This is a genomic window from Flavobacterium algoritolerans (genome assembly GCF_030010385.1).
GTDB classification, from domain to species: domain Bacteria; phylum Bacteroidota; class Bacteroidia; order Flavobacteriales; family Flavobacteriaceae; genus Flavobacterium; species Flavobacterium algoritolerans.
The window spans coordinates 173,015-230,685 of the sequence record NZ_JASCRZ010000004.1; the positions used below are offsets into that span (position 1 = coordinate 173,015).

General features: G+C 32.7%; 51 protein-coding genes and 1 tRNA gene (2 of these 52 running past the window's edge). 44 read left to right on the forward strand and 8 right to left on the reverse strand.

The features are described 5' to 3' along the window. From QLS65_RS10505 to QLS65_RS10540, 8 genes are all read left to right on the forward strand, one after another. A protein-coding gene (locus tag QLS65_RS10505; protein WP_282717464.1) for an MFS transporter crosses the window boundary here: on the forward strand, nucleotides 1-609 show its 3' portion. 912 nt of this gene lie to the left of the window's left edge; the window shows 609 of its 1,521 coding nt (coding positions 913-1,521); its start codon lies off the left edge, out of view; the stop codon is at nucleotides 607-609. After that, on the forward strand, nucleotides 602-1,261 hold the full coding sequence (gene pgmB, locus QLS65_RS10510) for a beta-phosphoglucomutase (protein ID WP_282717466.1): 660 nt from the start codon (nucleotides 602-604) through the stop codon (nucleotides 1,259-1,261). The genes QLS65_RS10505 and pgmB overlap by 8 nt, the downstream gene beginning before the upstream one ends. Nucleotides 1,262-1,354: 93 nt before the next feature. Continuing rightward, on the forward strand, nucleotides 1,355-3,658 hold the full coding sequence (locus QLS65_RS10515; protein ID WP_282717468.1) for a glycoside hydrolase family 65 protein: 2,304 nt from the start codon (nucleotides 1,355-1,357) through the stop codon (nucleotides 3,656-3,658). A gap of 270 nt (nucleotides 3,659-3,928) precedes the next feature. Beyond that, the gene (locus QLS65_RS10520; protein WP_282717470.1) at nucleotides 3,929-5,734 is read left to right on the forward strand and encodes a glycoside hydrolase family 13 protein; all 1,806 of its coding nucleotides are present in this window, start codon (nucleotides 3,929-3,931) and stop codon (nucleotides 5,732-5,734) included. Between the two features lie 49 nt (nucleotides 5,735-5,783). Further along, on the forward strand, nucleotides 5,784-7,442 hold the full coding sequence (locus QLS65_RS10525) for an alpha-amylase family glycosyl hydrolase (protein ID WP_282717472.1): 1,659 nt from the start codon (nucleotides 5,784-5,786) through the stop codon (nucleotides 7,440-7,442). A gap of 81 nt (nucleotides 7,443-7,523) precedes the next feature. Further along, nucleotides 7,524-8,201, forward strand: a complete 678-nt coding sequence (locus tag QLS65_RS10530) for a glycerophosphodiester phosphodiesterase (protein ID WP_282717479.1) — start codon at nucleotides 7,524-7,526, stop codon at nucleotides 8,199-8,201. After that, nucleotides 8,198-9,418 (forward strand): BaiN/RdsA family NAD(P)/FAD-dependent oxidoreductase, encoded by a 1,221-nt coding sequence (locus QLS65_RS10535; RefSeq protein ID WP_282717485.1) that lies wholly within the window; start codon nucleotides 8,198-8,200, stop codon nucleotides 9,416-9,418. The genes QLS65_RS10530 and QLS65_RS10535 overlap by 4 nt, the downstream gene beginning before the upstream one ends. 83 nt (nucleotides 9,419-9,501) lie before the next feature. Next, nucleotides 9,502-10,242: a hypothetical protein gene (locus QLS65_RS10540; protein WP_282717492.1), complete on the forward strand. Its 741-nt coding sequence runs from the start codon at nucleotides 9,502-9,504 to the stop codon at nucleotides 10,240-10,242. Nucleotides 10,243-10,297: 55 nt separating this feature from the next. On the opposite strand, the gene QLS65_RS10545 is transcribed toward QLS65_RS10540, so the two are convergent. Then, nucleotides 10,298-10,774, reverse strand: a complete 477-nt coding sequence (locus QLS65_RS10545) for a TspO/MBR family protein (protein ID WP_282713196.1) — start codon at nucleotides 10,772-10,774, stop codon at nucleotides 10,298-10,300. A gap of 287 nt (nucleotides 10,775-11,061) precedes the next feature. On the opposite strand from QLS65_RS10545, the gene QLS65_RS10550 reads away from it, so the two are divergent. The 27 genes from QLS65_RS10550 to QLS65_RS10680 all read left to right on the forward strand — a co-directional run bounded on the left by QLS65_RS10550 (nucleotide 11,062) and on the right by QLS65_RS10680 (nucleotide 44,083). After that, nucleotides 11,062-12,144: a diphosphomevalonate decarboxylase gene (locus QLS65_RS10550; RefSeq protein WP_282717494.1), complete on the forward strand. Its 1,083-nt coding sequence runs from the start codon at nucleotides 11,062-11,064 to the stop codon at nucleotides 12,142-12,144. A gap of 41 nt (nucleotides 12,145-12,185) precedes the next feature. Then, the gene (locus QLS65_RS10555) at nucleotides 12,186-12,380 is read left to right on the forward strand and encodes a hypothetical protein (RefSeq protein ID WP_282713198.1); all 195 of its coding nucleotides are present in this window, start codon (nucleotides 12,186-12,188) and stop codon (nucleotides 12,378-12,380) included. Between the two features lie 59 nt (nucleotides 12,381-12,439). Next, nucleotides 12,440-13,378: a mevalonate kinase family protein gene (locus QLS65_RS10560; RefSeq protein WP_282717496.1), complete on the forward strand. Its 939-nt coding sequence runs from the start codon at nucleotides 12,440-12,442 to the stop codon at nucleotides 13,376-13,378. 347 nt (nucleotides 13,379-13,725) lie between these two features. Then, entirely contained in the window at nucleotides 13,726-15,159 is a 1,434-nt protein-coding gene (locus QLS65_RS10565) for a sensor histidine kinase (RefSeq protein ID WP_282713200.1), read from the forward strand. Then, on the forward strand, nucleotides 15,143-15,547 hold the full coding sequence (locus QLS65_RS10570) for a response regulator (RefSeq protein ID WP_282717498.1): 405 nt from the start codon (nucleotides 15,143-15,145) through the stop codon (nucleotides 15,545-15,547). Before QLS65_RS10565 ends, QLS65_RS10570 begins: the two co-directional genes overlap by 17 nt. A gap of 217 nt (nucleotides 15,548-15,764) precedes the next feature. Beyond that, entirely contained in the window at nucleotides 15,765-16,721 is a 957-nt protein-coding gene (locus tag QLS65_RS10575; protein WP_282717500.1) for a geranylgeranylglycerol-phosphate geranylgeranyltransferase, read from the forward strand. A gap of 284 nt (nucleotides 16,722-17,005) precedes the next feature. Next, a complete protein-coding gene (locus tag QLS65_RS10580; protein WP_282713203.1) occupies nucleotides 17,006-17,914 on the forward strand; it encodes a pseudouridine synthase in 909 nt (302 codons plus the stop codon). Between the two features lie 85 nt (nucleotides 17,915-17,999). Beyond that, the gene (locus QLS65_RS10585) at nucleotides 18,000-18,362 is read left to right on the forward strand and encodes a nuclear transport factor 2 family protein (protein ID WP_099713694.1); all 363 of its coding nucleotides are present in this window, start codon (nucleotides 18,000-18,002) and stop codon (nucleotides 18,360-18,362) included. A gap of 208 nt (nucleotides 18,363-18,570) precedes the next feature. After that, a complete protein-coding gene (locus tag QLS65_RS10590; protein ID WP_282717504.1) occupies nucleotides 18,571-20,334 on the forward strand; it encodes a DUF885 domain-containing protein in 1,764 nt (587 codons plus the stop codon). Nucleotides 20,335-20,588: 254 nt separating this feature from the next. Further along, entirely contained in the window at nucleotides 20,589-21,908 is a 1,320-nt protein-coding gene (locus QLS65_RS10595) for a phage integrase SAM-like domain-containing protein (RefSeq protein ID WP_282717506.1), read from the forward strand. Further along, nucleotides 21,892-22,734, forward strand: a complete 843-nt coding sequence (locus QLS65_RS10600; protein WP_282717508.1) for a hypothetical protein — start codon at nucleotides 21,892-21,894, stop codon at nucleotides 22,732-22,734. The genes QLS65_RS10595 and QLS65_RS10600 overlap by 17 nt, the downstream gene beginning before the upstream one ends. A 101-nt stretch (nucleotides 22,735-22,835) precedes the next feature. Next, the gene (locus tag QLS65_RS10605) at nucleotides 22,836-23,120 is read left to right on the forward strand and encodes a helix-turn-helix domain-containing protein (RefSeq protein ID WP_282717509.1); all 285 of its coding nucleotides are present in this window, start codon (nucleotides 22,836-22,838) and stop codon (nucleotides 23,118-23,120) included. Nucleotides 23,121-23,456: 336 nt separating this feature from the next. After that, nucleotides 23,457-24,653, forward strand: coding sequence for a primase-helicase family protein (locus QLS65_RS10610; RefSeq protein ID WP_282717511.1), 1,197 nt, complete (start codon nucleotides 23,457-23,459; stop codon nucleotides 24,651-24,653). A 725-nt stretch (nucleotides 24,654-25,378) separates the two neighbouring features. After that, on the forward strand, nucleotides 25,379-28,453 hold the full coding sequence (locus QLS65_RS10615) for a type I restriction endonuclease subunit R (RefSeq protein WP_282717514.1): 3,075 nt from the start codon (nucleotides 25,379-25,381) through the stop codon (nucleotides 28,451-28,453). Continuing rightward, nucleotides 28,428-29,438, forward strand: a complete 1,011-nt coding sequence (gene rhuM / locus QLS65_RS10620; RefSeq protein ID WP_282717519.1) for a RhuM family protein — start codon at nucleotides 28,428-28,430, stop codon at nucleotides 29,436-29,438. The genes QLS65_RS10615 and rhuM overlap by 26 nt, the downstream gene beginning before the upstream one ends. 1 nt (nucleotide 29,439) lies before the next feature. Then, complete coding sequence (locus QLS65_RS10625) at nucleotides 29,440-31,068, forward strand: HsdM family class I SAM-dependent methyltransferase (RefSeq protein ID WP_282717525.1); 1,629 nt, start codon at nucleotides 29,440-29,442, stop codon at nucleotides 31,066-31,068. Continuing rightward, nucleotides 31,058-32,965: a restriction endonuclease subunit S gene (locus QLS65_RS10630; protein WP_282717527.1), complete on the forward strand. Its 1,908-nt coding sequence runs from the start codon at nucleotides 31,058-31,060 to the stop codon at nucleotides 32,963-32,965. The genes QLS65_RS10625 and QLS65_RS10630 overlap by 11 nt, the downstream gene beginning before the upstream one ends. 3 nt (nucleotides 32,966-32,968) lie before the next feature. Further along, nucleotides 32,969-33,685, forward strand: coding sequence for an AbiV family abortive infection protein (locus tag QLS65_RS10635; RefSeq protein WP_282717529.1), 717 nt, complete (start codon nucleotides 32,969-32,971; stop codon nucleotides 33,683-33,685). 57 nt (nucleotides 33,686-33,742) lie between these two features. After that, entirely contained in the window at nucleotides 33,743-34,684 is a 942-nt protein-coding gene (locus tag QLS65_RS10640) for a hypothetical protein (RefSeq protein WP_282717531.1), read from the forward strand. A 17-nt stretch (nucleotides 34,685-34,701) separates the two neighbouring features. Next, the gene (locus QLS65_RS10645; protein ID WP_282717533.1) at nucleotides 34,702-35,898 is read left to right on the forward strand and encodes a hypothetical protein; all 1,197 of its coding nucleotides are present in this window, start codon (nucleotides 34,702-34,704) and stop codon (nucleotides 35,896-35,898) included. Then, on the forward strand, nucleotides 35,891-38,206 hold the full coding sequence (locus QLS65_RS10650; protein WP_282717535.1) for a hypothetical protein: 2,316 nt from the start codon (nucleotides 35,891-35,893) through the stop codon (nucleotides 38,204-38,206). The genes QLS65_RS10645 and QLS65_RS10650 overlap by 8 nt, the downstream gene beginning before the upstream one ends. An 82-nt stretch (nucleotides 38,207-38,288) precedes the next feature. Further along, a complete protein-coding gene (locus QLS65_RS10655; RefSeq protein WP_282717537.1) occupies nucleotides 38,289-40,103 on the forward strand; it encodes an McrB family protein in 1,815 nt (604 codons plus the stop codon). After that, entirely contained in the window at nucleotides 40,104-41,465 is a 1,362-nt protein-coding gene (locus QLS65_RS10660) for an McrC family protein (RefSeq protein WP_282717539.1), read from the forward strand. It abuts the gene before it with no gap. 42 nt (nucleotides 41,466-41,507) lie between these two features. Further along, nucleotides 41,508-42,635: a hypothetical protein gene (locus tag QLS65_RS10665; protein WP_282717540.1), complete on the forward strand. Its 1,128-nt coding sequence runs from the start codon at nucleotides 41,508-41,510 to the stop codon at nucleotides 42,633-42,635. Between the two features lie 67 nt (nucleotides 42,636-42,702). Further along, nucleotides 42,703-43,461 carry a metallophosphoesterase gene (locus QLS65_RS10670; protein ID WP_282717541.1) on the forward strand — a complete coding sequence of 253 codons (759 nt, stop codon included), beginning with the start codon at nucleotides 42,703-42,705 and terminating at the stop codon, nucleotides 43,459-43,461. A gap of 45 nt (nucleotides 43,462-43,506) precedes the next feature. After that, nucleotides 43,507-43,758 carry a MerR family transcriptional regulator gene (locus QLS65_RS10675; RefSeq protein WP_282717542.1) on the forward strand — a complete coding sequence of 84 codons (252 nt, stop codon included), beginning with the start codon at nucleotides 43,507-43,509 and terminating at the stop codon, nucleotides 43,756-43,758. Nucleotides 43,759-43,834: 76 nt separating this feature from the next. Continuing rightward, entirely contained in the window at nucleotides 43,835-44,083 is a 249-nt protein-coding gene (locus QLS65_RS10680) for a helix-turn-helix domain-containing protein (protein WP_282717543.1), read from the forward strand. A gap of 180 nt (nucleotides 44,084-44,263) precedes the next feature. Here QLS65_RS10680 and QLS65_RS10685 read toward each other — a convergent pair whose 3' ends face one another. Continuing rightward, complete coding sequence (locus QLS65_RS10685; RefSeq protein WP_282717545.1) at nucleotides 44,264-44,413, reverse strand: hypothetical protein; 150 nt, start codon at nucleotides 44,411-44,413, stop codon at nucleotides 44,264-44,266. Nucleotides 44,414-44,592: 179 nt separating this feature from the next. Here QLS65_RS10685 and QLS65_RS10690 point away from each other — a divergent pair, with 179 nt between their 5' ends. Beyond that, complete coding sequence (locus tag QLS65_RS10690) at nucleotides 44,593-45,723, forward strand: ImmA/IrrE family metallo-endopeptidase (RefSeq protein ID WP_282717547.1); 1,131 nt, start codon at nucleotides 44,593-44,595, stop codon at nucleotides 45,721-45,723. 4 nt (nucleotides 45,724-45,727) lie between these two features. Further along, the gene (locus QLS65_RS10695) at nucleotides 45,728-46,225 is read left to right on the forward strand and encodes a DUF4411 family protein (RefSeq protein WP_282717548.1); all 498 of its coding nucleotides are present in this window, start codon (nucleotides 45,728-45,730) and stop codon (nucleotides 46,223-46,225) included. A 94-nt stretch (nucleotides 46,226-46,319) separates the two neighbouring features. Here the strand turns inward: QLS65_RS10695 and QLS65_RS10700 are convergent. Then, nucleotides 46,320-46,401, reverse strand: a tRNA-Leu gene (locus QLS65_RS10700). A gap of 108 nt (nucleotides 46,402-46,509) precedes the next feature. On the opposite strand from QLS65_RS10700, the gene QLS65_RS10705 reads away from it, so the two are divergent. The 4 genes from QLS65_RS10705 to QLS65_RS10720 all read left to right on the forward strand — a co-directional run bounded on the left by QLS65_RS10705 (nucleotide 46,510) and on the right by QLS65_RS10720 (nucleotide 50,415). Continuing rightward, nucleotides 46,510-47,898 carry a dipeptidase gene (locus tag QLS65_RS10705; RefSeq protein ID WP_282717550.1) on the forward strand — a complete coding sequence of 463 codons (1,389 nt, stop codon included), beginning with the start codon at nucleotides 46,510-46,512 and terminating at the stop codon, nucleotides 47,896-47,898. Between the two features lie 329 nt (nucleotides 47,899-48,227). After that, the gene (locus QLS65_RS10710; RefSeq protein WP_282717551.1) at nucleotides 48,228-48,578 is read left to right on the forward strand and encodes a hypothetical protein; all 351 of its coding nucleotides are present in this window, start codon (nucleotides 48,228-48,230) and stop codon (nucleotides 48,576-48,578) included. 2 nt (nucleotides 48,579-48,580) lie between these two features. Continuing rightward, nucleotides 48,581-48,955: a BlaI/MecI/CopY family transcriptional regulator gene (locus tag QLS65_RS10715; RefSeq protein WP_282717553.1), complete on the forward strand. Its 375-nt coding sequence runs from the start codon at nucleotides 48,581-48,583 to the stop codon at nucleotides 48,953-48,955. Then, nucleotides 48,952-50,415: a M56 family metallopeptidase gene (locus QLS65_RS10720; RefSeq protein ID WP_282717555.1), complete on the forward strand. Its 1,464-nt coding sequence runs from the start codon at nucleotides 48,952-48,954 to the stop codon at nucleotides 50,413-50,415. Before QLS65_RS10715 ends, QLS65_RS10720 begins: the two co-directional genes overlap by 4 nt. Nucleotides 50,416-50,479: 64 nt before the next feature. On the opposite strand, the gene QLS65_RS10725 is transcribed toward QLS65_RS10720, so the two are convergent. Continuing rightward, a complete protein-coding gene (locus tag QLS65_RS10725; protein ID WP_282717557.1) occupies nucleotides 50,480-51,850 on the reverse strand; it encodes a saccharopine dehydrogenase family protein in 1,371 nt (456 codons plus the stop codon). A gap of 181 nt (nucleotides 51,851-52,031) precedes the next feature. Here QLS65_RS10725 and QLS65_RS10730 point away from each other — a divergent pair, with 181 nt between their 5' ends. The 3 genes from QLS65_RS10730 (at nucleotide 52,032) to QLS65_RS10740 (ending at nucleotide 55,355) form a co-directional block, all read left to right on the forward strand. After that, the gene (locus QLS65_RS10730) at nucleotides 52,032-52,424 is read left to right on the forward strand and encodes a DUF423 domain-containing protein (protein ID WP_282717559.1); all 393 of its coding nucleotides are present in this window, start codon (nucleotides 52,032-52,034) and stop codon (nucleotides 52,422-52,424) included. Between the two features lie 75 nt (nucleotides 52,425-52,499). Further along, complete coding sequence (pckA, locus tag QLS65_RS10735; protein WP_282717561.1) at nucleotides 52,500-54,101, forward strand: phosphoenolpyruvate carboxykinase (ATP); 1,602 nt, start codon at nucleotides 52,500-52,502, stop codon at nucleotides 54,099-54,101. Between the two features lie 153 nt (nucleotides 54,102-54,254). Further along, nucleotides 54,255-55,355, forward strand: a complete 1,101-nt coding sequence (locus QLS65_RS10740) for a DUF4407 domain-containing protein (protein ID WP_282713214.1) — start codon at nucleotides 54,255-54,257, stop codon at nucleotides 55,353-55,355. 69 nt (nucleotides 55,356-55,424) lie between these two features. Here QLS65_RS10740 and QLS65_RS10745 read toward each other — a convergent pair whose 3' ends face one another. The 4 genes from QLS65_RS10745 to QLS65_RS10760 all read right to left on the reverse strand — a co-directional run. After that, complete coding sequence (locus QLS65_RS10745; protein WP_282717563.1) at nucleotides 55,425-56,126, reverse strand: PH domain-containing protein; 702 nt, start codon at nucleotides 56,124-56,126, stop codon at nucleotides 55,425-55,427. A gap of 69 nt (nucleotides 56,127-56,195) precedes the next feature. Further along, complete coding sequence (locus tag QLS65_RS10750) at nucleotides 56,196-56,567, reverse strand: MmcQ/YjbR family DNA-binding protein (protein ID WP_282717565.1); 372 nt, start codon at nucleotides 56,565-56,567, stop codon at nucleotides 56,196-56,198. Further along, nucleotides 56,568-57,344 carry a cyclase family protein gene (locus QLS65_RS10755; RefSeq protein ID WP_282717567.1) on the reverse strand — a complete coding sequence of 259 codons (777 nt, stop codon included), beginning with the start codon at nucleotides 57,342-57,344 and terminating at the stop codon, nucleotides 56,568-56,570. 171 nt (nucleotides 57,345-57,515) lie between these two features. Next, nucleotides 57,516-57,671 carry the final stretch of a GxxExxY protein gene (locus tag QLS65_RS10760; RefSeq protein ID WP_099713708.1) on the reverse strand. It continues 222 nt past the right edge of the window, so 156 of the gene's 378 nt are visible here — the last part of the coding sequence; its start codon lies off the right edge, out of view; it ends in the stop codon at nucleotides 57,516-57,518.

Consider the following 57,671-nt stretch of genomic DNA (forward strand, 5'->3'; position numbering starts at 1 on the left):
ATGCCCACCACAATGAAAAAACTGGCTTGGGTTCAATTCTTTTCTTGGTTTGCACTTTTTTCCATGTGGATTTACACTACTCAAGCCGTTACACAACATATTTTTGGAACAACGGATACAACTTCAAAAGTATATAATGATGCTGCTGACTGGGTATCAGTTCTTTTCACAGTTTACAATGGAGTAGCTGCTGCAGTTGCTTTTTTATTGCCTGTAATAGCAAAAAAAGTAGGGGTTCGATCCACACATTTACTGGCATTGTGTTCTGGTGGTGTAGGATTACTTTCTATTTATTTTATTGGAGACAAATATTTATTATTAATTCCAATGTTAGGCGTTGGTATTGCATGGGCCAGTATTTTATCAATGCCTTATGCGATGCTATCAGGTGCTTTACCAGCAGCAAAAATGGGGTATTATATGGGAGTTTTCAACTTTTTTGTAGTTATTCCACAAATTGTTGCCGCAACAATCTTAGGTTTTATTGTCAAACAATTTTTTCAAAACGAACCTATTTACGCATTATTAATTGGCGGAGTATCGATGATATTTGCCGGTTTACTTACCCTTAGAGTAAACAACAGAACAAAAATTGAAATTCATGAATAATAGAAAAGCATTCATATTTGACCTTGACGGAGTGATTGTTGACACAGCAAAATACCATTATTTAGCGTGGCAAAAAATCGCAAATGAATTAGATATTGAATTTACACTGGAACATAATGAATTATTAAAAGGAGTAAGCCGTGTGCGCTCTTTGGATATTATATTAGAATTAGGAAAAGTGGAAGCTTCGCAAGAAGATAAAGACCGATGGTTACTTCAAAAAAATGAAGAGTATTTATCCTATTTAGTTGATATGGACGAAAGCGAGATTCTTCCTGGAGTATATCCAATTTTAAAATTTCTAAAAGAAAAAAATCAACCGATAGCATTGGGTTCTGCGAGTAAAAATGCCAGACCCATTCTGGAGAAAACTGGAATACTATCTTATTTTGATGTTATTGTAGATGGAAATGATGTGACCAATGCAAAGCCTGATCCTGAAGTTTTCCTGATTGCTGCTAAATTATTAGAAACAAAACCGGAAGATGCTTTTGTTTTTGAAGATTCAGTGGCGGGAGTTCAAGCAGCCAATATTGGAAACATGACCAGTATAGGAATCGGTGAAGCTGGTATTTTGCATGAAGCAAAATACATCTTTAAAGATTTCACAGCAATTGATACTAACTTCATAGAAGACTTAATAAAAAGATAGAATAAAAAACAAGAGGTTCCATAAACTGTGGTAAAACCATAAAATCGAACCTTTAAACCATACATTTTTCAAACTTTAAACAACAAGGAAAGAATGAATCAAGATTATATAAAACCAGATAATTGGTCAATCATAGAAGAAGGATTTGATGTAGAGAGCGTAAAATCATCTGAAAGTTTGTTCAGCATTGGGAACGGTGCAATGGGACAACGTGCTAATTTTGAAGAAAATTATACTGGAGAAACATTCCAGGGAAGTTACATCGCAGGAATATATTACCCGGACAAAACTAAAGTGGGCTGGTGGAAAAACGGTTATCCGGAATATTTTGCAAAAGTTTTAAATGCTCCCAATTGGATTGGAATCGATATCGAAATCAACGGAGAAAAATTCGATTTGAATACCTGTACCGAAGTCAAAAATTTTCGTCGTGAGTTGAACATGAAAGAAGGTTGGTACAATCGCTCTTTTGAAGCCACATTGAAAAACGGAACTCAAATAGCAGTTACTATTCGTCGTTTTCTTTCTATCGTTCTGGATGAAGTTGGGGTTATTAATTACGAAATTACACCTTTGAACAAAGATTCAAAAATAGTGTACAAACCATATATTGATGCTGGCGTAACCAATGAAGATGCCAACTGGGAAGAAAAATTCTGGGAACCACTTGAGGTGAAAAAATCAGTAAATGAAGCTTTTGTAACGGCACAAACGTTCAAAACACATTTCAAAGTAACCACTTTCATGCAAAATAGCATTTTGTCTAATGGTGAAAAAACGGCTATTTCTCCTTCTAATATTGATGCGACTTCCGATAAAATTCAATTTAGTTATGATGTAATTGTGGCTCAAGGCCAAAAATCATCTATCCAAAAAATTGGTGGTTACACGGTTTCTTTAAACCACGAAAACACCGTTACTGCTGCGGAGAAAGTGATTCAATCCGCATTAGCGTTAGGATACGAGAAAATGTTGCAGGACCAGATTGATGCTTGGGCAAAAATTTGGGAGATGTCAGATATTACAATTGATGGCGATGTAAAAGCACAACAAGGAATTCGTTTCAATATTTTCCAGTTGAACCAAACCTATTTAGGAAAAGATTCCCGTTTGAACATTGGACCAAAAGGTTTCACGGGAGAAAAATACGGCGGATCGACTTATTGGGATACCGAGGCGTATTGCATTCCGTTTTACATGGCGACCAAAGATCAGGAAGTGGCTCGAAATTTATTGACCTACCGCTACAATCAATTGGATAAAGCCATTGAAAACGCTGCTAAATTAGGATTTACTAATGGTGCTGCTTTGTATCCGATGGTAACTATGAACGGTGAAGAATGCCATAACGAATGGGAAATTACTTTTGAAGAAATTCATAGAAACGGAGCCATTGCATTTGCCATTTATAACTTTTACAGATACACTGGCGACTACAGTTACATCCCTGAAAAAGGACTGGAAGTATTAATAGGGATTGCACGTTTTTGGCATCAAAGAGCCAACTTTTCGACTCATTTAAACCAATATGTAATTCTTGGAGTTACGGGTCCAAATGAATATGAGAACAACGTAAACAATAATTTCTACACCAATTATATTGCAAAATGGTGTCTGGAATATACCTACGAACAAATTCAAAAAGTGTCTCTGGAATACCCTTCAGATCACAAAAGAATTACGGAAAAAGTAAAAATATCGGATTCTGAATTACAATCTTGGAAAAAAGTTTCGGATAATATGTACTTCCCTTTTTCGGAAGAACATAACGTGTATTTGCAACAAGATGGTTTCTTGGACAAAGAATTAGTTCGCGTAGCTGATTTGGACAAAAACCAAAGACCAATCAATCAAAAATGGTCTTGGGACCGAATTTTACGTTCGCCGTACATCAAACAAGCCGATGTTTTACAGTGTTTCTATTTCTTTGAAGATCATTTTTCGAAAGAAGAACTGAAAAATAATTTTGAGTTTTACGAATCATTTACCGTTCATGAAAGTTCACTTTCGCCTTGCGTACATTCGATTCAAGCGGCTTTATTAGACAAAATGGATATGGCGTACACGTTCTATTTGAGAACTTCACGTCTGGATTTAGATGATTACAATAAAGAAGTGGAAGAAGGCTGTCATATTACATCGATGGCAGGAACTTGGATGAGTATCGTGGAAGGTTTTGGCGGAATGAGAATTAAAGAAGATACGCTTCATTTTTCTCCAAAAATTCCAAAAGAATGGGAAGGTTACTCGTTTAAAATTAATTTCAGAAATCAAATTTTGAAAGTAGCAATTAATCATAAGGAAACAACTTTTTCAATTGATGGCGACAAAGAATTGAAAATCATAGTAAATGGTCAGCCTACAGTTGTTAAGTCTGAAAATTTAGTTACGGTATAATAAACAATTGCTAGAACTTGTAGTTAATTCTATCACTTGATTCCAAGCCTCGCTAGGCTTACTAACAATCCCAATAACATTGGGATTGTTTAATTGATAACTGTTCTTAATTCAAATTTAAGGATTCCAATTTTTATAAAATCGGCTGACTATTTTAAGTTAGCGAAAAATCTAAATGTCAATAAAATATATTTCACAATGCATAAAACAGGTTCGTTTCCGTTCATAAATAGGAGCTTTCTAAAAAAAATAACCTTATTCCTTTTTTTTATGTCTTTAACTTTAAACGCTCAAATCGACAAAATGGAACCGCCTTTTTGGTACGCAGGAATGCAAAATCCAGAACTGCAAATTCTTTTTTATGGCAAAGACATTTCTCAATACCAAGTCACGGTTTCTAATGGTATAAAAATAACTAACGTTAAAAGAACGGAAAACTCCAACTACATTTTTGTTACCATTGACACCAAAAAAGTAGCTGCATCTGATTTTGTTTTTACTTTTAAAAACAACAACAAAGAAACATTTACACAAAAATACAGCTTGCGCCAAAGAAGAGAAAATTCAGCACAACGCAAAAGCTTTGATTCTTCGGATATGATGTATTTATTGATGCCGGATCGCTTTGCCAACGGAAACAGAAACAACGACAGTGAAAATGCTACCCAAGAAAAATACAATAGAGAATTACCTGGAGGAAGACACGGTGGCGATATTGAAGGAATCATAAAAAACTTGGATTACATAGCAGAACTGGGCGCAACGACCATTTGGAGTACGCCTCTTTGTGAGGATAACGACGCTAAGTTTTCGTATCACACGTATGGTCAATCCGATGTGTATAAAATAGACCCCCGTTACGGCAGCAATGCTGATTATGTTCGATTAGCAGCCGAAATGCACAAAAGAGACATGAAACTGGTAATGGATTATGTGACGAATCACTGGGGAATTGAACACTGGATGATGAAAGACTTACCTACAAAAGAATGGATCAATCAATTTGAAACCTACACGCAAACCAATCACAAAAGAACGGTTATCCACGACACTAATGCTTCAAAATTTGATAAAAAAATCGCGATAGACGGTTGGTTTGTTCCATCGATGCCCGATTTAAATTTGACAAATCCTTTGACTTTAAAATACCTGATTCAAAATGCGATTTGGTGGATTGAATATGCAGATTTGGATGGGTTTAGAGTAGATACTTATAATTATTCAGACCCAAAAGGAATTGCAAAATGGACAAAATCCATCACCGATGAATACCCAAATTTTAATATTGTAGGGGAAGTTTGGATGCAAAGTCAAGCGCAAATGGCGTATTGGCAAAAAGACAGTAAAATTGCTGAAATACAAAATTACAACTCGTATTTACCAAGTGTAATGGATTTTACATTATATGAGGCAACCAGTAAAGCGTTCAGTGAAGACGAAGGAACTTGGGACAAAGGAGTGGTGAAAATGTATGATAATTTTACAAATGATTTTCTGTATCCAAACATCAACAATATGTTAATTTTTGTCGAAAATCACGACACGAATCGTTTCAATCAAACCTACGGAAACGACATCAGAAAATACAAGATGGCAATGACTTTGATGGCTACCGTTCGTGGAATTCCTCAATTGTATTACGGAAGCGAAATAGGTATGGCCGGTGATAAAAACAAAGGCGATGCCGATATTCGTCAAGATTTCCCAGGCGGTTGGGAAGGCGATCAAAACAATGCTTTCATCAAAGAAGGAAGAACTCCGGGACAAAGCGATTATTTTAATTTTACTTCTAAATTATTCAATTGGAGAAAAACAAAAGCGGCGGTTCATTTTGGAAAAATGACACATTACATTCCGGAGAATAACATCTACGTTTATTTTAGATACAACAAAGATGAAACGGTGATGGTTCTAATGAACAATAGTAATGAGACCAAAACTGTCAATACACATCGTTTCAAAGAAAACATCAAAGACTTTAAAACCGGAAAAGATGTAATTTCTGAACTTACATTTGACGTTACAAACGAAATTATAATAGAACCTAAGTCCGTTTTGATTTTAGAATTGAAGTAACACATACCACATCAAACAGCTAAGTAACAAATCATTTAATGCTATAAAAATGAAAAAATATTCAATCCCACTTTTACTATTAACCATGACAATAATGAGTAGTTGCTCCAGTACACAAACAGTTGCTGAGAGTAACAAAACACCTTTCGTTTGGGAAGGAGCGAATGTTTATTTCTTAATGACAGACCGTTTTAATAATGGCGACACTTCAAATGATATAAACTTCAACAGAACCAAAACAACGGGAAAACTTCGTGGTTTTGAAGGTGGCGATATCAAAGGAATTTCTCAAAAAATTGACGAAGGTTATTTTGATAAATTAGGAATCAATGCCATTTGGTTTACACCAATAGTAGAGCAAATTCACGATGGTGTTGACGAAGGAACAGGTTTAAGTTATGGCTTTCATGGCTATTGGGCGAGAGACTGGACGAACTTAGATCCTAACTTTGGAACAAAAGAAGATTTGGCTGCATTAGTTCAAAAAGCACACGCACACGGAATCCGAATCATTCTTGATGGCGTAATCAATCATACCGGTCCCGTAACTCCCGAAGATACGGTTTGGCCAAATGACTGGGTGCGAACAGGACCCAATTGCGATTACAAATCGTTTGAAAACACAACTGCGTGTACGCTGGTTTCTAATCTTCCGGATATAAAAACAGAAAACAATCAAGCGGTAGCGTTACCTCCTTTTTTAATCGAAAAATGGAAAAAAGAAGGGCGTTACGAACAAGAAATGAAAGAACTGGATGTGTTTTTTGCTCGTACGGGATATCCAAGAGCACCAAAATACTACATCATCAAATGGTTGACGGATTATATTGCGGATTACGGAATTGACGGTTATCGTGGCGACACGGTAAAACATACCGATGAAACGGTTTGGGCTGATTTCAAGACCCAATGTGATTATGCTTTTACAACTTGGAAGAAAAACAATCCTACAAAAGTTTTAGATAATAATCCTTTTTACACCATTGCTGAAGTTTATAATTATGGTATCAGCGGCGGACAAGATTTTGATTTTGGAGACAAAAAAATAAACTATTTTAAAAATGGTTTCAACAATATGATCAATTTTGAGTTCAAATGGGATGCACAAAAAGACTATGAATTTATATTTTCCAAATATTCTGACAAGCTAAACAATGACTTAAAAGGATATAGTGTTTTGAATTATTTGTCTTCACACGATGACGGTGGACCATTTGATGCAAATCGTACCAAAACTATAGAAAGCGGAACAAAATTATTACTGAGTCCTGGACTTTCTCAAGTATATTATGGTGATGAAAGCGCTCGTTCTTTAGTGATCGAAGGAACAAAAGGCGATGCTACCTTGCGTTCGTTTATGAATTGGGAAGCTATCAAATCAAATCCTGAAACTCAAAAAACGCTGTTGCATTGGCAAAAATTAGGTCAATTCAGGAAAAACCATCCTTCGATAGGAGCAGGAATTCACAAGCAAATTTCAGCTCAACCGTATGTTTTTAGCAGAACTTTCTCTAAAGGAGATTTTACAGATAAAGTAGTTGTTGGATTGGATTTGGTAATTGGTACAAAAGATCTTGCTATAGATTCAATTTTCGCAGACGGCACATCATTAAAAGATGCCTATTCCGGAAAAGAAGCAATCGTTTCCAATGGAAAAGTGACAATCAATACTGAATTTGATATTGTTTTATTAGAATTGAAAAAATAATTTTTAAAATAATTTAATCCAAACGCCTTTAGAAATGAAGGCGTTTTTTTTATGTTTACCTTTACCAAAAAATAAAAGAAAATGCTCAAAATTGGACATCGTGGCGCAAAAGGACATGAACCAGAGAACACCTTTATTTCGTTCCAAAAAGCATTAGACATGCAGGTGGACGGCATTGAACTCGACGTGCATTTGAGTGCTGATGGCGAAATAATGGTTATTCATGACGAATCTATTGACCGAACGACCAATGGAAAAGGTTTTGTAGATGCATTATCTTTGCGCGAATTGAAAGCCTTTAGAATAAATGAAGAGCAGCAAATCCCAACTCTAAAGGAGGTTTTTGATTTGGTAAACCAAGATTGTTTTATCAATATTGAGCTCAAAAGTTATGAGGCAACCGATAAAGTAGTTTCGCTTATTGAAAAATACGTCACTAAAAAAGGATGGAAATACGACCGATTTTTAATTTCCAGTTTTGATTGGAATGCGCTGCAACAAGTGGCGTTTTTAAATGATAAAATTCCAATTGGCGTTTTAACGGAAACCGATTTAGACTTGGCTTTGGCTTTCGCCAAATTCATTCAGGCAAAATCCATTCATCCGCATTTTCATTTATTGACAAAAGAAAACACGGCAAAAATACAGGAAAAAGGATTGCAGGTTTTCCCGTGGACCATCAATGAATTAGAAGACATTCAAAAAATAAAAACATTCAACGTAAACGGAATCATCACTGATTTCCCAAATAGAATATGAACCAGAATTTCGATATAATAATAGTAGGCGGCGGCGCAGCAGGTTTTTTTACAGCGATTAATATTGTGGAGAAAAATCCAAAATTAAAAGTTGCAATTCTGGAACGCGGAGCTGAAGTATTGCAAAAAGTTAGAATTTCCGGTGGCGGAAGATGCAACGTAACGCACGCTTGTTTTGAACCGAATGAATTGGTAAAATTTTATCCGCGTGGCGAAAAAGAATTACGCGGTCCTTTTCATCAGTTTTGTTCTGGAGATACGATTGAATGGTTCGAGAAGCATGGCGTAGAACTCAAAATTGAAGCGGACGGACGCATGTTTCCCGTTTCAAATTCTTCACAAACAATTATTGATTGTTTTCTAAAAGCGACACAAAAACTAGGAATTGCAGTGCTTACGGGACAAAGTGTACAATCTATTTTCAATCCCGAAGTTTCGGGAGAAAATTTTTGGAAAATTGAAACCCAAACTGAAAATTATCTTGCCGAAAAGCTAATTTTAGCCACAGGGAGCAATCCTAAAGTCTGGGAAATGTTACAGAATTTTGGTCACGCAGTTGTCAGCCCAGTTCCTTCCCTATTCACTTTCAACATCAAAGATTCCAGAATAAAAGAATTGCCCGGAGTTGCGGCACAAGTTACCGTAAAAGTAAAAGACACTAAACTTACTTCAACAGGACCGTTGTTAATTACCCATTGGGGAATGAGCGGACCCGCAATATTAAAACTCTCGGCTTGGGGTGCCCGCATCTTGCATGACAAAAATTATCAGTTCACCATTTTCGTGAATTGGTTGAATGATGAAGATACTGCCGATGTCGAGAAGAAGCTAAAAGACTTAAAACAAGAACACGCTAAAAAATCAGTTTCAAAAAAATCTCCTTTCGAATTAACCAATAGATTATGGGAAAGTTTAGTGCTCGCTTCCGGAATTGAAGTGGAGACAAAATGGGCCGATTTATCTAAAATACAATTGCAAAATCTAGCCATTCAATTGACGAACGGGACTTTTCAGGTCAACGGAAAAAGCACGTTTAAGGAAGAATTTGTAACTGCCGGCGGAATTGATTTAAAAGAAATTAACTTCAAAACAATGGAAAGCAAATTACATGATAATCTTTATTTTGCTGGTGAAATCGTCAATATTGATGCCATTACAGGCGGATTCAATTTTCAGAATGCATGGACGAGCGGGTTTATTGTGGCTACTGCAATTTAAATTTAATTAACAAGAGTTTAAAACTTCAGTAAGTTTTATTTAAGAAGATTCTGATAACTTTACTATCGTATTATCAGAAACTTATGAAAACAAAACTACTCGCCTCCTTTTTTATTTTATTTCTTCACCATATTGGTCTAGCACAAGTTAGCAACCGCATTCAGGGACAAGTATTATTTGATAAAACCGCTGCAACCAAAGTTGAAGTAATCAATTCAACCTCCAAAACCGTTATTTTGACCGATACTGATGGAAAGTTTGCAATTAACATTGAAATTAATGATGTATTAGTTTTTGTTGCTAAAAATCATAAAATTAAAGAAATAAAAATTTCAGTAGCAGTCTTAAACCAAGGTGCTCTTAAAGTAACTTTATCTTCTAAAGTAGAAGAGCTTAAAGAAGTGGTTGTTCAAAGCATGCCGTCCATAAAGCTTGGTAAAGATGCTAAATGGGAACAAGCCAAACTAGATCAATACGCTCTTGAAAAAAATGCAAAATCATTAAAAAATCCTGGCATTTATACTGGTACCATTGAAAACGGCATGAATTTAATGAGAATTGGCGGAATGATAGCTAAGTTGTTCCAGAAAAAGAATACTGATACAGAGGTAAAAGGTCCTGTTCTGCCTTTTGTAGAGGCTGCAAAAACACAAATCGAACCAGAATTTTATACCGACACATTACAACTTCAACCTGAGGAAATTGGAAAATTTCTAGATTTCTGCAACAAAGACCCAAAGTCAAAAATAATTGCTGAACAACAAAATGTACTTTCGCTTCAGGAATTTATGAGTCTCAAAATATTACATTTCAAAAGCAAATAAACTTTTAAAATATCATTGCAACCCAGACAAAAGTAAGTTTCTGAAATACGAAATCTTATCTATTCAACCACCAAATACTTCCATTTAAAACGGCAGCAAAACTTACCCAAGCCAAATACGGAAGCAATAAATAGCCCGCAATTTTATTGATTTTGGCAAATTGAACGTACGTTTCAAAAATCATCAACCACAATACAATAATTTCTAATCCGGCTAACATTGGATTGTGTAAACCAAAGAATAAATACGACCACAAAGCATTTAGTGCCAATTGTATTGCAAAGAAAACCAATGCTTTTTTTACAACCTCTTTTTCTGATTCAATTCTATCCCAAACTAATCCTGCGGCAACGCCCATCATCACATACAACATACTCCAAACTGGTGCAAAAACCCAATTAGGCGGATTAAAACTTGGTTTTACTAAAGTTGGATACCACGTTGTAATGGCAGATCGGGTGACAATTCCAGAGAAATATCCAATCGCAAGACACGTAACAACAACAGCTAATATTCGGGTAATTTTATTCATTTTTATATTTTTTAAAATGTACTCTTTTCTTGAAACATATGAGCTATTTAAGAAACAATAAGTGTACTGATTATCTCGTAAACTTTATATTTCTAACCATTAAGGAATTAAGAAAAATTAAGCCCAATACTTAATGAAGCTTAATTCCTTAATGGTTAAAAAATCCTTGATGGACTTATATGATTATTTTTATTGTCCAAATTTACTTAAATCTTTGTAACGATTAACCAACTAAACGAATAAACAAATAACCCAAAAAAAGTATCTTTGCGTAAATTTATACATTCATGATTTCAGCAAACGATTTTATTCCATCAAAATATACACATTCGATTGAAAGCGGAAATTTTCAATGGAGTGCGCCCAGTAACATTGCTCTTGTAAAATATTGGGGAAAAAAGGACAATCAAATTCCAGCCAATCCTTCGGTGAGTTTTACCTTGAATAATTGTAAAACGATAACGAAATTGGCTTTCGCCAAAAAAGAAAACGACGGTACATTTTCCTTTGATTTACTTTTTGAAGGGAAACCAAAAGAAGATTTCAAACCAAAAATTCAAAAATTTCTGGAGCGAATAGAAATTTATTTGCCGTTTTTAAAAGACTTCCATTTTACAATTGATACAGAGAATACCTTTCCTCACAGTTCCGGAATTGCTTCATCAGCATCTGGAATGGCAGCTTTGGCGATGAACTTGATGAGTTTAGAAAAAGCGTTAAACCCTGAGATTACCGAGGAATATTTCTATCAAAAAGCATCTTTATTAGCACGCCTAGGTTCCGGGAGCGCTTGCAGAAGTGTAAAAGGACAAGTTGTAGTTTGGGGAAATCATGCAAATATCTCCGGAAGTTCTGATTTATTTGGGGTAGAATTTCCTAATGCGATTCATACAAATTTTAAGAATTTTCAAGATACTATTTTACTGGTTGACAAAGGTGAAAAACAGGTTTCGAGTACCATTGGTCATGATTTAATGCACAACCATCCTTTTGCCGAAAGGCGATTTGCACAAGCACATGAAAACTTAGACCAACTAATTACCATTTTTGAAAGTGGGGATTTAGAGGAATTTATCAAAATTGTAGAAAGCGAAGCCTTGACTTTGCATGCTATGATGATGACCTCAATGCCTTATTTTATACTAATGAAACCGAACACTTTGGAGATTATAAATGCGATTTGGAGATTTAGAAATGAGACTAGAATTCCGGTTTGTTTCACGCTTGATGCTGGTGCAAATGTGCATGTTTTATATCCTGAAAATATGGCCGAAATAGTTTTACAATTTATTAAGAACGAATTAGTTGGCTATTGTCAAAATGGTCAGTACATTTGTGACAAAATTGGAAATGGAGCTTCGTTGATTTAATCTGTTTTTTTCCTATCTTTATTTTTTAAAGAGCTGAAATCATGGACATTCAATCAGAGAAATTAGAATTGATAAAAATGTTATTAGAAACTGATGACAAAACGATAATCGAGGCTATAAAAAACATTTTCAAAACACAAAAAAAAGATGTCTGGAAAGAACTATCTCCTGAACAACAAGAGGAAATTGATCTTGAAATTCTAGAGGCAAATCGCGGAGATCAAGTTGATTTATAAGAAATTCATTTGTTACAATATATAATTATCAAGACTAAATTGTTAATTTACAATCTAATATGAAAGGACCTTTATTTTACTCAAAAATATTACTCTTTGGAGAATACGGAATTATTCGTGACTCAAAAGGGCTTTCAATCCCATATAATTTTTACAATGGTGCACTTAAAAGAGATGAAAATCCAACTGAAGAAGCCATCAAATCAAATGGTCACTTAAGACGTTTTGTAACGTATTTAGAAACTTTACAAAACGAACAATCTGACTTAGTTACTTTTGACTTGACTACATTGAAAAACGATGTGGAGACCGGAATGTATTTTGATTCCAGTATCCCACAAGGATATGGTGTAGGCAGCAGCGGCGCACTTGTAGCCGCGATTTATGATAAATATGCACAAAATAAAATCACGGTTCTGGAGAATTTGACCCGTGAAAAATTATTGCAATTAAAAAATATATTTTCTCAAATGGAGAGTTTTTTCCACGGAAAAAGTTCTGGTTTAGACCCTTTGAATAGTTATTTGAGTATTCCTATTTTGATTAATTCTAAAGACAATATTGAAGCAACGGGAATTCCTACTCAAAGTTTTGACGGAAAAGGCGCTGTGTTTTTATTAGATTCAGGAATTGTCGGCGAAACTGCTCCGATGGTAAATATTTTCATGGAAAATCTGAAAGACAAAGGTTTCCGTGCAATGTTGAAAAATCAATTTGTGAAATATACAGATGCTTGTGTAGAAAACTTCCTTGGTGGAGACATGAAATCATTGTTCATGAATACCAAAAAATTATCAAAAGTCGTTTTGAATAACTTCAAACCAATGATTCCGGAACAATTTCACGGAATTTGGCAGCAAGGAATTGATAGCAATGATTACTACTTAAAATTATGTGGTTCTGGTGGTGGCGGTTACATTTTAGGTTTCACTGAAGATTTAGAAAAAGCTAAAGCTTCTTTAAAAGATTACAAACTAGAGGTGGTCTATCAGTTTTAAAAAATTGTAACTACTACAAGTTTAAACTGACAGCACAACTTTTTGTAATACAGAGTATTTCGCTAGTATCCTTATTACAGCCATATTCCATTTTTTTTGGAAAACAACTAATTTCAAATTATAAAAACACGAATTTACTGGGGCATAGAACCTTATACTATTCGTGTTTTTTTATGCTTTTATGGCAGTTCTTTTATTGAAAATGATACTTTTTTTTAGAAAAACCTTAAAACAAAAATCAAGTTGTTCACTACAAATAAATTTAAAATAAATCTTACATTTCAATAGAAAACATCCTATCTTTAAGCATCTGATTTTTTTGCCGCACTACCAACAAAAAAAACTATATGACTGAAAATAAAATTCTTGAAAATTTTAAGCGAAGCAATATTTTCATTCCTCTGATTATAGTAGTTATATCCTGCTCTTCGTTGATTATCATCAACTACCTAACCATTAAAATCTTGTCGGCATCCCGAGCGTATGTAAATGGCGAATCACATTATTCAAAAGGACAAAAGGATGCAACACGTCACCTTATTACGTATTTATTTACTAATGACACAAGTCAATGGAAATTATTTAACGACGAATTAAGTGTTCCTAAAGGAGATAAAACTGCGCGAATTGGCTTAGTTAACAATACTGACATTGAAATAGTCAAAGATGGATTTAGAGCTGGTCGAAATGACGAAAGAGATCTTGATGATTTAATTTGGTTATTTAAACATTTTTACTCTGTTTCCTTTTTAGCAAAAGCAATCAATGAATGGGAAAAAGGAGATCAATTAATTGACCAATTAGCATTGATTGGAAATCAAGCCCATAAAAAAATAAGCACCAATACTTTAAGCACAGATGAAAAAGAAAAAATTTTCCAACAAATAAATAGCCTCACCCAAAACCTAACAATAAACCAGCGTAATTTCTCTGATTCACTAGGAGAAGGCACTCGCTTAATTAAATCCTACCTTCTTTATACCAATATTTTTTTTACGTTTATAATTATAGGAAGTGTCAGTATTTATTATTCACTAATGATTAAAAAGCTAAGAAGCTCAAAACAAGAAACAGAAGACAAAAATAGAAATTTAATAATAGTCAATAAAGAACTTGATAAGTTTGTATACAGTGCTTCTCATGATTTACGATCGCCCATCTCTTCCTTAAAAGGGTTAATAGAGATTGTAAAATTAGAAGATGATTTGGATGAGATTAGAGATTATTTAGACTTAATGCATCAAAGTCTTGACAAACAAGATCAATTTATTAGGGATATAATAGATTATTCCAGAAATAAAAGAAAAAAAGTAACCACAGCATCTGTTAGTATAAATGAAATTATAGACGAAATTATTTCTCAACATTTTTACATAAAAGGGACAAGTGAAATTACCATCAAAAAAAACTTATCTGTTGATGAAGTCCAAAGTGATGGTTTACGATTAAAGATTATCTTAAATAACTTACTATCAAATGCTATAAAGTATTCTGACGAGAAAAAAGAGACGCGTTATATTTCTATAAAAACGTATACCAAAGGGGAATTTTACCAAATAGAAATTGAAGATAATGGTATTGGAATCAATAAAGAATACCTAGTCAAAATTTTTGAAATGTTTTTTGTAACCAATAACAGTAAGAGAGGTTCGGGTTTAGGTCTTTACTTAGTAAAAGAAGCTGTTGAAAATCTTAATGGAAATATAACCGTAGATTCCAAAATGAATATAGGAAGTAAATTTATAGTAACCATACCTATAAAACATGAGGGCCAATTATAAAGTTTTGATAATTGACGACAATCTAATTGATCAAATTGTCACGAAACAATTACTAAGAAAAAAACTGGGTATAACTGAAATAAGTACTGCCAATAATGGTAAAGAAGGAATTCAATGGCTTACTAATTACAACATCAGTGCTGAGGAATCTCTGATCATTCTATTAGACATTAAAATGCCTGAAATGGATGGATTCGAATTCCTTTTAGAATATGAAATGTTCTCAGAAGAATTGAAAAAGAAAACTCAAATTTTTATGCTTTCCTCTACATTAGACCCTAACGACATTAAGCGAGCAAAAAACAGTACATGCGTCAAAACTCTTTTGAGTAAACCTTTACCAATTAAAAAATTTGGTGAAATGATTTATCCAGATGCTCCCCTGTAATAACTAATTTATTTTGAATTAAATGAAATTAGACTTATCAATATAGCATATATCTAAATAAAGGACGTATTTCCCTGTATACTTATAAAAGAGTTCCTATTTATGAGTTTTTATAACCAAATCAAGTTAATTTTAAAAACAAAATCCTAAATTTGAAAATGAATAGGCAAGTTTGCTATACCGATGTAAAAACTTGACAAAAAACTACTAATAAAAAATGTTAAGCAGGCAACAGAAGCTTTTAGTGATGAAAATTGTCAGTTTATTCTCTGTAGTCAGAGGATACAACATTCCAATAATAATTTTGGCGCAATACCTTTCGGCTATATTTATTCTTGCTCCCGAAAAAAGAGCATTGGATATTCTGCTTGACTTCAATTTGTTTATACTTGTTTTTGCTTCTTCGCTTACAATTGCTTCTGGATATATCATCAATAATTTTTACGACAGTCGAAAAGATTTAATCAATCGTCCTAATAAGTCGATGCTAGATCGATTAGTGAGTCAAAAAACAAAACTGAACGTCTATTTTACACTCAATTTTATAGTGGCTTTAATGGCTATGTTTGTTTCGTGGCGCGTGTTTTTATTTTTTTCTGGGTACATATTTTTCATCTGGTTTTATTCTCACAAAATAAAAAAATATGCAATAATAGGAAACTTGACTGCTGCTTTGCTGGCCGTTTTACCTTTTTTTGCCATACTGTTGTATTTTTATACTCGGATTCCATATGAAGAGATTGAAAATTATAAAAGACAGCTTGGCGTTATTTTTTCTCATGCCTCTTTTTTGTTTTTATTGCTGTTGATTCGGGAAATGATTAAAGACTTAGAAAACCTAAAAGGAGACATGGCAAATGATTACAAAACGATTCCTATTGTTTACGGCGAAGAAATAGCTAAAAAAATTATTACTGTTTTGACAATTCTGACTATCCTTCCAGTGTACGCTTTAATCGATATTTACGATGTGGGTTACATGGATGTTTATTTTTATTCTTGTCTGATTGTACTAATTTTTTTCTTGGCTTACTTGTGGAAATCAAACACAAAAGCACATTTTTTATTGCTTCACAACACTTTAAAATTCCTCATTGTGGCTGGAGTATTTTGCATAGTGCTTATCAATCCAAGCGTTTTATGGCACGGAAAAAAATTGTTGATGACGGTTTAAAACATTTTCTGCTTCGGGATTATAAAAGGTTAAAAACCATTTCTCAAAAATCCCCAAATTCCTCTATTTGGTTAGACCCGATAGTCCCGAAGCTTCGGGAGAAATCCTTATATTTTTTACTGTCAAAAAAATAAAAGATTGTAATGAATAGCGGGAATAGCTCCAAAAAATGAAACTAAAACGTATTAATTAGCTTATAAACTAGATAGTTAGCGTTTTTATAATTGGCTATTATTGATTGTCAAGTATATAAATAGTATCTTTGCACAAATTATTGGAATATTATGAATAACAAGGAAGGCAATAATAAGAAAAGTGGTCCAAGAGCAGCTAGCTCAAGACCAAGTTCGAATAAGCCAAAACCTGCCATGCAGAAGCGCGCTCAAGGGCCGAAAAAAGTTAAAGTAAATACTAAAGTTGCCGATATCGCTACTGATAAAGTAGAGAAAAAACCAAATCAAGCACCAAAGAGACCGAAAGTAAAAGACGAAATTCGTTTGAATAAATACATTGCTAATTCTGGTGCATGTTCGCGTCGTGATGCGGATATTTATATTCAATCCGGAACTGTGAAAGTAAACGGAATTCCTGTTACCGAAATGGGATATATGGTAAAACCTGGAGATGTTGTGAATTTTGATGGTGCTACTTTGACACCAGAGAAAAAAGTATACATTTTACTGAACAAACCTAAAAACTTTACGACTGCCATGGACGAAGGTCAGGAGTATCGTAATGTATTGGAACTGGTAAAAGGTTCTACGACTGCAAAAATTGGTGCAGTTGGAAGAATGGATAAAAATACAACTGGATTGTTATTGTTCACAAATGACACGGACATGATTCGTAAGTTTACGTTACCAAGTCAAAAATCATCTAAAATTTACCAAGTTTCATTAGACAAAAACTTGAAATTTGAGGATTTAGAAAAAATAAACAAAGGTTTGACTCTTGACGGACACCGCGTTTTTGTGGAAGATGTAAGTTACATTGACGGAGAAGCTAAAAGTGAAATTGGTTTGCAACTAAGATCTGCTAACGTAAAAGTGGTGCGTTCTATTTTTGAACACTTTAGTTATGATGTATTGCGTATTGACAGAGTTTCTTTTGCTGGTTTAACCAAAAAGAATTTGCCAAGAGGAAACTGGAGATTGCTTACTGAACAAGAAATTATCAATTTGAAGAACGTTTAATATTTCTTTGAAATTATAAAAATGAAATCCCTTCCGTTTACACGGAATGGGATTTTTTTAATTAAAAATTCAATCCTAAATTAGTATGACACCAGAAAAACTACAATCAATTGCTTTTAAATGGTTTGAAACTTTCAACAATAAAGAATTAGAAAAATTATTGTCTTTATACGATGAAGATGCTGTGCATTTTAGTCCAAAACTAAAAATGTACAAACCGGAAAGCGACGGTTTTGTTACCGGAAAAGAAGCATTAAGAGAATGGTGGAAAGATGCTTTTGAGCGTTTGCCCAGCTTGAATTATAAGGTGAAATCGCTAACTGCAAATGGAGATCGCGTTTTCATGGAATACATAAGAACAGTTACCGGTGAAGAGGATTTACTGGTGGCGGAAGTATTAGATATCAGAGAAGATAAAATAATTGCTTCCAGAGTGTATCACGGATAAAAAAAGATTTTTTTCAAATCTTTTTTTAAGGATATAGAAAAATAGAAACCTAAAATCCCATTCGTTTTAAAGCGGATGGGATTTTTTTTGCGAATAAGAACTAAAAACAGAAAAAGTCCATGTTAAAGCATTACAAATAGAAACATATTTGGGAAATAATTAATTTTTTTTGAATAAATTAGCTACAATTATTTAACCATCATCCATTATGAGAAAAATAACCGCACTTTTCATCACATTGACAACCTCTATATTGCTGGTCAACTGTAAACCTGAAGACAAAAAAGAAGACTTTGGTAGTCTGACAGAAAATTATTTTGACGATAAAAACGCTATGAGTCCATTGGATGCAACGCAAAATGGTCAAAACGAGTATAATGATCAGCTGCAGTTTGAAATGACAGACAGTTATAGAAAGTCGCAAGAAGCTTTCTTTGACAAATACCAAACTGCCTTAAAAACTATTGATAAAGAAAGCTTATCTGAAGAAGAAAAAAACAGTTACGAAATCATCAAATGGGAAGTTGAGATTGGGAAAGACTTATTAAAACAACCTACTAACCTACTTCCAGTACATCAATTTTGGGGAACACACCTAACGTTGGGACAATTTGCTGGCGGAACCGGAGCACAGCCTTTTAAAACAGAAAAAGACTATACTAATTTCCTGAAAAGGATGGACAAATATGCTGTTTGGATAGATTCGGCTATGGTGTATATGAAAAAAGGAATGGCAAAAGGAATTGTGTTGCCAAAATCATTAACAACAAAATTAATTCCACAATTTGCTGAAATGGCCACGCCAAAAATCGAAGATAATTTATTTTACTCGTCGATAAAATTGATGCCTCCTACTTTTTCTGAAGCTATAAAAAAAGACTTAACCACAAAATATACGGCCACTATCAATGATAAATTGATTCCGCAATATAAAAAAATGGCTGATTTCCTGACCAAAGAATACCTATCTGCATCAAGAGCAACCAGTGGAATAGGAAGTTTCCCTTTTGGAAAGGATTTGTACGCTACCTATGTAAAACAATGGACTACAACCGAAATGACTCCGGAGCAAATTCATGAATTGGGATTAAAAGAAGTAGCCCGATTGAATGCCGAAATGGAAAAGGTAAAAACTCAAGTAGGTTTCAAGGGCACTTTATTAGCATTCTTTGAAGAGGTTCGAAATAAAAAGGAATTAAAACCTTTCAAAAACCCTGAAGAAGTGATTGCTAATTTTCAAAGTATCTATACCCGAATCAAACCCAATGTAGACAAATTATTCGCATTGCAACCCAAAACAAAATTTGAAATCAGAAGAACGGAAGCCTTTAGAGAAAAAACCGCCAGTGCTGAGTACAATCAAGGAACTGCTGACGGCAAGCGTCCCGGTATTTTTTATGTTCCAATTCCTGATGTAGCGAATTATAATATGTATGGTGATGAAGATTTGTTTTTGCATGAAGCGATTCCGGGACATCACTTTCAAATATCCTTACAACAAGAAAACCAAAGTCTTCCTGACTTCAGAAAATTCAATTGGTTTGGCGCCTACGGCGAAGGTTGGGCTTTGTACACGGAAAGTTTAGGAAAAGAACTGGGACTGTATCAAGATCCGTATCAATATTTCGGAATGCTGGGTAATGAAATGCATCGAGCAGTTCGATTAGTTGTTGACACCGGATTACACTCCAAAGGCTGGACCAGAGAACAAGCCATTAAATATTCGTTAGCAAACGAAGCCGAAAGTGAAGCGAGCATTATTCCTGAAATAGAGCGTTATATGGCGATTCCAGGACAAGCTTTGTCCTATAAAATTGGCCAGCTGAAGATTATGGAGCTACGCAAAAAAGCCGAAACTAAAATGGGTGCAAAATTTGACATTAAAAAATTCCATGAAAAGGTATTGGAATCCGGAGTAATGCCATTAGCATTATTAGAGATGAAAATTAATGCTTGGATAGAAAACAAATAATTTTCAGGTATAGATATAAAAAAAGCTTCTCGATTGAGAAGCTTTTTTTTGTGCGGATAATAGTTCTACAACTTCTTAATTTGTAAGAATCTTTAAAACCTTTAAAAATCCAGTAAAAACAATCCTTTTAAAGGTTTTAATTATTTTATTCCTACAAGTAAATTAACCCAAATTCAGGCTAATTCAAAATAATTAAGATATTTTCGGCAATATTTCGGCAAAAATATTATATTTGATTTCCTATTAAATCAACTATGAAAGTACGCTTCTTCGTTATAAAATCGAAAACTGATTTGACCAGCATTCATGTCCGTTTTTGGGACAGTAATAAAATTGACCAGAAAACCAAAACTGGATTGATGGTGAAATTCAGCAACTGGAGCCCTACCAAAGAACAGGTCAAAAGTATAGATATTACTCCTGAAAAAGATTTAATCAATAGTACTATACGAAAAATAGAGAATTATCTCGTTGAACAATACAATACCGAGTATATTAATCAGCAATACATCAATAAAAATTGGCTTAAAGACAAAATCAAAGACTTCTTTGGGAAGGCTGATAAAACCGAATTGCACAAAATCTATTTTACAGATTGGGTACAAAAATACATTGACGAATCCCCTACCCGACTTTACAAAGGCTCACCGGTTAAAAAGAGAACGATTCAACACTATCAAACTACAAAGTATAAATTAGATGGTTACGAAAGTTTTTATAAAACTAAACTGAGGTTCCAAGATATCAACCTTGAGTTTTATAGAAATTTTTTGTTCTATTGTCAAAAAATAGAAAAAATAAATAACAATACTATTGGAGGATATATTACTAATTTCAAAAAGTGGTGTAAAATTTTAGACATTGAAGGACTCCCTATAAATCAACAATACAGACATTCCGAATTTGCAACAATATCAAATGAAACCAAAGATGTTTATCTCACGGAGGAAGAAATCAACAAAGTATATAATCATGACTTTAGTGACTCTGAACGATTAGACAACACGAGAGATAATTTCATATTTGGATTACGTACAGGGTTACGAATTTCTGACTTCATGAGTTTAGAAAAATATAATTTCGTTGGCGATTATATTGAAATAGTAACAAGGAAAACAGCTCATCCTGTTGTTATACCTATGCATCAACAACTAAAAGAGATCTTGGCAAAAAGAAATGGTGAATTACCCAAGCAAATATCTGATGCCAAATTTAATGACTATGTAAAAGATGTTTGTCAAGAAGTTAAACTAGAGGAAATGATTGAAGGTGCTAAAATGATTGTCAAAACTGCAGATGATGAATTTTTCCCCGACATAACTCTTATTTCAAAAAATAAAAGCCGTAAGGTATTTGGTACATACCCGAAACATGAACTTATTACTTCACACACCTGCAGGCGTTCATTTGCTTCAAATCTATATGGTAAATTACCAAACGCTACGATAATGGCTATTACAGGACATAAAACAGAAGCTCAATTTTTGAAATACATTAAAATTACTCCTAGAGAGAACGCAGAAAAATTAAAAGAATATTGGGAAAAACAAGATGAAAATGACAAATCAATATAAATATATTAGCAAGCCTTATACATTGGATGAATTAGTTAATGGTAATCCAATTTTTAAATTTTATTGCGACTTTTTTAATGAACTTTATGATTGGAAACAAGAACAAAACTATTCAGAAGACTCTGACTTCATCTGCATTGATCATCTTGAATTAATTTTTAATGAGTTTTTAAACTTTACTTCTTTGTTAATGTATGATAAGTCAAGTTATAACGACACTTTGAAAAAAGTATCACTAACGTCAGATGAGCTAGAAAATTTTTGGTTTTTAGCAAGCATAATTCCATATGTGTTAGAAAATAATTATTTACTATCTGATTCGAAAATAGCTGAGAAAGCGTACAATCATCTATTTAAAGTTACCGATTCTGATTATGTATTTGATGTCAATAATAAATTACATAACATTATACATAACTATATTGAAAATCTTAAAAATACTCTTACTAAAGAAAACATACACGATTTGATTTATTTCTTTGATTTATCTCAAATAAAAATAATTAATGACCTCAGTACAGCACTCTTGGCTAAAGGGAAGAGAAAAGGAAATCCTCTTGAATTTATATCTACCAAATCAGAATCAATTAAATTATTAGACACCTCTCTACAAGTTTTGCTCTTTGAACAAATAATGAAAATTGAGAACTGGGATCAAGTATCTTCGAATAAAAAAGGACAACTTTTACGCCTCTTAATCAGCAAGAATGACAGCAATATAAAAAAAGTATATCTTGAGTTGGAAAAAAAACCATCTCAAAATACAAAGAAAATTTTAGAGGACAGGGAAAAAGCCTTCGAGATTATAAAAGAAATTTTGGGGTGATTTATAGGGTCACCCCAATGATTTTAAACAGAATCATCCGAGTTAATTTTGGATAATATTCATTAAAGAAATGATTATTTATCTAATCAAAATTAACTAAAATGTCAAAAGAAATTCTTCAAGTCGAAAACACCAACTCTGATGATTTAACCAACAAAATCGTCAAAGACGTTATTATTGGACTGAAAACTTTTTGGAGCCAAAATCAAAACAACAGCGAAATCATTCTCTCCAGGGAAGAAGCGGCAAAGCTACTTTCTATTTCCCTTGTGACTTTATGGGACCTCACCCGTAAGGATAAAATCCCCGCTTTTCGTATCGGTAACAAAGTCCGATATAAAAAAAGCGATGTGCTAAATGCACTAACCAAAAAAAATCAATTTTAATCCTTTAAAACTGATTTTTATGGAGCCGTATAACCAAGATTTATTGCCGGATGCCTTCTATCATCTTGACAATTTGAAATTTAATTTAACAAAACTAAAATTAGCATATAATAGAGACCGGGCAATAGTGAACCATATTGATAATTTGCTCAAAGACTGCGAACTCATACAACTTATCGTTCAAAGTTATGATAGTTACAACTTCCGACTTTTATGTAATATGATAAATAATTCCTTTGCTGACCCTAACTCTCATGGTGTATTAGTATTCATTATTAAGAAACGATTTGGTGAAAATTACGATAGAGGCAAATTGAATCACATAAAATTTCCAGCATGAAAGAGTATATCCGTGTTGGAACTGAATACTTTAAGCTAGTAGATTTCCCACTGATGAGTGGTGATTCTTCAAAATCATTAATAAAATGGAACAAACAAACCATAATTGATGATTTTGGAAAAGACTCGTTAAAGAAAATAAAAAAATACGAAACGTTTTGCACCTTTCCATCCCATTTTGAATACAAAAGAGAAATTAACAATTTTTACAATAAATATGAACCTTTGTCTTACCAATTTCAAGAAAAAGGAGAGTGGAAAAATATCGAGATGTTTTTACATCACATGTTTGGAGAACAATATGACATCGGTTTAGATTACCTAACAATCCTTTGGAAACATCCAACGCAAATATTACCGATCCTTTGTTTTGTAAGTACAGAAAGAAATACAGGCAAGAGTACCTTTTTAAAATTACTAAAATTAATTTTTGAAGGGAACATGACGATCAATAAAAACGAGGATTTTAGAAGTCGATTTAATTCCGATTGGGCTAACAAACTAATCGTTGCTGTAGATGAAGTACTTTTGGATAAAAAAGAAGATAGCGAACGCATTAAAAATCTGTCGACTTCTAATCATTACAAAAGTGAAGGAAAGGGAGTGGACAAAGTGGAAATAGAATTTTTTGGCAAGTTTATTTTATGCTCTAACAATGAAGAAAATTTTATTAAAGTAGATGATTTAGAAATTCGGTATTGGGTTATTAAAGTAAGTTGTTTTTCAGGTGAAAATCCAGATCTTTTGGAACAAATGAGAAAAGAAATTCCATATTTTGCAAACTATTTGACAGATAGAGCTATCATTTCAAAAAGAGTTAGTCGCATGTGGTTTGCAAAAGAACAAATCTACACTGAAGCGCTTGAAATATTAGTTAGAGGCAACCGCACTTCAATTGAAAAAGAAATCGAAGAATTTTTAATTGATGAGTTCAGTAAGCTAGGAAAAGATGAACTATATTATTCGATTTCAGATTTAGTTGAGCAACTCAATAAGAGAAACATCAGAGCTAATAATAGCTATATTTCTAAAATTCTAAAAGAGCATTTCAAACTTGAATCTAAAAATAGCAGTTATAAACTTTACAAAATGGATTATAGCAATTCTTTGAATGAAAACTTCACCGTTTATTTTGAAACCAAAGTTGGTCGATTTTATACCTTTAAGAAAGAAAATTTTATAATTAACTGTTGAATTGTTTACAATTGAACGTAAACCTCGCACTAATAGCATCTCACATATCAACTATAAATCAACAATTGTTCAACGAAATCTAATTGGCAAAAAATCATAAAATTAATTGTTGAAACCTTGTTGAAAAAATGTTGCAAAGTCAACCTGATAATAGATAGGCTTTGCAACGTTTTTCAACACATCAACGATTATTAAGCAATTAGTATACGCTAAACAAAAAAATTAGTAATTAATTGAGTAAAAGTATCCGTTTCTTTTGGTAAACACTTTGCATGCATATTTTTAACACTGTTTGTATAATTATTGCAATCATGATGTTGTGTATTAATTCAAAAATCACGTTAACGGTAGAAAAATCCCCGTTAACGGTTTTCTGTTTACATGGTCAAAACATGGTTTTATGTAAGAATACTACATCGTGATCCCGTTAATTCCCGTTAACGATACAAAAAAAACCCGTTAACGGGATAAAAATTTCACGTTAACATGATCTGTATAAAAACGCCACTTTTTTATACTACACAACAAATCAATATCACTAAAAGTGGGTATAGTAAAATCTCATAAGACACCATTTATTTACACAAATGACTTTCGAATCAGTCAAACGGCATGTGATTTATTAGTAAAATTGTTCAGTTTACGGTTTTCCTCATTCATCTTAGTTAAATATTCGATACTTTAGCAATCGAATTATCAGATTTTAATTTAAAATCAATCCCTTAATGACATTCAACGAAGATTCCAGAGTAAAAATACCCACCTTACTCCATTTAACCCGTTTAGGATATACTTACATTTCGCTGAAAAATGCAGTATGGGATGAAAACACCAACATTTTTACTACTGTTTTTATAGACAGTATTTCTAAAATTAATTCGGGAATTGAGCCTTCTGATGCAAAACGATTATTGAATGAAGTTTCCTTATTGCTCGATAATGAAGATTTAGGAAAAGCTTTTTATGAAAGAATTACGGAAAGGTCTGGAATTCGATTAATTGATTTTGAGAATTTCGAAAACAATACGTTCAACATTGTAACCGAACTGACCTGCAAAAAAGATGATGAAGAGTTTCGGCCGGATATTACGCTATTGATTAATGGAATGCCATTAGTCTTTATTGAAGTTAAAAAGCCTAATAACCAAGATGGTATTTTAGCGGAACATAAACGAATTGAAAGACGTTTTCAAAATAAAAAATTCAGAAAGTTTGTTAATAGTACCCAATTGATGGTTTTTTCCAATAATATGGAGTATGACGATAATTCGCCAATGCCAATTGAAGGGGCTTTTTATGCTACGGCATCGTATCAGAAACCATCATTTAACTATTTTAGAGAGGAAGATAAATTTGATTTAGATTCACTTCTTTCCATTTTTGATGATGAAAATGAAACTTTAATTTTAAAGGATAATAATCTCGTTGGGATAAAAAATTCACCTGAATTTATAACTAATAAAAATCCGAATTCCCCAACCAATAGAATTTGCACTTCATTATTCCAAAAGGAACGTTTGCAATTTATGTTGCAATATTCCATTGCCTATGTTAAAGGTTCTAAAGGTTTGGAAAAACACATTATGCGTTATCCACAGCTTTTTGCCACGAAAGCAATTGAAGCCAAACTGGAAGAAGGAGTTAAAAAAGGAATTATCTGGCATACACAAGGAAGTGGGAAAACAGCTTTAGCCTATTATAACGTTAAATACCTCACTGATTATTTTCAAAGTAAAAAAGTTATCCCAAAATTCTATTTTATTGTAGATCGGTTGGATTTATTAATTCAAGCAGGAAAAGAATTTAAAAGCAGGGGTTTAGTCGTTCATAATGTAAATTCAAGGGAAGAATTTGCAAAGGATATTAAATCAACCAGTGTTATTCATAATAATTCTGGTAAAGCGGAAATTACCGTAGTTAATATTCAGAAGTTTCAGGATGATCCTGATGTGGTACGGAATACCGATTATCAACTCAATATTCAACGGGTGTATTTCTTAGATGAAGTACACCGAAGTTATAACCCAAAAGGAAGTTTCTTGGCCAACCTTAACGAATCAGATTCCAATGCGATTAAGATTGGTTTGACTGGTACACCTTTGTTGGGTACTGATTATAATTCTAAAGTATTATTTGGTGGTTATATTCATAAATATTACTACAATTCCTCTATTGCGGATGGCTATACTTTACGTTTAATACGGGAAGAAATTGAAACCAATTATAAGCTAACACTGAAACAAGCTTTAGAAGAAATTGAAATTCTAAAAGGAAATGCCGACAAGAAAATTGTCTATGCGCATCCGAAGTTTGTGGAACCCATGCTTGATTATATTGTTCAGGATTTTGAGAAAGCCAGAATTGCCATGAACGACAATACAATTGGTGGCTTGGTGGTTTGTGATTCTTCGGAACAAGCTAAAATGCTGTTTGAAATATTCGAATCGAAATATGCTATAAATACGACTAATGATAGTGGATTGTTGCAAGCTGCCGAACCCTCAGAAAGTTATGGATCTAAAAAGAAAGCCGAAAGTAAAGTAACCACTGCTGCGGTGATCCTTCATGATATTAGCACCAAAGAAGAGCGCAAAAATAAAGTAGAAGAATTCAAAGACGGCAACATTGATTTTTTGTTTGTGTACAACATGCTTTTGACTGGTTTTGATGCACCACGATTAAAGAAATTATACATTGGCCGTGTGATTAAAGCACATAATTTATTGCAAACCTTAACCCGTGTTAATAGAACTTACAAAGAGTTTAGATACGGTTATGTAGTCGATTTTGCCGATATTCAAAAAGAGTTTGATAAAACCAATCAGGATTATTTCAACGAATTGCAATCAGAATTAGGGGATGAAATGGAGCATTATTCCAATATCTTCAAATCGCAGGAGGAAATTAATGCTGAAATCAGAGAAATAAAAGACGTCTTGTTTCATTTTGATACAATGAATGCTGAGGTTTTCTCACAACAAATTACCCAAATCAACGACCGAAGTGAAATTTTAAGAATCACCCGAGTGTTGAATAATGCCAAGAGTTTGTATAACTTGATTCGACTGTCCGGAAATTATGAGCTGTTGGAACAACTCGATTTTCATAAACTGACAGTTTTATCCCGTGATGCTAATAATCGTTTGGCATTGATTAATGCAAAAGAAGCCTTAGAAAGTAATATTGATACCTCTAATCTTTTGAATATTGCTCTTGAAGACGTTATTTTTGCTTTTGTAAAAGTCAAGGAAGAAGAAATGGTATTAGCAGACCAACTCAAAAACATTCTTCAAAAAACCAGAGAAATATTAGGTGGTAATTTCGACCAAAAAGCACCCGAATTTATTTCGTTGAAAGAAGAACTGGAACGCTTATTCAAAAAGAAAAATTTGAATGAAGTGACCAAAGACGAAATGGAAAGTAACATCGCAGCACTAGAAAAGATTTATGTAAAAGCAAAGGAATTGGAACGAAAAAACCAATTGCTGAGAGCCAAATATGATAATGACGAGAAATACGCTCGCCTGCACAAACGCTTAATGGAAAAAGATCCTTTGACGGATAGTGAAAGTAAATTGTTTGATGCTTTGCAAGGATTGAAGAAAGAAGTTGATGCTCAAATTATTCAAAACTCGAAAATGCTTGAAAACGAGAGTTTTGTAGAACGAATGATGATGCGATTGGTGATTGATCAATTCAAAAACAAACAAAAGATTCCACTGGATGCCAATACAACTAAGCGCATTAACGGAATGATTGTAAAAGAATACATGAATGAATTTTATGGAAGAACAGCCTAATATGAATACGGGAGAAATACTTTTATATCAAAATCAAGATGGCAGCATCAAAATTGATGTTCGGCTCGAAGAAGAAACTGTTTGGCTAACTCAAGACCAAATGGCACAATTATTTGGCAAAGCTAAATCTACAATTAACGAGCATATTAAAAATATTTTTGAAGAAGGAGAACTTCAAGAAGAATTGTGCATGCACAAATTCGGAATTTCCGAATTTCAGCAAAAAGCACCTAATTATTACAATCTTGATGTTATAATATCGGTAGGTTATCGAGTAAAATCGCTGCAAGGAACTCAATTCCGTATCTGGGCAACCCAACGCTTAAAAGAATACATTGTAAAAGGTTTTGCCTTGAATGACGATCGTTTCAAATCGGGTTCGTCAATGAATTATTTCAACGAATTGCAACAACGCATTCGGGAAATACGAATATCCGAAAAATTCTTCTACCAAAAAATAAAAGACATTTATACCACAAGTATTGATTATGATTCCAAAGATGAAAAAACAATTGCTTTTTTCAAAATAGTGCAAAACAAACTGCTTTGGGCAATATCTCAAAATACAGCTGCTGAATTAGTCTATCGAAGAGTGGATGCGACGTTACCACTTTTAGGGATGCAATCCTATGATAAAAAAGAAGCCAAATCAATTGCAAAAACTGAAGTTAGTGTAGCCAAAAACTTTCTCAATGAAGATGAAATGATACTATTGGGATTGTTAGTCGAACAGTATTTGGCATTTGCCGAAACCATGGCGCAACAGCAAACCCCAATGTATATGAAAGATTGGACCGCCAGATTAGATAGCATTCTACAACTCAACGGAAGAGAATTACTGACACATGCGGGGAAGATAAGTCATCAAATGGCTTTGGATAAATCATCTGGTGAATTTGAAAAGTTTAAAGAAAAACAAAAATCAATTGAGATCGAACAAAGCTTAAAAGAAATTGAAGCCGATATCAAAAAATTAAAAAAATAAAATGACTACTACCATACAGTTTGAAAAGCAAACCAAAAACCTCATAGACGATTTAAAAAGTGTTTGTGCCAATTATGGTTTGGGAAATGACGGAAACGAATTCAAGATTATCACCCAAGTATTTTTATATAAATTCCTGAACGACAAATTTGTTCATGAAGTGAAACAACTCGACGACAAAATAGCAAAAGCCGACAATTGGGAAGCAGTTCTAAGAGAATACAATGAAAACGACTATGAAATGCTGATGATGCAAATGAGCGAAAGTACCGCCCGCTTGCAACCCAAACATTTTATTTCCAGTTTGTTCGAAAGACAAAATGAAGCCAACTTCTCGGATATATTTGACAATACCTTACTGGATATTGCAAAAGAGAATAGTGCTCTGTTTTCAGTCATTACCGAGGGTGGCGAGAAAATTATCTTGTTCGAAAACATCAGTAAGTATGTAACGGACAAACGTGATGATTTTTGTAAAGCCATTATCAATAAGCTGATTAATTTTAGTTTTGAGAATATCTTTCATGAAAAGTTTGATTTTTATGCTACGATTTTCGAATATTTAATCAGCGATTACAACACCAACAGTGGCGGAAAATATGCCGAGTATTTTACCCCACATGCAGTAGCCAAAATCATGGCACGTTGTTTAGTGAGCGAAAACGTGAGCAATGTGACTTGTTATGATCCAAGTGCGGGTTCCGGAACGCTTTTGATGAACTTGGCGCACCAGATTGGTGAAGACAAATGCACCGTGTATTCTCAGGATATATCGCAAAAGTCCTCCAACTTGTTGCGACTGAATTTAATCCTGAACGATTTGGTACACTCGATACCGAATATTGTAAAAGGAAACACAATCCTCGAACCGTACCATAAAGACAAAAACGGACGTTTGCAACAGTTTGATTATATCGTGAGTAATCCACCGTTTAAGTTGGATTTCTCAGATTATGTGGAGGATTTGGACAGCAAAGAAAACCACGAACGCTTTTTTGCAGGAATGCCCAATATTCCAAAAGCCAAGAAAGACAGCATGGCTATTTATCCTTTGTTTGTACAACACATTATGTATTCGCTTACCGCCAAAGGGAAAGCGGCCATTGTAGTACCAACGGGATTTATCACCGCACAAAGCGGTATCGAACGCAAAATACGCGAGCAAATGGTAGAACGCAAAATGCTACGAGGTGTAGTAAGTATGCCGAGCAATATTTTTGCTACTACAGGAACCAACGTTTCTATTTTATTTCTCGACAAAGAAAACACTAAAGGCGATATTGTCTTAATGGATGCTTCTAAACTAGGAACTACTGTAAAAGAAGGCAAAAACCAAAAAACATTATTATCACCACAAGAAGAAGATTATATCATTGATACATTTAACCAACACGAAGCCAAGGAAGATTTCTCGGTTGTGGTTTCCTATGATGATATCAAAGCCAAAAATTATTCCTTGAGTGCCGGACAATATTTTAAAGTAAAAATTGAATATACGGATATTACTGCTAAGGAATTTGAAGACAAAATGAAAACTTTTGAAACCAATTTAAGTTCGCTTTTTGAAGAAAGTAAAACTTTGGAAATGGAAATTCAGAATAATTTGAAAGGATTGAAGCATGGAATATAAACTTTTAAGTGATATTACAACTAAAATTGGTAGTGGTGCAACACCTAAAGGTGGAAGTAGTGCATACCAAGATAGTGGCATTTCATTAATAAGAAGTCAAAATGTTTTAGATTTTAAATTTTCTAAAGATGGACTAGCCTATATTAATAAATTACAAGCAGATAAACTAAATAATGTAACGGTACAAAAAGATGATGTTTTATTGAACATTACTGGAGATTCAATCGCTCGAACTTGCATTGTTCCAGATGAAATCTTACCAGCTAGAGTAAACCAACATGTTAGTATTATAAGAAGTAAGGCTGGTTATAATCCAAGATATATTCATTACTATTTAATGAATATGAAGCCATATCTACTTCAAATATGCGGAGTTGGTGGAACAAGAAATGCATTAACTAAAGAAGCTTTACTCAAACTACCAATTAAAATTTCTCATCAACAAAATAAAATAGCCAAAGTCCTTTCGGATCTAGATGCCAAAATAGAACTCAACAACCGCATCAATACCGAGCTGGAAGCTATGGCAAAAATGCTTTATGACTATTGGTTTTTGCAGTTTGATTTTCCTGATTCCAATGGAAAACCGTATAAAACTTCTAGAGGAAAAATGGTTTGGAATGAAGATTTGAAGAGGGATATTCCTGAGGGTTGGGAAGTGAATGAATTAGGTAATATTTTAAATACTGATCTTGGCGGTACACCTTCAACTAAAATCGAGAAGTTTTGGGGAGGAAATATACCTTGGTTAAATTCAGGAGAGATTGCAAATTTTCCAATAGTTGAATCAGAAGCTCATATTACAACTGAAGCTATTTTAAATTCAGCAACAACACTAATGCCAGCAGGAACTTGTGTTCTATCAATTACTCGGCATTTAAGACCATCTATTTTAGCTATAGAAGCTTGTGCAAATCAATCTGTTGTTGGAATTTTTGAATCAGAAAAATTTAAATCTTCATTTATTTATCCATATTTGAAAAATGAAATTCCTAGATTAATGACTTTAAGATCCGGAGCACAACAACCACATATAAACAAAGGAACTGTAGATGAATCATTAATGATCGATCCTTCAATACTTGTTTTAGAAAAATATTACAAAAAAGCAAATCCAATTTATAAACAAATCATAAATAATTCATTCCAAAACCAAGAATTATCCTCGCTTCGGGATTGGTTGTTACCTATGTTGATGAATGGCCAGGTGAGTGTCAATGATGAGGAGGAAGAGTTGGGGATGGTTGCGGAACCAGTAGTTGAGTATAAAGAAATTAAAACGAACAAAACAAGAACTGATAAATCTGAAGCTTTTTTAAAGAAAGTTATGTTGGGTTGTCATCTTGTTTATAGGTTTCATCAAGAAAGAGAATTTGGACATATTAAGTTTATGAAACTTTTGTATTTGTGTGAACAAGTAGGAGAAATGAACTTGATGACAAATTATCAAAAAGCCGCAGCAGGTCCATTTGATAAAAAAACGTTAGCATCAATCGAAAAATATATTCAAACGTCTGGTTGGTTTAAAATAAACAAAGAACCATATACAGGTTCAAATGGAAAAGTTTATGAGAGAACTTTTTACTCGCTCACGGGCAAATCTACTGACTACCAAAAATATTATAATAACTATTTTGAATCAGAAAAAGATAAAATAGAAAAACTTATACAACTCTTCAAAGGAGCAAATTCAAAAAAATGTGAAATAGTAGCAACTACGTATTATGCATACAATGAACTATTGAAAAAGAATGTTCTAATAAATGAAAATAGTTTAATCAAAGGCTTTTTTGAATTTCATCCACAAAAAGGAAAAAACTTCAAAGAGTTTGATGTAAAAGAGCAGTTACCTTGGATGAAAAATAATGGGGTTTATCCTAAAAGACAAATAGACTAATTTATGAGTACTTTTATTAATCTCTCGCCTAAACAATCAAAAAATATTGATAACGCAATTTTTAAAAATGCTAGACAATTAAGAAAAGATGCGCTGCTAATAGTAGAAAAGAATAAATCTTATAGTAGTGCAAACTCATTATTGATACTTAGTTCGGAGGAAGTTATAAAAGCGATATTGGTTTTGTTGCATAGTGAAGGTTATGAAGTGTATCAAATAAGTGATGCTAAAAAGTTCTTTTATAATCATGAAATTAGACATCAACTGGCACAACTTCTTGAGATGACCGCTGGTTTTATTGAAAGCGTTCAGAAATATGAAAATAGAGCACCAGTTAAATTATTTAAAACTAATAATGTTTTTGGAGGGTTTTTAAATTTTGTACATGAAATAGCTACAGCGTCAGATCCTTTTGTTGATTCAACAAAAAGGATTAAAGATTTAGAAAATTTCAATGATAATAAAAATAATGGTTTATATGTTGGCTATAAAGATAAATTGATCATACCAAAAGAGAAAATCACTGAAGCTGAATATAGAAAAACCAAAGAGATTGTAGAGCGAATTTTTAGAGTTTACAAAAAATTGAGAATCCTTTATCATCCTTGTATTCATAACCGTAAAGATCAAGAAGAAATTGAAGATACAAAAATGAAAATGAAGATTTTTATTGATGAAGGTATGGAAGGGTTTTCGTTTAAGGAATTAAGTTTTAAATAAATATATTAAGAAAGTATTAATGTTAGTCTACGGATTATAAATACAATAGAGAATCATATGGCATTTTTTGGAAATATTTTTACTGCCGAAATAATTGCACGCATTTTTTACAATGCTGACAAAAAAGTTAGACAAGAAATAATTAATGATCAAGATATTTTAGAAACAAATGAAAGAGATAGGATATCTGCTTTATGTACTCGTATTAGAGATAAAGTAAGTTCAAATCCATTTATTCGTTCTGTTTCAGTTCAAGCTCATGCAAGAGACACAACTCAAAGAGATGCTCTTTTTGTTTTTAGATATGGAAATGAAATTAAAATCGGATTAGTTGAAGCAAAATTATTAAGAATTCGAAATTCGAAATTAAATAAATCTTGGGATTGGGAAATAAGTAAAACAGACAAAAACTCACATTTTACCAAGCAAGTAATTAATCAACAAAATTGGCTAAATCAAGCTGCTGTTTGGGAAATGTTTATTCCTAATTGTCCAATCGGAATACATACTCCTCCATTTGAAAAATATGGTTCTTCAAATATATGGGCAGATGAAACTTATAAATCTTCTAAAATATCAAATCCGAGTGAATTATGGACTTATCAAGATGTCTTAGATCTTAAAGAGGAATATTTGTCTTTATATGATATCATTAAAGCAATTATGAAATGTCAAAAAGGCATAGTTCACGATGTAACTGGTAAATCAGAAATTATTATTCAAAATGATAACGGAACACCAATGAATATTCCAATACCAAGAAATAATGTTGATTATTTTCGAAGAATAAGAGATTTTTTGTCGGAAAGTAAGAATATAGAGTCTTATAATTATTATAGATTAGATGATGTTTTTGAAAGCGTAAAGGATTACAAAGAAATTAAGGAGCTTTTTATTCCAAGTGGGGTCAGAAATAAACGTTCTTTTAATGATGAATCATTATCTGAATATTTAGGTATAGTAAACGACTCTTTTGAAGTTGTGAAAAATGATATTTAAACGTAACATAAGGTATTATGAAAGAAATAAGAATAAAGAATTCAATTAAGCTTTTTGAAGTTGATAGCCTTTATGATCAACTTAATGAAAATTCATATAATAAAATTAACCTAAGACTTCCTCGAAATATTGAAAAATACTTCTTTAGTCTTGCTCCAAGTATAATTCAATTTGCAGCTACTTGGATAAGGTCTGAAAAGCGTGGTGAACTAATTATTGATCTTAATATTGATGATTTTCTTAGAGCCGAGAAATATTATGAGCATGAAATATTTTTTCCCATTATTTCTTTGGCTTGGAATGAGGTTACAATTTCGAACCCTTCAGGAAATAATTTACGTCCTTTTTTAAGACAATTTCAGAATAAGTTTATTTTAAAAATGCGCAAAGCTGAAGCTATGAAAGGGGAAAAATTATTGCTTCTTAATTTAGATCATTTTGATTCAGAAAGTGGTATTCTTAATTTTTTTGAACAAAATGGCTCATTTAATACCACAGAAGAAGATTTAGAAGTTATCCTTAAGAAACCTATCATAGATGATGTTATAAAGTACGGAAAAAGTAAAGCCGCAGTACAAAAAAAATTCAGTGATCTTACTGGAATTATTTTTGAACTAATGAAAAATACATTTGAATGGGGAAAGGAAAATGAATTGGGTAGACCATGGAATCCAAATATTAGGGGTTTATACATAAGGTCTTATAAAAAAACGCAGTTAAATATCTTAGACGATAATGCTTCGGATAAGATTATGACAAATTATTTTTCACATCCATCTTTAGAAACTAATGATTTGCAGCAGTTATTCTTTATTGAAATTTCAGTTTTTGATACTGGAAGCGGATTTATAAAGAAGTTTAATAATAAACATAATATTAAAGATGACTTCCAAATATTAAAAAGTTGTTTGATAAAACATCAGACTTCTTCAGTAGGCAATCTGGAAAATGATAAAGGTATCGGTCTAGATCGAATTTTGAGTTTGCTTGATGACCGTGGTTTTATTCGTATTAAGACAGATAAGTATTGTGTATATCGTAATATGATTAATGACCCATATAGACTTGCCGAAAATTTTAATCCAGATAAAATGCAAATATTTGATTGGAATACAGGGTCAGAAAAATTACTTTCTTTAAACAATTTATGCTCAGGAACTTTAGTCAGCGTTCTTTATCCAATTTCATTCACTAATAAAAACGAAGATGAATAGTTTCTATATATTTAATCTAGAATATAAAAAGCAGCTCAAAAAAGAAGGAAAGACGACTGCTACAGTAATATTTTGTGCTGATATTACAATCGACATATCTCAACTTCAAATTGAAATAAAAAATTTTTACTCTAAAGAATACCAGACAGATAAAACAATATTTATAGGAGGAGATTATATTGTTGATTTTGAAAAACAGATTATAGAAAATAGGCCAGCAATTTTTAAATATGTTCCAAAAATTGATAATAAAAGTTTTTATGATGATTTACATCTCTTATCATTTAATCATATTGGAGAGTTAAAAGAAGTTAGTAGTGTTAATTTAAAAGGGTTTAATTATTTAGAAAGTTTTAGTAAAAACTATTTGACTTTTGGAACTCAAAATTTTTTTTTAAATCATGAAGGTTTAGTTGAATCAATAGGAGACTCTCAGCATTATGTTTTTCCATCAGGAAAACATAGTCAACGTTTCTTAAGAACAGCTAATGTTCTTTTATATAGTTGCGAAATAACATTTTTGGCATTAGGGCTTTTAAAACAATTTAATAAAAAGAACTATAGGTATATATACTGTGATACATCTTCAATAAATTCTGTTGCTTTAGCAATGATTAATTTGGCTAATCGTTTTAAACCTTTAGGTGAACAAATGAATTATCCTATCAATAGCTTCAAGTCTTATGAAGGTTTGTATGATGAGAAATTTCAATTAAAACCAAATTCATTTATTCTTATTTCAGCATCAACATCTGGTAGTATTATTGAATATATTATAAAAAAACAAGCAGCTATTTCGAAAGAAGATGTAATCGTATTATTTTATCTTGAAAATAAAAATCCAAGTCAAATAACAAAAGAACAAGTTATTTGTAATCTTACTAAATCAGATAATAACCCGAAGGGTGTTGATCCATATAAAACATATACGGATGATAACTGTGATTTATGTAATAATGGATCTTTCCCAATAGAAGTTTCGGGTGATGTTTTTTTACTAGAAAAACCTAAAATAAATAGTATCGTAATTAATGGTGCAGATATAGCCATTCAAACTTCGGCTAAGTTTATGAATCAATTCATCTCTGACAAAAAGGAGGAAAGTGTTTTAAAAGTTAATTATAAAGATACTGATCAATCTTCTAGTCGTAAATATGAGATTTACATTGATTATTCAAAAATAATTCAAAATTTAGATAGATTTAAAGATCATCAAACTAAACTTGATGCATATATCGATCAGTTTGTTCCAAGCAATTTAAAATATATTGTTTTTTTAAATGATCATTCTTCTGAGTTGTTAGCTCATTACATCTTAAATAGGATAGAGCCTAATTATAAGAAAGAGAATATACCTCAAATGTTCAGTCAGAATAACTTTTCTTCAGTAGCTGAGAAACCATCAGGGAGTATTTTAATTGTTTCATCTTGCATTTCAAACGGGAAAAATTTACTTTATTTAAACAGGGCTCTAAGAGATAATAATTTACGAATTATTTTCTTTATTGGCATTAATAGAATTTCAAATACTGAAAGTAATAAATTTTTAAAAACAAATCTAAAATATGGTGATTATGGCCCCGAAAACAGTACATTCATTGAGGTAGAAACAATCGCTTGCTCTAATTTATCAGAGTCAAATTCATGGCAAAAAGAATTAGATTTTATTCAAAAATACTTAAAAGAGGTAGATAACCCCGAGGTATTTGAATTCCTTAGAGAACGAGAAAAATCTCTTGTTAATTGTGAATCTCAAGAAATAAAAGGTTTGTCAAAACACCTATTTCTCCCTAACTTATTCTCTGATAACAAAGAAATATTAGGAATTAGACGCAATTCTGCTTTTTTTGATAGAGTAGATTATGCAGAACATGCGTCACAATCAGATGTTTTTTTTAGCATTGCTTATGTTGTTAATCGACTTCGTAATTCTGGAAATCTCTCTCATATTTTAAAACAAAGTTCTTTTATAAGAAACCTTTTATCTCCATCTAACTTCAACCGTTTTAATGATGGTGTAATTCAAGCCAGTTTTCTTCGTTGCGCGAGAAACGAAGAAATGAATTATGCCATTGATTCGGCATTATCTAAAGAAATGAAAGATATACTAATTACGATATTTAAGTACCGAACAGAAGCTCAAGGCGAGGCTCTTTTAGAGTTTTTGTATGGAATGGCAATAGGTAAATTTACTTTAAAGAAAGACGACTTAAAAGCTGTGTTAGCAGAATTGAATAATGAAACTAATGAAATTATAATATTTTATAAAACAATAATAGAAAATAATACTAAAATTAAAGAAGAATAGTTGTTAAGTTGAATTTTAGAAAATTTAATTAACACTGGAAATAGAATCTAATATCTATGAAAACAGAAAAATATTTTAATAAATGAATAGCTACAAAGACTACGAAAAACAAGTATATAATTGGTTAATGACCAAACATAATCATAATAAAAATTTTACTTTTTCAGTAAGACAAAAGGCAAATAAAGGAGCTGAGTTAAACTATTTTATAGGTACGGAAAAATCTAGTTACTTTTCCACAACATTTTGGTTTATTCCAGTTGCTTATCCTGGTTCATCGTCAGATTTAATCAATCTTGTTTTCAAAATAAACAAAAATGAAATTACTTATCATATTCAATTTAACCAAACTAAAAATCCAGAAAACAAACAAAATCAATTAGCCCTTGATTTAATCAAAAATATTAGGTTAAAACTTGAAAGTTTTGGGGATAGATTTTCGAGAAGTGAAGACGCTCATAAAATGGAGTTTTCTCAAGTATCATCAAATAAACAATATATCAATTTTGAAAGCATGGTGTTTGATTTAGAAGATGATTTAGACAAAATTATTCCAATAGTCGATGCAGAAATTCAAAATAGTAAAGTTAAAGATAATTCATTTATAGCACATAGGTTTTCTACCGAAGAACAAAATAAAATGTTCAAAAAAATGGAAGAACGTTTTAAAAATTACAAAAATCATGATGTAGTTTTTGATTTAATCGACGACACTATTGAGGAAATTGTTGGTATTACATCAATAGAATTAAAACACCAACCACTCAATCAAATTCTTTATGGTCCTCCAGGAACTGGTAAAACATACAATACTGTTTTAGAAGCAGCTAAAATTGTTGCTGGTAATGAAAACATAAGCTATAGTGATGCTTTACAAGTATTTAATGAAAATTTAAACAATCAAATAGAATTCATAACCTTTCATCAAAACTATAGCTACGAAGATTTCATTCAAGGAATACGCCCTGATACTGAAAATGGCAAAGAACTTAGCTTTGAAAAGAAAGATGGTGTTTTTAAACGAATTGCCGATCGTGCATATAAAAATCTAGAAGCTTCAAAAAACCCAGCAACGGCCAAAAAAGAATTTGATATCGTTTTACAAGAACTAATTAAACCCCTGAATGATCTAGATGTTGTTGAACTCGAAATCAAAATGAAAAAGTCTAGTTTCTACCTTACAGAAATTGGAGAAAAATCAATTGAGTTCAGAAAAAACATTGGTGAATCTCAACATACATTGAGCATCAATACCTTGAGAAAGATGTACGAAAAGGGTGTTAACGATATTATTTTAGGAGGTTTGCAACCGTACTACAATCCTATTCTAGCATTGCTTTTAGAAAAAGGTAAAAGTCAGTTAGTAGCTGTTGAACGTAAAAATTACATCATCATCATCGATGAAATAAACCGTGCTAATATCTCCAGAGTTTTTGGGGAATTAATTACGCTCATTGAAGAAGACAAACGTTCTGATGGTAAAATCCCACTTCGTGTAACATTGCCTTCTGGAGATTCGTTTATTGTGCCTTCAAACTTGTATATCATTGGTACAATGAATACAGCAGATAAATCAATTGCATTATTAGATATTGCTTTAAGAAGACGTTTTGATTTTATTCCTATGTATCCTTTGTATGATGGCTTAGAAGAAAAGATATATGATACAAACAAACTTCAAAATATCAATGAAGCTATTTTAATTCGAAAAAGTCATGATTTTACCATAGGCCATGCTTATTTTATGGGTGATGGATATACATTAGAGAATACCATAAACAAAAAAGTAATTCCACTTTTACTAGAATATTTCATGAATGATGAAAAAGAAGTGACCGCTATATTACAAGCAGCTGCAATAACGATCGGTGGTTGGCCTTTAAAAATGCTGTCGTAGATGATTAATCTCTTTGAATATCAAAATAAAACAGACTTCCCTGAGGAGCATTTCGAAAATCTCGAAGTGTTCCTGGATGATATTTGGAATAAACGAGAAAAAGCAAGTTATTACAATGAGGATGAAAACCGTGAGGAGGTACAACACTTCTTGCAGTTTCTGCATAAAACAAATCAATTAAAATCCAATAAATATGTTGGTGTCATACATTTTGAAGATCAAACCATAAATCTTTTACCAAAAATCTTTTATGATGCATCAAAAGAAGCTTCGGTACATGATGTTAAAGCAATAAACGCACATATTTTGTGGTGGTTGAGTTATTGCAGAAAACTAAAATTTCCCAATTATCAAACTGGTCTTGGTAATGAACAGTCTGATTTTTTTGAAATATTAATTTATCTTTTTAGCAAATACACCAAAGAACTTTTGAGTTCCTCTATTTACCAAAAATATGTTGAAGTAGAAAGTGAACTTTCTTTTGTAAAAGGAAGGATTGATTTTGACAGTTATATTACTAATAATCTTTCCAGAGGAAGAAACCACAAAGTTAGTTGTGTGTTTGATTCTTTTGAGATGGACAACAACTTCAATCAATGTATTAAACAAGTTGCAAAATTATTAATATCTGCTACAAAAGATTCTCAGAACAAACGCAATTTATACGATATCCTTTTTCTTTTGGATGAAGTGAGTGATGTTGCCATTCCAGCGGATGAATGCAAAAGAATTTTATTCAATCCCATGTTTTCGAGTTTTGAAACCGTTAGGGATTATTGCGTATTATTTTTGGAAAATAGCATTTCCTTCAATTATAAAAATTCCTTAAAACTCTTCGCTTTTTTATTGCCAATGGAGTATGTTTTCGAAGATTTCCTTTTTGGCTTTATCGATAGAGAAATTGAAGGTGTAAATCCAAAAGGACAAGTAACAGGGAAGTATTTGGATGAAGCAAAAAATTTCGGATTGAAACCCGATTTGGTATTAGATCTAGGCGACAAAAAGATTATTGTCGACACCAAATACAAAATGGTATATGATGATTCTAATGATAATAAAAGAGGAATCGCACAACCTGATTTATATCAAATGCTGGCCTATGCTGTCCGATTTAATATAACTGATATCAAATTGTTTTACCCTAAAACTATTCTCTCAAATGGAGATACAAATCATAACTCAATTCAAATCAAAGATGCGCTTGCAGACAATACTTCTATAAATATTGAAGCATACAAATTGAGTATAATTGATAAGAATATTACTTCAGAATCATTGAAAGAGCGTAAGTTATTGTTTGATAATTTTGAGGAACTTAAATCAAAATTAAAAGAAGAGCTAGAAGAGGTTTTATTTGAGTAAATTTTCTTAATTTCATTTTGATTTTACTAACGATCAATCAAAATGGAAAAAGTAACTCTCACTCGCAAAGAACTACATAATTTAGTCTGGAAAGAAACGATGAGCGCCCTTTCAAAAAAATATGCTATATCAGATAATGGCTTTAGAAAACTTTGCATAAGGATGAATATTCCTATTCCAAGAAATGGATATTGGCAAAAAATCAATTTTAATAAATCCGTAATAATCGATAAACTTCCGATTGAATTTGAAGGAGAGGATAAAATACAACTTGAAATACGAAAAGAAGGATCTGAAGTTAATCTGGACCAATCTCCGGTAACAATTTTAACAAAACAAATTCTTGAAGACAAAAATGCTCCTTTAATTGTAAGTCAAACATTAGACAACCCAGACAAGTTAATTGTTGCTACAAAAAATTATTTTAGTAACAAGAAAAAGAAAAACTGGGATTATAAGAGAGGAGATAATATTCTATCCATTAGTGTTGAACCAGAAAATGAGGGAAGAGCACTTTGTTTTATGGATGCATTAATCAAATTAATTCAGTATCGAGGACATTCTATTAAAGTAATCAATAATGATACATTAACAATTATTAATGGTACTGAAATACCAATATACCTTCGAGAGACGAAAAAAAGAGTTTTTGATAGAAGCACTGGCTATGGTGACCAATATAAGTATATCCCTAATGGTGTATTTGCTTTAAAAACAGGAAAATGGTCAGGAGATAAAGAATGGAGGGATGGCAAATTAAAGCTAGAGGACCAGATAGGCAAAATTCTTGCAAAATTAGAAATTGATGCGCAAGAGATAAAAATAAAAGAAGAAGAGTCTCGACTTTGGAGATTAAAATATGATGAAGAATTAAGAATAAAACAGGAGTTAGAAAAAAGAAAACAAATTGAACTAACTAATTTTAAATTCCTACTGGCTAATGCAGAAAGATTAGATAAAGTAACTAAATTAAGAAATTATATTAAAACAGTTGAAGATAATGCTGTTGTAAATAATTATGATGATCCAGAACTTAGAAATTGGATAAATTGGGCAAAAGATAAAATTGATTGGTATGATCCTTTAGTAAGAAAAGAAGATGAATTATTAAATGATAAAGATATTAAGGAGCTAGAGGAGAAAAAGACGAACACTAATTATTATAGATAATGATTATTTTTTTCATAGAAAGTATAATAATCAAATTTATTGTAGATTAAGATAAAAACATATTCATATGCTAATCCAATATTGCTCTGACCTCCATTTAGAATTTTTAGACAACCGAAAATGGGTTTTGTCTAATCCTATCATTCCAAAAGGTGACATTCTAATATTAGCGGGTGATATTGTGCTTTTTAAAGAAATACACCAGCACCAAAAGTTCTTTGATTATGTGTCCAATCATTTTGAACAAACGTTTTGGATTCCCGGCAACCATGAATACTATAATTCAGATATTTCCAAAAGAAGTGGTTCTTTTGAGGAAAAAATCAGAGACAATGTAACTTTACTGAACAATACGGTGAAAACTATCAATGGAACGAGGCTAGTATTTTCAACCTTATGGTCACAAATTTCGGTAGAAAAACAGTTTTTAATTGAACAAAGCCTTTCGGATTTTAGAGTAATTCAAAAAAATGAAAAACGATTAATTGTCCAAGATTATAACCAGCTCCATCTGGAAAGTAGATCATTTTTAGAAGAAACATTCCAAACAAAAACAGATGCTCACACGGTTGTTATAACCCATCATCCACCTACATTTTTCAATTATCCAGAGAAATACGTCAACAGCAATATAAATGAAGCTTTTGGGACTGAAATGTCATCAGTTATTGAAAATAATGAAATAGACTACTGGATTTACGGTCACCATCATTGTAATGTGACTGATTTCACTATTGGCAAAACAAAATTGATTACTAACCAATTGGGATATGTAAAATACAATGAAAATAAAAATTTCAGAAATGATGCCGTATTTTCTACCTAATAAATTAAAGCCAATAACTTTTCCTTTCTAATTTTGCATTAAAAAATGGAAAATCCTTTTGAAATCATTTTAGAGAAATTAAACAATATTGAGAAAGCCATTGAAAAACTCAATATACCAACAAAAAACGACGATGAAATTTTGTTGTCTAGAGTTGAAACTTGTGAATTACTAAAAATTAACTTTTCTTCACTTTGGAAACATACCAAAAGCTGTAAACTAACCAGCTATGGGATTGGTAACAGAGTATATTATAAAAAAGGAGAAGTTTTGAGAAGCATTAAAAAATTGAATTAATAAAAATTTAAGGATACATACATTCAATATTAAAAATTTGAAATGGACTAAATTCTCTTTTTATTTTGCATTAAAAATGGAAAATCCTTTTGAAATTATTTTAGAAAAATTAAACAACGTAGAAAAAACCATTGAAAAGCTCAGTCTATCATCTCTTAATGATTCTAATACGTTATTATCAGTAGATGAAACTTGTGAACTCCTCAAAATTAAAAGAACTTCACTTTGGAAACATACTAGAACTGGAAGACTTACCAGCTATGGCTTTGGTAACCGAGTATACTATAAAAAAGAAGAAGTTCTAAAAAGCCTACTTAAGCTTTAAAAAGTGAGCTTACATAAAATGATTAGTGTATAAATTATATGAATTAACAGATGAAGAAATTACAAAATAAAGCTGGGTTAGACTATTCCTGTTATTAATAAAAAAAAGCCGTAATATGATTACGGCTTTTTAGCGACAGGCAAGGGAATCGAACCCTACACTCCCAAACTGGTGTTTCTTTTAAAATACATTTACATTCAAATTCTCATTGAAACAGAACCTGTCGAGTGGAAATGCCTGTCCGCCAAATTGAACTACCAAATGCTCTAAACTTGTTAAAATACTAGAAATCAACAAGTGTATGCTGATTTTAAAAATTGTTTTTCTCATACTCATTATGTTTTTATAACTTATAATACATTCTGACAGAACAACAACCAAAATTTCATGTAAATGCAAAGCCTCTAAAATAAAGAACCAATCAAGACTTTAATATCATAGAACCAATTTACTGTAAAATTTCATAATGTAAATACTTTTTATAAAGAAAATAATTAAGTTTGTAACTTATGAGAACAGAAGTCAATATTAATCCTAATATGCTTACTTGGGCAATTGCTCGAGCTGGATACGAATTACATGATTATTTGATAAAGTTTCCTAATGTTCAAAAATGGTTAGAAAACATCAAGAATCCTACCGTTAAACAATTAGAAGAATTTGCTAATAGGGTTCATATTCCTTTTGGTTATTTATTTCTCCCGGAGCCACCTACGGAAAGTATTCCGTTTCCTTTTTTCAGAACTGGAAATACAATCACTAATAAAGTGAGCTTAAATGTGTTCGACACAATACAGATTTTACAACGACGTCAAAATTGGATCACAGATTATTTAACAGAGAATGAACAAGAGCCATTATCTTTTGTCGGTAAATACAATGTAAACAATACCTTTGAAACAATTGTAGCAGATATAAGGAATACAATTGGTTTAGAGCCAAATTGGGCTAGTGAATTTCAAACTTTTGAAGAAACTTTAAGCTTTATTACAAACAAAATTGAAGAAATTGGAGTTTTTATAAACTTTAATGGGGTGGTTGAAAACAATACACATAGACCCATTAATGTTGACGAATGCAGGGGCTTTGTATTGGTAAACCAACATGCTCCATTTATGTTTATAAATGCAGCAGATGCTAAAGCAGCTCAATTATTTACTATTATACATGAATTAGCTCATATTTGGTTAGGTGAAAGTGCAGGCTTTGATAATCAAAACTTACTTCCAGCTAACGACCCAATAGAAAAATTATGTGATGCGGTAGCTGCCGAATTTCTTGTACCCGCTAAATCTCTAATTGATTTGTGGCAGAAAAAGCCAGGGATTGATTTTGCACGACGTTATTTCAAAGTAAGCCCCATAGTAATTGCAAGAAGAGCGATGGATTTAGGGCTAATTACAAGAGCTGAATTTTTTACATTTTATAATGGTTATATAGAAAGTTTTAAAAACAAAAAACAAAATCAAGGAAGTGGTGGCGATTTTTACGCTACCGCTAGAAAAAGAGTAAGTGTTAGTTTTGCAACTTATGTAAATCAAGCGGTTAATCAAAATAAATTACTGCATCGTGATGCATATAAAATAACAGGATTGAAAGGAGATACTTTTCAAAAGTTTGTAGCACAACACCTTCATTAATCCTATGGCAATTCCATTCTTACTTGATAGTAATTTTTTTATTGAAGCTCATAGAAATAGTTATCCATTTGATGTGTTCCCAAGTTTTTGGAATAAGGTTAAAGAATTAGCTCACGACGGACGAATCATCTCTATAGATAAAGTATTGAAAGAATTACATCTAAATAAAGATGAGTTATCGCAATGGTGTGCTGATAATCTACCAGCAGATTTTTTTAAAGATACAACTACCGTTATGCCTAATTATACCTTGCTGATCAACTGGGTTTATTCAAAATCAGCACAATACTCACAGTCAGCTATAAGCGAATTTCTTGATGCTGATGAAGCGGATGCTTGGTTAATTGCTTACGCTATGACAAATAAAAACGAGCTAATTACCCACGAAGTTAGCAGTCCAAACAGTAAGAATAAAGTGAAGATGCCTGATGCCGCAATACCTTTCAACGTAAATTGTATAAAGACAATAGAAATGTTTAGAATACTTGGGGAACAGTTTTAAAAAAAATAAATTATATTCTCGGCAAAGTTTCGGCAAAATTAGAAACAAAAAATCCCTAAAACATTGATTATAAACGTTTTAGGGGTTTTTAAAGTGCGGATAATAGGACTCGAACCTACACGCCTTGCGGCACCAGATCCTAAGTCTGGCATGTCTACCAATTTCACCATATCCGCGCAATTGTGGGTGCAAAGATAAACATAACTTCCAATTTTCAAAGTAAATTTGACAAAAAATATTCATACTCTTTTTTGTACTTTTGAAATATAAACAAAATTCAAATAATGGAAAATATTAAAGCATACGTTCAAGAACACAAAGATCGCTTTATCAACGAGTTAGTCGAATTATTAAAAATTCCATCCGTAAGTGCCGACACAGCTTATTCGCATGATGTTTTTGAAACAGCAGATGCCGTAAAAGCAAGTTTAGAAAAAGCAGGCTGTGATTTTGTTGAAATTTGTGAAACTCCGGGTTATCCAATCGTTTATGGGGAGAAAATCATAGACAAATCATTACCAACCGTTTTAGTATACGGACATTATGATGTTCAACCACCAGACCCAATGGAATTGTGGACTTCTCCTCCCTTTGAGCCTGTAATCAAGAAAACAGAAATTCATCCCGAAGGCGCTATTTTTGCCCGTGGATCTTGTGATGACAAAGGCCAAATGTACATGCACGTAAAAGCATTGGAATATATGGTTCAGTCAAACACTTTGCCTTGTAATGTAAAATTCATGATTGAAGGCGAAGAGGAAATTGGCTCCAAAAGTTTGAGTTGGTTTGTAGAACGCAATCAGGAAAAACTAAAAAACGATGTGATTTTAATTTCGGATACCGGAATGATTTCAAATCAGCAACCCTCAATCACAACCGGATTACGTGGGTTAAGTTATGTAGAAGTGGAAGTTACGGGACCAAACCGTGATTTGCATTCTGGACTTTATGGTGGTGCTGTTGCCAATCCAATCAATGCTTTGGCTAAAATGATTGCGTCACTTCATGATGAAAACAACCACATTACCATTCCTGGTTTCTATGATAATGTAGTAGAATTATCACTTGAAGAAAGAGCTGAAATGGCCAAAGCACCTTTCAATTTAGACAATTACAAAAAAGCATTGGACCTCAATGACGTTTATGGCGAAAGCGGTTATGTAACTAACGAAAGAAATTCTATTCGCCCTACGCTAGATGTCAACGGAATTTGGGGTGGTTACACAGGAGAAGGTGCTAAAACAGTGATTGCCAGCAAAGCTTTCGCTAAAATCTCGATGCGTTTGGTTCCAAATCAAGATTGGGAGGAAATCACCGAACTTTTCACAAAACACTTCACAAGCCTTGCTCCTGCTGGCGTTACCGTAAAAGTAAAACCACATCATGGTGGACAAGGTTATGTAACCCCTATAGACAGCATTGGCTATAAAGCCGCAAATATGGCATACACCGAAACCTTTGGCGTTCCCGCAATTCCAGTACGTTCAGGAGGAAGTATTCCTATCGTAGCATTATTCGAAAAAGAACTGAAAAGCAAGACTATTCTAATGGGATTTGGTCTGGACAGCGATGCCATTCACTCGCCAAACGAACATTTCGGAATCTTCAATTACCTAAAAGGAATTGAAACCATTCCGTTGTTTTACAAATATTTCGTGGAGTTGTCAAAATAAATTCCTTTCATTAAATACTATATCCGCTCTACACAGAGCGGATTTTTTTTGGGGCGTTCCTACGCTTCCACTATTGTTCCAGCGTGGTCAGGCTGTACGCTCTCAATCTTTTTATTTTTAAAAACAAAAAATAAAAAGGATTTCCACTTCCATCCTTAACGCAAACCGCTGACAACCAGAATATTTTTTTCTTTAAAATTTGTTTATTTGATTTTATATTCTACATTTGTAGAGCAAACTCTATTTTCGTAGAACAAAATCATTTTATGCGACAAACTGTAATTGTAATAGGCTTGGTATTTTTATTATTTGGTTGCAAAACCAATCAAATGAAAAATAAACTTAGAGAAGGACTTTGGATTGAACAATACACACAAGACAGTTCCCATTATAAATCGGTTGGGAAATATCGAAAAGGTGATCCCATAAAAAAATGGAGTTATTACTTAAATGGTAAAATCATTAAAAGAGAAAAATACAAAGACAACATCTGCAACACTACTTTTTATCATAAAAATGGAAAAATAGAGTCCAAAGGAAAAACAAAAATGGAAACGAGCGATAAGTACGCGCATTGGTTTTATTTTGGTGACTGGAACTTCTTTAATGAAGATGGAAAACTAATAACGATAAAGAAATACAATAACGGGGAATCACTTTCCAAAATAGAAACTAAATAAACATGCAACAACTAACTAACGCCGAAGAACAAGTAATGGAACACCTTTGGAAACTCGAGAAAGCTTTCATGAAAGACTTGCTCGAAGCTTATCCAAAACCAAAACCGGCTACCACAACTGTAGCTACTTTATTGAAAAGAATGATCGACAAGCAATTTGTAGCCTACAGGGAGTTTGGGAACTCTCGGGAATATTATCCTTTGGTAAAAAAGACCGATTATTTCTCGAAACATGTAAACGGATTGATTAGTAATTTCTTCAACAATTCGGCATCGCAATTTGCTTCCTTCTTTACCACCGAAACTAATTTATCGCAAACGGAACTGGAAGATCTCAAAAAAATAATAGACAGTGAAATTCTAAAAAAGAAAAAATGAGTGACTTTCTAATCAAATCGACAATTACTTTATTCGTGCTACTGGCAGTGTATTATTTGTTTTTGGAAAAAGAAAAAATTCACGTTTTCAATAGGTTTTACTTGTTGTTCAGTCTTGTCTTTTCGATGGTGATTCCATTCATAACTATTGAAGTAATTGAGGAAATAGCACAACCTGCAGTCAATCCGGGAAATATCCAGATACTGCAAGGAAGCGCAGTACTACTAGAGGAAACAAACTATTTGGCAATAGGATTATGGAGTTTGTATGCTGTAGTAACACTCGTTTTGGCGGTACGCTTTTTCAGTAATATCATCAAGATCTCGTCTAAAATGAAATCGAACACACCAATTGCCTACAGAAATGCCAAATTAATTTTGGTACCCGAAAAAACGTTGCCGCACACTTTTCTGAATACGATTTTCATCAACGAAACGGAATACAACAACCGTCAAATTGAAGCTGAATTGTACACACACGAACTTACGCATGTAACCCAAAAACACACCTTGGATATTTTATTCATCGAAATGTTGAAAACCGTTTTTTGGTTCAACCCCATTTTTATTTTTTACAAAAAAGCCATACAACTCAACCACGAATTTCTTGCCGATGAGAAAGTAGTGAACTCCTATAACAATGTTCCGTTTTATCAATCTTTATTATTATCGAAAGCGAACGAGAACCAAACTTTTTACTTGGCCAGTAATTTGAATTATTTAATAACTAAAAAACGATTACTTATGATGACAAAAACCACATCAAAAACAGAAGCTTTATTAAAAAAAGTAATGCTAATCCCTGCAGTAACTGCCTTATTGTTTTTATTGTGTACGAAAGTCGTTGCGCAAGAAACCAATGTAAAAAAAGAAACTACTCCTAAAAAATCTGAGAATTTAATTAAAACGTATTACGACAAAACTACTTTTAAAATCAAAGATGAAAAAGGAAAGGTTGCCAGCGAAAAAAAATACAATGAACTAACTCCTGTAGAAAAGAGAGCTATACCTTCTATCCTATCCAAGCAAAAAGAATTGCCTACAAACGAGGAACTTCTGGGGATTTTAAGTAAAGGAGCTCCTGAAGTGATTGAAATTGATGCCTACGATTCTGAAAATCAGTTTGTCCAAAAAGGGGAAAATGAAATCTACAATACTGCTGGAATAACCGAAAAACCAGATTTCCCGGGGGGAATGATGAAATTCTATCAATTTGTCGGCAATAATTTTAAAACTCCAGAACAACCTAACTTAAAAGGAAAAGTATACATCACCTTTATAATAGAAAAAGACGGCAGTTTAAGCGATATAAAAAACATACGAGATATTGGTTTTGGAACCGGTGACGAAGCCATACGTGTTTTGAAAATATGCCCGAAATGGATTCCCGGAAAAATGAACGGAGTTCCTGTTAGAGTAATGTATAGCTTACCAATAACTATTCAATCTGGAAAGGCGTAATTGTAAAAAAACAAATCCGCTTCAAAAGAAGCGGATTTATCAAACTAAAAATCTAAAAAAACTACTAACTAAACTCTTTATCAGGATTGTATCCTAAATACGCCATGGATTGTTCCTTGAAAACAACACCATATTCTTCTAATTCTTTCAAAATAGGCACATAGACTTCTTTACGAATAGGCAATTGAACTCCCGGAGTCGTAATTTTACCATTCAATATTAATAAAGTCGCCATGGCAACAGGCAAACCCACTGTTTTTGCCATAGCCGTATACGTTTGATCGTCACCAATACAAACCATTTTTGAATCTATTTGTTCTTTCTTGCCATTTAATTCGTATCCAAATTTATGATACATGACAATCATATCTTTATCTTTAGGTTGAAGTGTCCAGCTATCACTAAGTATTTTCTCTAAAATTTGAGCCGGAGTAGCATTCTTCAATCCTACTTTTTTATCCCGATTGAACAAATCTAATTCTAACAATTTATCCCACATGATATCATCTTGGTCAATTTTTAGAATCAAACGCGTTTTAATTTCTACAGAATCTGTTGGATGATATGGTAAAAAAGAATTTACAAATTCTCTATAACTCATGTTTTCAGAATCTTCCATGATGTAACTATCATCCGTCATTCCTAACTGAACAAACATATTCCAAGCTTTAGAAAAACCAACTCTCCGAATCGTCCCCCTATATAAAGTAAGTACATTATCTAAACCATAAACACTTCTATATTTTAGGGAATCCCGATTCGAATACGCTTCAAATCGACCATAACCTTCAACATCCAAAAACTCTGTTCTACGGAATAAATTACAATACGGAATGTATTTATAAGTTCCCTCTTGAATAAATTTGGCAGCGCCACCTTGACCGGCAAGAACTACATTACGTGGTGCCCAGGTAAATTTGTAATTCCAAAGATTCGTATCGGATTCTGGAGCTACAAGACCTCCACAAAAAGATTCAAAAAGAAGCATTTCTCCACCTTTTTCTTTAATCTCATCAATCACTTTCATTGCACTCATGTGGTCAATTCCAGGATCAAGTCCAATTTCATTCATGAAAATCAGATTATTCTCTTTGGCTGCAGCATCTAATTCCTGCATGGCATCACTCACGTAGGAAGCGGTAACCAAATGCTTTTTGTAAACAATACAATCCTTAGCTACCTCAATATGCAAATGAGCCGGCAACATTGAAATAACAATAGTAGCTTTCTGAATCGCTTCTTTTCTTTGATTTTCATCAAAAATATTTAAGGCAATCGCCGTTGCATTGGGATGATTATTTGTCTTTTTTTGAGCTAATGCCAATGACAAATCACCAATAACAACATGCAGATTCTCTTTTTCAGATTTATTTAGAAGATACTGTATCAAAGACGAAGCTGATCTTCCTGCCCCGATGATTAAAATTGTTCTCATTTTTTATAATTATAACACAAACATACAAAATTGTTGTATTTATAACAAATAGCATTGTTAAAATTTTTCATAAATGGCAAAAAATTCAATACCTGCTAAACCAATCTCTATTTAAAGTATCTCATAAAACACTTTTAATTTAAGCATAGATGAGATACTTTTGTAATAAAACAAAATCAACATGGATAAAAAGATAATTTCAACAGGAGCTATTTTAGGAATGATTGCAATAATTCTTGGTGCTTTTGGCGCACATGCCCTAAAAAAAGTACTGTCTATGGAACAATTAGCTACTTTTGAAACCGGTGTGCGCTACCAAATGTACCATGCCTTGTTTTTATTGTTTATTGGACTAATGAAAGACATCCCTCAAAAAGCAAAAAAAGCAATCTATTTTTTGGTTCTTTTTGGTGTAATTTTATTCTCTGGATCAATTTATCTATTAGCGACAAACAATCTTACTTTTTTTGATTTTAAAATTATAGGATTCGTTACTCCTATTGGCGGACTCCTATTAATACTGGGCTGGGGCATTTTATTGATGAATATTATGAATAAAAAATCACAAAATTAGAAGAATCAAAGGCTATCTAAAATATAATTTCTACTTTTGCTGTCTATAAAAAAGAAACTACACAACAATAAATTTATGGACAATAACACGCTTTTCTCGCAATCGATTTCGTTAAAAGAATTAGGAATTGAAAATGCAAAAATTCATTACCAGTTATCCCCTGAAGAATTACACGACATAACCATAAAATTAGGTCAAGGAATTGAAAGCTCAACCGGTGCATTAGCAGTAAATACAGGCGAATATACTGGCCGTTCTCCTCAAGACCGATATATAGTAAAAGACAGCATCAGTGAAAATCAAGTTTGGTGGGGAAAAGTAAATATCCCTTTTGAATCAGATGCTTTTGAAGCACTTTATAATAAAGTAACCTCCTATTTGTCCAACAAAGAGGTTTATGTAAGAGATTCATACGTATGTTCTGATCCAAATTACAGATTAAATATTCGCGTAATCACAGAAACTCCTTGGGCAAATTTATTTTGTTACAATATGTTTTTGAGACCAGAAATGGACGAATTAGCAAACTTCGACCCAGAATGGACTTTACTTTGCGTACCTAGCTTTATGGCAGATCCTGCTATAGACGGAACTCGTCAAAGCAATTTTGCAATTCTTGACTTTACAAGAAAAGTAGTTTTGATAGGCGGAACTGGATATACCGGGGAAATGAAAAAAGGAATTTTCTCAGCATTGAATTTCATTTTACCAGTTTTCAAAAACACGTTACCAATGCACTGTAGCGCCAATGTTGGAAAAGACGGAGATACTGCTATTTTCTTTGGATTATCAGGAACCGGAAAAACAACTTTATCTGCGGATCCAAACAGAAAATTAATTGGTGATGATGAACATGGGTGGACTAATGAAAATACAGTTTTCAACTTTGAAGGCGGTTGTTATGCAAAAGTCATAAACCTTTCTGAAGAAAACGAACCAGATATTTTTAGAGCTATAAAAAAAGGAGCAATCCTAGAAAATGTAGTCCTAAATAAAGACACTAATGAAGTTGATTTTGAAGATATTTCAATCACACAAAACACCAGAGTAAGCTATCCTATTTACCATATTGATAACATTCAACCTGGCTCTATTGGAAAAAATCCAAAGAATATATTTTTCTTAACTGCCGATTCATTTGGAATATTACCTCCAATCTCTAAACTTACTCCGGGGCAGGCTGCCTATCACTTTATTTCTGGTTACACGGCAAAAGTTGCAGGAACAGAAGCTGGAATTACAGAACCTCAGCCTAATTTTTCGGCTTGTTTTGGCGCACCATTTATGCCTTTGCACCCAACAAAATATGCTGAAATGTTGAGTAAAAAAATGAAAGATGCCAATGTAAAAGTTTGGTTAATCAATACGGGTTGGACAGGCGGTCCTTACGGTATAGGAAGCCGAATGAAATTAAAATACACACGTGCTATGATTACCGCTGCATTAAACGGAGAATTAGACGATGTGGCTTACGAAAATCACAAAGTATTTGGAATTGCAAAACCGCAAACCTGTCCAAATGTTCCTAGTGAAATATTAAATCCAAGAAATACGTGGGAAGACCCTGAACTATACGATAAAAAAGCGGTGGAATTAGCTCAAAAATTCAAAGCTAACTTCGCCAAATTTGAAGAATTTGCCAACGCCGAAATTATGGCAGGAGCACCATTAGCTTAAGTTAATATTAATTCAAAACCAATAGAGCCGTTCGTAAAGAGGGGCTCTATTTTTATATATAAAATCGTTAATTAAAAACATATCAACTATTTATACCAATATTGATTTTTTGGCGTTAAATTTGTAATCATCAATCAATCAAAAAAATCAATCATGTTAAAACAATTTTTCATCCTTTGTTCTGGAGCCGACAAAGACCTTCTTGAAGGCTGTTCCGAAGGCGAACAAACCAAATACGTCGGTATTGGCGCCACTGTTTTCTTTACCGCAGTCATGGCTTTTCTTGCCAGTTCTTACGCACTATTTACCGTTTTTGACAGTATATATCCCGCAATCGCTTTTGGTATCGTTTGGAGTTTACTTATTTTTAATTTGGACCGTTTTATTGTTTCCACTATTCGAAAAAGAGACCAATTTGGAAGTGAATTTCTGCAGGCAACTCCCCGAATTATTTTAGCGGTAATCATTGCAATAGTGATCTCAAAACCATTGGAAATTAAAATTTTCGAAAAGGAAATCAATACCGTTTTATTGAAAGAGAAAAATGCCATGGCTTTGAATAACAAAAAGGAAGTGGCGAATTATTTCAAGTCCGATTTAGACAAAAACAAAGCTGAAATAGCAGGTTTGAAATCGGAAATCACTAAGAAAGAAAAAGAAGTCAATACACTTTACGAAACGTACATCACAGAGGCCGAAGGAACTGCAGGAACCAAAAAATTCGGCAAAGGCCCTGTTTTTAAAGAAAAAATTGCCAAACATGATTTGGCCAAAAAAGAATTGGACACCTTACAAAAAACCAACTTGGCTAAAATTGCTGAAATGGAGAAAAACACTAAAACTCTACAAACCGATTTAGACAAGAAAGTTACCGAAACACAGCCTATTATTGATGGATTTGACGGTTTAATGGCACGAATCAACGCCTTGGATAAATTACCTTGGCTTCCTTCGTTTTTTATTATGCTCTTGTTTTTAGCCATTGAAACTTCTCCTATTATTGCCAAATTACTTTCTCCAAAAGGTGAATACGATTATAAATTAGAAGATTTAGAAACGGCTTTAAAAGCTACAATTGAACAAGACAAATACCAACGCACTTTGTTAGTAAAAACTAGTGCAACGATGCACGATAAAGTCTACGGAGATATTGCTGATGACAAGAAATTATATGATTTGCAACGAAAAAATGCTACTGATTTATTAGAATTACAATCCAATAATTTTGTAGAAAAACAGAAAAGAACTTTATAATAAAAACAAAACCCGACTACTATCAGTGTCGGGTTTTTTATTATTTATTCCTTAGCGCTCTTTACGAAACTACATATGACTCAAAATTTCTTTTTTGAAAGCATCATATTCGCCTTGTAAAATCAATCCGTTGTCCAATAATTTTTTATAATTCTGTAGTTTTTCAAAAAGTTCGTCTTGAGATAAATCACTTAAAGATTTGTCTTTTGGGCTTGTTGAAATGGCTTCGAATTCCTGATTTTCAGCAGTGAAATTTGGTTGTAAAATTGGCATTATTTCAGCAAAACTAGTCACTTCTTCCGTTTCCATTTCCTCAATAATTTCAACCTCTTCCATTGGAGCTTCATCCATCATGGTTGCGTTTAATACAGACCCAACTTTCAGTATATCCAATTGTTCTTTGGCATACGTAAAAATCTTTCGAGCCTGGATTTTAGGAATATAATCAATAGAAACTTCCATATTAGTTCTGGTTGTAAAAGAAAACTCTGAACCCAGAATATTTTCTTTCACAAAAGTTCCTTCAATCTCGTCCCAAGTATAATCAATAAAATTCATTGAAAGTCCCAGATTTTTTGGTTGACAAATGATAACTCTCTTATTCGTCATCACAATACTATCCGGTAAAACGGTAATCGCTGGTTTTTTTTGAACAGCAATATATCCGATTTCTTCATTTTTCATCAATAAATCACTCAATTTTGAAGCGATTTTTTCAATAGCTTTTGGGTCTTGTTCTTCGTTTAAAAACTTCTTAAATTGTTCTTTCATATGATATGCTGAATTTATTTCAGTATGTGTTTGTAATTTTTATTCTGAATTCTTTCGCAAAAGTAATGCCTAATTTTCTAATTCTTGAATTTCACTCTGCAATTTCTTTGTTAAACTTTTGAAAACCAATTCATAGGAATGATCAATCAACTCCTTGACAAGCACATCTGGAACTGATGCATTTATCGCAATTGTATTCCAATGGGTTTTACTCATATGAAAACCCGGCTGAATGTCATCGTATTCAGCGCGTAATTCCTGGGCGTGCTCCGGATCACATTTCAAATTGACTGACGGTTGTCCTTTTTCCCATTGACTTAAAGACGACAATGCAAACATTTTTCCACCCACTTTAAATACCAATGTATCTTCGTCAAAAGGAAAATGTTCCGTCACTCCTTTTTTAGACAAGCAATATTCGTAATATGTTTCTAAGTTCATTTATGAAATTATTTTTTCATCATTTAAAATAGCATACAAAACTGGCTTGCTAGGACTCGCATCATTCTCAAAAGATGCGATTTGTAAATTCAGCAAATAATTGCCGTCTTTCACTTTGTCAGAAACAAAAATCATTTCCGTAATCGTACAATCCAATCGTGCATCAGTATTCAGATTGTTAACATCTTTTACATTCCAAAATGCTTTGTGTGCCAATAATTTTCCATCATCTTTTTCTTTATCGACACTTGGCAAATCAATCAATAAATGCTGAATTCCGCTTTCGCGAATGAAACGTGCAGCATCTTCCTCCAGAAAAGGCGGGTTCGTATTGGAATATTTTAAAGATTTTTTTATTTTAAAATTCGGAAGCGTTCTAATAATTATGGCTTCAGGAGTTTTCCCGCTCAAACTGTTTTCAATCTGATTTTTTGTTATCACCAAATCTTCTCCTTGTATTTCCGGCACAACCGAAATCAATTCTGCCAAAAAGAAAAACTGTTTCAAGGACTGATTAATACTGTAAAATTCTCGTGTAATATGCCCCAGACATTCGGTGTGCGTTCCATGTCCGTGTGGATTGAAGAAAATATTATTGAAATTGGTAGACGATTTCCCTTCCGAAACTTTGCCTAACCAATCCCCAAAAACCACGGGTTCAATTACTGGCTTTTCAATGTACCAAGCAATTGGATTCTCGTCTGTATTTGTCAACGGAATCGAAATATCAATGGGTTTTGATAAGTTGACTTCGAAATTGTTGATTTTTGCTTTCATAGTTTTTTTACCGCAAAGGTCGCAAAGGTTTACGCAAGGCTCGCAAAGTCAAATTTAAAGATTAATTTCCACGCCTTTTGACAAATAGACGACGAAATTATTGATTTTTACTTTCATGTTTTTTTTAATGCAAATGGCGCAAAGATTTGCGTAAGGCTCACTAAGTCATGATTAAAGATTATTTACAATTCGTTTTATTCCATCTTTTATCAAAACAACATTAAAATTTATAAGTAAACCTAGCTTACAATCAGTCAATTTCAGATACGTTAATAATTGAGCAAAATGAATATCATTTAAAGCATCCACCGATTTTATTTCTAAAAT

Excerpts from the sequence above, each read along its gene's own strand:
- pgmB (WP_282717466.1), top strand. The coding sequence starts at position 602 with ATGAATAATAGAAAAGCATTCATATTTGACCTTGACGGAGTGATTGTT.
- QLS65_RS10515 (WP_282717468.1), top strand. The coding sequence starts at position 1,355 with ATGAATCAAGATTATATAAAACCAGATAATTGGTCAATCATAGAAGAA.
- QLS65_RS10520 (WP_282717470.1), top strand. The coding sequence starts at position 3,929 with ATGTCTTTAACTTTAAACGCTCAAATCGACAAAATGGAACCGCCTTTT.
- QLS65_RS10525 (WP_282717472.1), top strand. The coding sequence starts at position 5,784 with ATGAAAAAATATTCAATCCCACTTTTACTATTAACCATGACAATAATG.
- QLS65_RS10530 (WP_282717479.1), top strand. The coding sequence starts at position 7,524 with ATGCTCAAAATTGGACATCGTGGCGCAAAAGGACATGAACCAGAGAAC.
- QLS65_RS10535 (WP_282717485.1), top strand. The coding sequence starts at position 8,198 with ATGAACCAGAATTTCGATATAATAATAGTAGGCGGCGGCGCAGCAGGT.
- QLS65_RS10540 (WP_282717492.1), top strand. The coding sequence starts at position 9,502 with ATGAAAACAAAACTACTCGCCTCCTTTTTTATTTTATTTCTTCACCAT.
- QLS65_RS10545 (WP_282713196.1), bottom strand. The coding sequence starts at position 10,774 with ATGAATAAAATTACCCGAATATTAGCTGTTGTTGTTACGTGTCTTGCG.
- QLS65_RS10550 (WP_282717494.1), top strand. The coding sequence starts at position 11,062 with ATGATTTCAGCAAACGATTTTATTCCATCAAAATATACACATTCGATT.
- QLS65_RS10555 (WP_282713198.1), top strand. The coding sequence starts at position 12,186 with ATGGACATTCAATCAGAGAAATTAGAATTGATAAAAATGTTATTAGAA.
- QLS65_RS10560 (WP_282717496.1), top strand. The coding sequence starts at position 12,440 with ATGAAAGGACCTTTATTTTACTCAAAAATATTACTCTTTGGAGAATAC.
- QLS65_RS10565 (WP_282713200.1), top strand. The coding sequence starts at position 13,726 with ATGACTGAAAATAAAATTCTTGAAAATTTTAAGCGAAGCAATATTTTC.
- QLS65_RS10570 (WP_282717498.1), top strand. The coding sequence starts at position 15,143 with ATGAGGGCCAATTATAAAGTTTTGATAATTGACGACAATCTAATTGAT.
- QLS65_RS10575 (WP_282717500.1), top strand. The coding sequence starts at position 15,765 with ATGTTAAGCAGGCAACAGAAGCTTTTAGTGATGAAAATTGTCAGTTTA.
- QLS65_RS10580 (WP_282713203.1), top strand. The coding sequence starts at position 17,006 with ATGAATAACAAGGAAGGCAATAATAAGAAAAGTGGTCCAAGAGCAGCT.
- QLS65_RS10585 (WP_099713694.1), top strand. The coding sequence starts at position 18,000 with ATGACACCAGAAAAACTACAATCAATTGCTTTTAAATGGTTTGAAACT.
- QLS65_RS10590 (WP_282717504.1), top strand. The coding sequence starts at position 18,571 with ATGAGAAAAATAACCGCACTTTTCATCACATTGACAACCTCTATATTG.
- QLS65_RS10595 (WP_282717506.1), top strand. The coding sequence starts at position 20,589 with ATGAAAGTACGCTTCTTCGTTATAAAATCGAAAACTGATTTGACCAGC.
- QLS65_RS10600 (WP_282717508.1), top strand. The coding sequence starts at position 21,892 with ATGACAAATCAATATAAATATATTAGCAAGCCTTATACATTGGATGAA.
- QLS65_RS10605 (WP_282717509.1), top strand. The coding sequence starts at position 22,836 with ATGTCAAAAGAAATTCTTCAAGTCGAAAACACCAACTCTGATGATTTA.
- QLS65_RS10610 (WP_282717511.1), top strand. The coding sequence starts at position 23,457 with ATGAAAGAGTATATCCGTGTTGGAACTGAATACTTTAAGCTAGTAGAT.
- QLS65_RS10615 (WP_282717514.1), top strand. The coding sequence starts at position 25,379 with ATGACATTCAACGAAGATTCCAGAGTAAAAATACCCACCTTACTCCAT.
- rhuM (WP_282717519.1), top strand. The coding sequence starts at position 28,428 with ATGAATTTTATGGAAGAACAGCCTAATATGAATACGGGAGAAATACTT.
- QLS65_RS10625 (WP_282717525.1), top strand. The coding sequence starts at position 29,440 with ATGACTACTACCATACAGTTTGAAAAGCAAACCAAAAACCTCATAGAC.
- QLS65_RS10630 (WP_282717527.1), top strand. The coding sequence starts at position 31,058 with ATGGAATATAAACTTTTAAGTGATATTACAACTAAAATTGGTAGTGGT.
- QLS65_RS10635 (WP_282717529.1), top strand. The coding sequence starts at position 32,969 with ATGAGTACTTTTATTAATCTCTCGCCTAAACAATCAAAAAATATTGAT.
- QLS65_RS10640 (WP_282717531.1), top strand. The coding sequence starts at position 33,743 with ATGGCATTTTTTGGAAATATTTTTACTGCCGAAATAATTGCACGCATT.
- QLS65_RS10645 (WP_282717533.1), top strand. The coding sequence starts at position 34,702 with ATGAAAGAAATAAGAATAAAGAATTCAATTAAGCTTTTTGAAGTTGAT.
- QLS65_RS10650 (WP_282717535.1), top strand. The coding sequence starts at position 35,891 with ATGAATAGTTTCTATATATTTAATCTAGAATATAAAAAGCAGCTCAAA.
- QLS65_RS10655 (WP_282717537.1), top strand. The coding sequence starts at position 38,289 with ATGAATAGCTACAAAGACTACGAAAAACAAGTATATAATTGGTTAATG.
- QLS65_RS10660 (WP_282717539.1), top strand. The coding sequence starts at position 40,104 with ATGATTAATCTCTTTGAATATCAAAATAAAACAGACTTCCCTGAGGAG.
- QLS65_RS10665 (WP_282717540.1), top strand. The coding sequence starts at position 41,508 with ATGGAAAAAGTAACTCTCACTCGCAAAGAACTACATAATTTAGTCTGG.
- QLS65_RS10670 (WP_282717541.1), top strand. The coding sequence starts at position 42,703 with ATGCTAATCCAATATTGCTCTGACCTCCATTTAGAATTTTTAGACAAC.
- QLS65_RS10675 (WP_282717542.1), top strand. The coding sequence starts at position 43,507 with ATGGAAAATCCTTTTGAAATCATTTTAGAGAAATTAAACAATATTGAG.
- QLS65_RS10680 (WP_282717543.1), top strand. The coding sequence starts at position 43,835 with ATGGAAAATCCTTTTGAAATTATTTTAGAAAAATTAAACAACGTAGAA.
- QLS65_RS10685 (WP_282717545.1), bottom strand. The coding sequence starts at position 44,413 with ATGAGAAAAACAATTTTTAAAATCAGCATACACTTGTTGATTTCTAGT.
- QLS65_RS10690 (WP_282717547.1), top strand. The coding sequence starts at position 44,593 with ATGAGAACAGAAGTCAATATTAATCCTAATATGCTTACTTGGGCAATT.
- QLS65_RS10695 (WP_282717548.1), top strand. The coding sequence starts at position 45,728 with ATGGCAATTCCATTCTTACTTGATAGTAATTTTTTTATTGAAGCTCAT.
- QLS65_RS10705 (WP_282717550.1), top strand. The coding sequence starts at position 46,510 with ATGGAAAATATTAAAGCATACGTTCAAGAACACAAAGATCGCTTTATC.
- QLS65_RS10710 (WP_282717551.1), top strand. The coding sequence starts at position 48,228 with ATGAAAAATAAACTTAGAGAAGGACTTTGGATTGAACAATACACACAA.
- QLS65_RS10715 (WP_282717553.1), top strand. The coding sequence starts at position 48,581 with ATGCAACAACTAACTAACGCCGAAGAACAAGTAATGGAACACCTTTGG.
- QLS65_RS10720 (WP_282717555.1), top strand. The coding sequence starts at position 48,952 with ATGAGTGACTTTCTAATCAAATCGACAATTACTTTATTCGTGCTACTG.
- QLS65_RS10725 (WP_282717557.1), bottom strand. The coding sequence starts at position 51,850 with ATGAGAACAATTTTAATCATCGGGGCAGGAAGATCAGCTTCGTCTTTG.
- QLS65_RS10730 (WP_282717559.1), top strand. The coding sequence starts at position 52,032 with ATGGATAAAAAGATAATTTCAACAGGAGCTATTTTAGGAATGATTGCA.
- pckA (WP_282717561.1), top strand. The coding sequence starts at position 52,500 with ATGGACAATAACACGCTTTTCTCGCAATCGATTTCGTTAAAAGAATTA.
- QLS65_RS10740 (WP_282713214.1), top strand. The coding sequence starts at position 54,255 with ATGTTAAAACAATTTTTCATCCTTTGTTCTGGAGCCGACAAAGACCTT.
- QLS65_RS10745 (WP_282717563.1), bottom strand. The coding sequence starts at position 56,126 with ATGAAAGAACAATTTAAGAAGTTTTTAAACGAAGAACAAGACCCAAAA.
- QLS65_RS10750 (WP_282717565.1), bottom strand. The coding sequence starts at position 56,567 with ATGAACTTAGAAACATATTACGAATATTGCTTGTCTAAAAAAGGAGTG.
- QLS65_RS10755 (WP_282717567.1), bottom strand. The coding sequence starts at position 57,344 with ATGAAAGCAAAAATCAACAATTTCGAAGTCAACTTATCAAAACCCATT.